Here is a 48611-nt window from a genome sequence, read left to right on the forward strand (position 1 = left end):
ACCGCGATACCCACCCCCCCCCCCCCCCACCCGCGTACACGCTTACCGTCTTTCCGCTGCCAGACGGCGGTGTCCGGATGGTGACCGGATCGAGATCGGGGGTGCACACGTGCGCGTAGGACTGCTTACGGAGGGTGGGTATCCGTATGCGACCGGTGAGGCGAGGGTGTGGTGCGACCGGCTGGTGCGCGGACTCGCGCAGCATGAGTTCGAGGTCTATGCCCTGAGCCGGAGTGAGCGTCAGGAGGCGGCCGGCCGGCTCGAACTGCCGCCGCAGGTGCACCGGGTACGAACAGCTCCGCTGTGGGGTCCGGCGGGGGAGTGGCAGCCGGGCGGCGGCGCGAGGGGGCGCGCGCGGGCGCGCGGTTACGGATCGGCGCGCGGGTACGGGCGGCGCGAGCGACGGCGGTTCGCCGCGTGCTTCGGCGATCTGGCGGCGGCGATCTGCGGAGCGACGGGGGCGGCGGGGCCGGCGGGTGGATCGGTCCGCGCCTCGTCGGCCGTCGGCAGTCAGGCGGACCGTTTCGCCAACGGCCTCTATGGGCTCGCGGAACTCGCGGACGAATACGGCGGCCTGCCCGCCGCCCTCCGCTCCGAGACGGCCGTCCGCACCCTGGAGGCGGCTTGCCGTGCCCCCGGCTCCCTCCGGGGCGCGCACGGCGCGCAGCTCCCGGACCTGCTCGCCGTCCTCGACGGCCTCGAGCAGGCGCTGCGACCGCTGTCCCTCGACTGGTACGGCGAGGGGGACGAAGGGCTCGGTGGCGTCGACCTCTGCCACGCCACGTCGGGCGGTACGGCGGCGCTTCCCGGGCTTGTGGCCAAACGCTTCTTCGGGATTCCGCTGCTGGTCACCGAGTACGGCGTACGACTGCGCGAGCACTACCTCACGTACTCCGGCGCGCCCCTCGCCGCCCCCGTACGTGCCCTGCTCGCCTCCTTCCAGAGGCAGTTGGCGGCGGAGGTGTACGCCCAGGCCTCGCTCATCACCCCCGGCAACACGCATGCGCGCCGCTGGCAGGAGCGATGCGGCGCGGACCGCGCCAAGCTGCGGACCGTCTACCCGGGAATGGACGCGAGTCCCTTCGCGGCGGTGGGCGAGGCGGGGCCGGGTGAAGGGGCGGGCGTGAGGGTCGGTGCCGGTGCCGGTCCCGGTGCCGGTGCCGGTGCTTATGGTGCCGGGCCCGATGCGGAGGCCGCGGAGCGTGCCACGGACGACTGCACGCTGGTCTGGATCGGCCGGATCGAACCGGCCAGGGACCTTGTGGCCCTGCTGCACGCCTTCGCGCGGGTGCGGGAGGCGGTGCCCGAGGCGCGGCTGCGGATCGTCGGCGGGCCGGGGCGCGGACCGGACGCGGCCGCGTACGCCGCCCATTGCCGGGTACTGGCCGCGCAGTTGTTCCCCGACGAGGCCGCGAGCGCGGTGAGCGTCGGGGACAACCCGGTCTCCTTCGAGGAGGTCGGCGGCCCGGAGGTGCCGGAACTCGCCGATGCGTACGCGGCGGGCACGGTGATCGTGCGCTCGAGCGTCACCGAGGGCTTTCCCGTGGGCCTGGTCGAGGCGATGCTCTGCGGGCGGGCGACGGTCTCGACGGATGCCGGGGCGGTGTGCGAAGTCATCGGCGGTACGGGGCTTGTGGTGCCGCCGCGGAATCCGCGTGCGCTGGCGGACGCGTGCGTGGCGCTGCTCCGCGACCCGGACCGCCGCGCCCGGCTGGGCGCCGCGGCCCGGGCCCGGGCGCTCGAGCTCTTCACGGTCGAGCAGAACATCGCGGCATTTCGTGGCATCTACCTGGAGTTGATGTCGCACTGCCCGGTCCAGCGCGAGGCCGTGGACGAGGACGGCGAGCCGCTGCCCTTCGCCCGGCCGGCCGAGGCCCACGTACCGGGCCGCTGGGCCTCCTCCGGCGCTGCCCGCCCGGGCCCTGGGGCGGGCTCCTGGGAGGGCCCGGCCCGGGGGCGGGTCGCGCCTTCCCACATCCCGACCTGGGCGGCGAGCGTCCCTGGCCGGGCACCCGCCGCCGAGCCGATGCCCGTCGATGCGGCTCGCCGCGGCCATCCGGTGGGCGCCGGCGCGCCGTACGCCCCGCCCTCCTCCCACAGGGAGGCAGAGGCATGACCGCATCCCAATCTCCGGGAAGCCCATCCGACCCCGAGCCGGACGGCCCCCTTCCGCCGCCCTTTGCGGCGGAGGTTGCGGATGCCGTCACGGCGGGCCCGCGCGCGGCATCCGGCGAAGCGCGGCCCCTGGGGCCCAGCACCTGCGAGGACCTTGGCGGATGCGCGGACGCCGTCACGGCAGGTCCGCGGCCCAGTTCATCGGGCGTGGCGCCCGCTGCGGAGCCCAGGGCCGCCGGGTCCGCGGAGGCGGACGCGTACGCCGATGGAGTCGGCCATGCCCTGCGCGTCCCGGACGGCTCGGGCGACGGGGATACGCGTTCGGGCCCACTTCCCCCCTCCGCGGCGGAGGTTGCGGACGCGGCTACGGCGGGCCCGCGTTCAGCGTCCAGCGGGGCGCGCGCGGTTGGGGCGGAAGGCGACGCGTTCGGGGAGGTCGCGCCGGGGGCGGCCCCGCAGGGGGGCGAGAGGGACCTCCCGGGTATCCGTGGCGCGCGCGTTGCTTCGGAGGAGGAGGCCGGGTACCTGGGGGAGCTGGGCTCAGGTGCCGTGCCCAGGGGTGAGCACGGCTCCTCGGAAGGCGATGTGCCGCGACGGTCGGCGGGCGGGTACGCGAAGCCGCCCGACGCCACGGGGCGGGACTCGCTCGCCGCCGCACGGCAGCGGATTGCGCAGCGGCGCTCCGAGGGAGCCCCGTCCGGATCCTCGGGGAGAGCACCGCGCGAATGGTTCGAGGCAGCCGTCGACCCCTACCCACAGGAGGGGAGTTCGGTGTCAGCTGACGAGGTACGTGACCCACCTGGCAAGGCGACCGCGGGCGTTGGACGCGACTACGAAGGCGCGCGGGCGCACGCGGCCCATGCGCAGAACGGGCGGTCCGAACGGCACGGGCGGTCCGAGCGGCCCCCGCGGGGCATGGCCAGGCGAGGGCCCGCCGACCCCGTGAAGGCACTGATGCATCGACACCGGGAGCTGTGCGAACGGGCCGTCGATCCGCTCGAGATCGCCGCCGGTCTCGAGGCGCACGGCGTCACCGACCGTACGGCCGCGCGGTTCCGGCACCGCGACGTGTTCTCGCTCGCGGAGGAGCTCTACGCGCGCGTGCCCCGTGCCGAGGGCCACGCGCGCGTGGCGCCGCCGCAAGAAGCCGCCGTCGTGGCCCGGCCCCGCGCCCGGCGCGCGCTGTTGTATCTGCTGCCGGGCACTGCCTGCGCAGGCACCGTGGCCGGGGTCGAGCCGCTGGCGGCCGGGCAGGCAGTACGGCTGGGCGCCGGCGTCGCGGGCGCCGCCCTCGTGGTTGTGACGCTGTGGCTGTGTCTGCGGCGCGGGCCGCTGAGCCTCCGCGGCGCGTCACCGGGCACCGCACCGCTGTGGACCTGCTGGCTGCTCGGCCATCTCCTCCTCGGCGACGCGCTGCTCGCCCGGTGGGCCGGACGACCGCACGAGAGCCCTTGGTCGCTCCCCGCCCGTCCCGACGCACCGCTCGACGCACCCCTCGACGCAGCGCTCCACACGGCCTTCCACACGGCCCTCCACGCAGCCCACGCCGCCCTCTACGCGGCCCCGGCCGCCGTGGCCCTCGCCTTCGCCGTCGCGCCCGCCGCCTGGTGCGCCAGGTGGTTCACGGGATGCGCCCGGCGCAGGCTGACGGCCAGTCGAGGTCTCGAGGACTTCTCGGCGGGTATCCGGCCCCTGGTGCCGACGGTCGTCGCCCTCTTCCTTGCCGCTCTCGTCGGCCTGCTGGTCGCGGCCCGGGCGGGATCAGCCCTGTACCCGGGCGGCAGCTCGGAAGGCGGATCGTACGGGACCGCGGCCGCGGCCTCGGCGGCCGCGCTCGGCACGCTGCTCTTCGTCGCGCGCCTGCTGGCCGTCCACGGGCGTCCGTCCGCCGCCGCGCGCGGTCTCGCCGCGGCCTGTGCGGTGGAGGCGGCGGCGCTCGGCACGGCCCTGGCCGCCCGGCTGCCGGGATGCGGCGCGCTCGGCGGCCCGGTGGAGGCGGTCGTCGAAGCGTACGGCCCAGCCGCCGTACCGCTCGCCGCCTGCACCGCCGCCGCGCTCGCCCTCCTCGCCCACGCCACCGTCACCCTCTCCCGCGCCGAGGCCCACACCACACCCCCGGTGGTGCCCCGGTGACAACTCGCCCTCGGCATGCGCCGCATATGGCCCAGGCGCCCCCGGCCCGCGCCTCCCGCTCCGGCCGCCCCTCCCGCCGTACGGCGGCCACACGGGCGGTCCGGTTCCGGACCCTCCCGAGTCCCCCACGGCTCAAGTACGTCCCCCTAGGAGAACCCGAGATGAGAGCACTGCCCTCCCCACGACCCGCACAGCCACCCGCCCAGCCGCCCGTTCGTCCCACCGCATCCCGCCCGGTCCACCTGTCCGACCGCGACACGAGCCGTACACCCCGCCCCCAAGAGGCCCGCCCCCAAGAGAGCCACCCCCGCGACGCCCGTCCCCAAGAGTCCCGCCCCCATAAGCCCCGCTCCCACGACGCCCGCCCCCACGCGCGCGTGCTCCCGCCCCACCGCAAGGAGGCCGCACGATGAGGGTGTTGCTGTTGGGCGCCAACGGGTTCATCGGGCGGCATGTGGCCGAGCGGCTGCTCGCCGACCCCGCCGTCCAGCTCACGGCGCTCGGGCGCGGCGACGACGCCGACGTCCGGTTCGATCTGGCCGCCGGGAGCCCAGGCGCGCTGACCCGGTTCCTGAACGCCGTGCATCCCGGCGTCGTCATCAACTGCGCCGGCGCGACCCGTGGCGGCGCGCGCGAGCTGACCCGCCACAACACGGTGGCCGCGGCGACCGTCTGCGAGTCGCTGCGTCGCAGCAGCTGCGGTGCGCGTCTGGTGCAGATCGGCTGTGGCTCCGAGTACGGGCCGTCCCAGCCGGGCTCGTCGACCTCGGAGGATGCGGTGCCCCGCCCCGGCGGCCCGTACGGCGTGAGCAAGCTCGCCGCCACCGAGCTGGTCCTCGGCTCCGACCTCGACGCCGTCGTGCTGCGCGTCTTCTCACCCGCGGGCCCCGGCACCCCGGCCGGCTCCCCGCTGGGCCGCCTCGCCGAGGCGATGCGCCGCGCGATGCAGGCCGGGGACGCCGAGCTCAAACTGAGCGGCATCGGCGTGCAGCGCGACTTCGTGGACGTACGGGATGTGGCGCGCGCCGTGCACGCCGCCTCCCTGTCCGCCGCTCAGGGCGTGGTGAACATCGGCACCGGCCGGGCCGTAAGACTTCGTGACGCCGCCGCCGTTCTGGCGAAGGTCGCGGGCTACAGCGGCTCGGTCCACGAGCTCGACGCGAGCGCCGCCAGGGGCGGTCTCGGCGGAGCCGCCGAGCACCTGGGCATCCAGCCCGCGTACCCCTACCCGGACGGCTGCGGCAGCTGGCAGCAGGCGGACGTGCGCACCGCACGGGACCGGCTCGGCTGGCGCCCCCGCATTCAGCTCGAAGAGTCCCTCGCCGACATCTGGATGGAGGCAGCATGTCGTATCTGATCTCGGCCGGCCGACGGCGCGCCCCGACCGCGGGCGCGCGCGGCCTCGGCTTCGGGGTGCCCGGCTACGCCCACCCGCTGGTCGCCCCGGCCGAGTGGGCCGAGCTGACCCGCCCCGGGACGCCGGTGCACTGGGCGGTGCTGAACGTCGCGCGCGGGCCCGGCATCCGCCCGGACCCGCACTGCCTGGAGGCCGTGGGCCGGCTGGCGAACGCGGGTGTGCGGGTGCTCGGCCACCTCGACATGCGCCAGGGCACCCGCCCCTTCGCCGAGCTGGTCGGGGACGCCCACCACTTCCTGGACTGGTACAAGGTCGACGGCTTCTATCTCGACCGCTGCCCGTCCGAGCACTCCGAGCTGCAGAACACCCGGCGTACGACGACTACGCTCCGTGCCCTGCTCGGGGAGGCGTACATCGTCCTCGGGCACGGCGTGCACCCGTATCCCGGATACGCGGAGTGGGGTGACCAGCTGGTGACCTTCTCCGGGCCGTGGGCGGAATACCGCTGGTCACAGGTGGCGGAGTGGACGGCCGAGCACGCGCCGCAGCGCTTTTGCCACCTCGTGCACGGCGTCCCGCGCACGCACCTCGACGAGGCGATGCGTATCGCCCGCTGGCAGGGCGCGGGGACGATCTACTTCACGGACCGTACGGACCGGGGCGGCGGCACGGACCCCTGGGAGGCCCTTCCCGGTTACTGGGACGAAATCGTCTCGCGGATCGGACCGGGTGCCACGGAATGAGATGGGCCGTGGCACTGTTACCAACAGACGAACCGTACTCATAACCGACCAACGGAGTCCCCGTGTCGCTGCCACCCCTGGTCGAGCCGGCTGCCGAGCTCACCGTCGACGAGGTCCGCAGGTACTCCCGCCACCTGATCATCCCGGACGTGGGGATGGACGGGCAGAAGCGGCTCAAGAACGCCAAGGTGCTGTGTGTCGGTGCGGGCGGCCTCGGCTCGCCCGCGCTGATGTACCTCGCCGCGGCCGGCGTCGGGACCCTCGGCATCGTCGAGTTCGACGAGGTCGACGAGTCGAACCTGCAGCGCCAGATCATCCACAGCCAGTCGGACATCGGCCGCTCCAAGGCCGAGTCCGCCCGCGACAGCGTCAAGGGCATCAACCCGTACGTGAACGTGGTCCTTCACGAGGAGCGGCTCGAAGCCGAGAACGTGATGGACATCTTCAGCCAGTACGACCTGATCGTCGACGGCACCGACAACTTCGCCACGCGCTACCTGGTCAACGACGCGTGCGTGCTGCTGAACAAGCCGTACGTCTGGGGCTCGATCTACCGCTTCGACGGCCAGGCCTCCGTCTTCTGGTCCGAGCACGGCCCCTGCTACCGCTGCCTCTACCCGGAGCCCCCGCCGCCCGGCATGGTCCCGTCCTGCGCCGAGGGCGGCGTGCTCGGCGTGCTGTGCGCGTCGATCGGCTCGATCCAGGTCAACGAGGCCATCAAGCTGCTGGCCGGCATCGGAGAGCCGCTGGTCGGCCGCCTGATGATCTACGACGCCCTGGAGATGAACTACCGCCAGGTCAAGGTCCGCAAGGACCCCGAGTGCGCGGTCTGCGGCAAGAACCCGACCGTCACCGAGCTGATCGACTACGAGGCCTTCTGCGGGGTCGTCTCGGACGAGGCGCAGGAGGCGGCAGCCGGCTCGACCATCACGCCGAGCCAGCTCAAGGAGTGGATCGACGGCGGCGAGAACATCGACATCATCGATGTCCGCGAGCCGAACGAGTACGAGATCGTCTCGATCCCCGGCGCCCGGCTGGTCCCGAAGAACGAGTTCCTGATGGGCACCGCCCTCCAGGGCCTGCCCCAGGACAAGAAGATCGTCTTGCATTGCAAGACGGGTGTCCGCTCCGCGGAAGTGCTCGCGGTCCTGAAGAACGCGGGCTTCGCGGATGCGGTGCACGTGGGGGGCGGCGTGATCGGGTGGGTCAACCAGATCGAGCCGTCGAAGCCGGTCTACTGACGTAGGGTCGGCTCCGCCGCGGGAGTTCTGACGAGGCCCCTGCTCACCTCCGGTGAGCAGGGGCCTCGTCCGCGCCCTGGGCGCGGACGCCGCCCGGCTTCGCCGAGCCGGCGCGGCCCAGGCCCGGCGGCCCGAGCGCCTCGCATCGCTCGTGCCTCGCTCGTGCCTTGCGGGGCTGTCGCCCCGGCTCGATGGTGTCAGCAGGCGGCGGGCTGATGGGCTCTACCGTCGGCGGCGCCCGGCGCTGGCTCGCCTGTCGGCGGCGGCTGGCGCAGGCTTGCGCAGGTCATGGCGTCATGCGTACCCGGCGTTAGCTTGCGCGGGTCATGCGTCCCGTGGCGCCCGGCGCTAGTTCGCGCCGGTCATGCGGTCACGCGGCACCTCGTGCGCGGGTCATGGCGTCCCGGGCCGCCTGGCGCCTTGCGCGGGTCATGCGTCCCGTGGCGCCGGCGCTAGTCTGCGCAGGTCATCCGTCCGCGGCGCCTGGCGTTAGCGTGCGCGGGTTATGGCGTCCCGCGGCGCCCGGCGTTAGCTTGCGCAGGTCATGCCGTCGCGCGGGACCTTGCCTTCCAGCAGATACGCGTCCACGGCGTTCGTCACGCACGTCCCGGTCCCGTACGCGCCGTGGCCCTCGCCCTTGTTGGTGACCTCGATGCCCACGCCCTCGCCGAGCCCGTCGGCCATCCGCCGCGCGCCCTCGTACGGCGTCGCCGGGTCGCCCGTGTTGCCGACGACGACGATCGGGGCCGAGCCCTTCGCGGCGACGTCCAGGCTCTCCGAGCCGCCCTCGACCGGCCAGTCCGTGCACTGCATCAGGCCCCAGGCCAGGAACTCGCCGAAGACGGGCGAGGCCTTCCGGAACTCCGGGAGCTTCGCCTTGACGTCCGCGGGCGTGTAGCGCTGCTTCGCGTCGGCGCAGACGATCGCGGTGTTCGCGGACTGGATGTTGCTGTAGTGGCCCTGCTCGTCCCGGCCCGTCATCGCGTCGGAAAGGGCGAGGAGGAGATTCCCGGTCCCGAGGTCCTGGGCCTCCGAGAGGCCCTGCTTCAGATAGGTCCAGAAGTCTTCGGAGTAGAGCGCCTGCGCGATGCCGTTGAGGGCGTGGGACTGGGTGAGCCGGCGGCCGTCCTTGGTCGGCAGGGGCTTCCCGTCGAGCTGCCGCAGCAGGTCGGTGATCCGCTGGCGGCCCTGCTCCGGGTCGGTGCCGGTCGGGCAGGACGCGCCGTCCGCGGCGCACTCCTCCAGGAAGTTGTCCAGGGCGAGCTGGAAGCCCTTGGCCTGGCCCAGGGCGCTCTTCTCGGGGTCGTGGGTCGGGTCGACCACGGCGTCGAAGACGGCGCGGCCCACGTTCCGCGGGAACAGGTGGGCGTAGACGGCGCCGAGCTCGGTTCCGTACGAGATCCCGAAGTAGTTGAGCTTCCGGTCGCCGAGGACCTGGCGCAGCAGGTCCATGTCGCGGGCCGCGCTCTCGGTGTCCACATGCGGCAGCACCTCGCCCGAGTTCTGCTCGCAGCCTGCCGCGGACTTACGGGTGACCGCCAGGGACTCCTTCTCCTCCGCCGCGTCGTCCGGGGTGCCGTCGACCGCGTAGGCCGCGTCCATGGCCTTGTCGTCCAGGCAGCGCACACCCTCGCTGGCGCCGACGCCGCGCGGGTCGAAGCTGACCAGGTCGTAGCGGCTGTGCAGCTTCTCGTAGTCCTCCTGAGCGGCGAGGGGCAGGGTGGCCACGCCGGAGCCGCCGGGGCCGCCGAAGTTGAAGACGAGGGAGCCGATACGCCCGTCCTGGGCCTTGGCCCTGGCGCGGATCAGGGCGAGGTCGATCCGCTCGCCGTCCGGCTTCTCCCAGTCCAGCGGCACCTTCAGGGTGCTGCACTCCCACTCGGTGCCGTCGGGGAGCGGGCCGGGCTTGCCGGAGCCCGCGCCCTGGAGGACGGATGGGGCGGGACAGCTCTTCCAGCTCAGCTTCTGCTCGGCGAGCGGGCCGCCGGACTCGTCGCCGTCGCCTCCTCCGCCGCAGGCAGTGGCGGCCGCGGCGACGAGCATGGCCGTGGCGGCCGCGGCTCCGGCCCGCCCTATGGATCGCTTGCGTGTCGGCACCCTGCTCCCCGTTCGCCGGATCACTCTTTCAGGAACAGTAGAACAGCCAGTCGGTTTCTCAGCTCGGCCGAGGGCCCTCCCGGAGGACGGGAAGGCCTCGACTCCAGGAGGAACTCCGGCCGGAACTCCGGCAGGAATTCCGGCCGGAACAGGGCCGCGACCTGGACGGCTGAGCGCACGTACGGCCTCTCGCCCGGCCGCCTCTGCGTGCGTACGGCCTCAGGCCCCGGGCCGCCGGGCCTCAGCGCGCTCCCGCCGGCTCCGGCGGGGGCGCCTCCGCCCCCGTCTCGGCTTCAGGCCGGTCACCCAGCGTGACGTTGTGCAGCAGGACGATCGAGAGGACGGCTGCCGCGGCCATGACCGCGGCGCAGCCGATCACCGTGGCGTGCAGGCCACGTGTGAAGGCCTCACGCGCCGCGGCGAGCACGGTGTCCCCCGTCTGCCCCGGCAGCCGGCCCGCGACCGCCACAGCCCCGCCGAGGGACTCGCGGGCGGCGTCCGCCGCGCCGTCCGGCAGCGCGCCGGGCGCCGGGCGGACCGAGTCGGCGGCCTCCGCGTGGTAGACGGCGTTGCCGATGCTGCCCAGGATCGCCATGCCCAGCGCGCCGCCGAGCTCGGAGCCCGACTCCAGCAGAGCGGACGCGGCGCCCGCCCGCTCGGGCGGTGCGGTGCCGAGGACGAGTTCCGTGCCCAGCGCCATCACCGACCGCATAGATGCTCGCGCCGGTCAGGACGACGAAGAGCGGTGAGTCGTTCCGTACGAGGGTGAGCTCCAGGTAGCCCCCCGCGGCGACCAGGCAGACGCCACAGATGACGTATGTCCCGCGACAGCTGACCCAGGGCCCTGGGCGCCAAGGCCGACTGGATCGACCTGGACGGACCTGGGCCGACCTGAGCCGACCTGCCTAGATCGCTTCCCTGCGCGTCAGGTGCGTGAAGGAGAGCCAGCCGGGCAGCACCGGCAGCCAGAACGTCATCAGCCGGAACAGCAGCACCGCCGGCGTCGCGATCTCCTTCGGCAGCCCGGCCGCGATGAGGCCGAAGGTCAGCGTGGCCTCGACCGCGCCCACGCCGCCCGGCGTCGGGGCGGCGGACCCCAGCGCGTTGCCCGCGAGGAACACGACCGCGATGCTCGCGTAGCTCAGCTCGCCGCCGAACGCCCGGATCGACGCGTCCAGGCACATCACGAAGGCACCCGTCAGCAGCAGCGTCCCGCCGAGCCCCGTGAGCAGCTTCTGCGGCCGCTGCATGATGTCCAGCATCCGCGGCACCACACCCGCGAACAGCGACCGCACCCGCGTCGACAGGAACTTCCGCAGCGCCGGCACGGCGGTGACGATCAGCGCCAGTACGGCGGCCGTCAGCAGCCCGGCGATCACCGTACGGGACGGGGTCAGCGACGGCGTCCGCTCCGTCCCCGTGATGTAGCCGAAGACCATCAGCAGGACGATGTGCACGCCCAGGCCGACCAGTTGGGACGCGCCGACGCTCGCCACCGCGAGTCCCGGCCGTACACCCGAGCGCTGCAGGAAGCGGGCGTTGAGCGCGACGCCGCCGACCGCCGCGGGCGCGACCAGCTTGACGAAGGACCCTGCGACCTGCGCCAGCATCGTGCGGACGAAGGACACCTTCTCGGGCACGAAGCCGAGGAGGGTGAACGTGGCGGCCACGTACGTCAGCGCCGAGAAGGCCAGCGCGGCCGCGACCCAGTACCAGTTCGCCTCGGCGATCACGTCCTTGAAGCTGACGTGGGTGAGCGTCGAGAGCAGGAAGTACGCGGCGATGGCGCCCGCGATGATGCTGACCAGCGTGCGCGGCCTGATCCGCTCCAGCCGTGCGGGCTCGACCGGCGCCTGCGGCCGGATCAGCAGGATCTGCTGCCGGATCTGCGCGAGCAGGTCCTCCTCGCGGGCCTCCTCGATCGCCTCTTCGATGGCCCGCTTCTCGGCGATCCGCTCGGCCCGTACGGACTTCCGCTCCGCGCGCGTGGGCTTGCGGTCCTTGCGGTCCGCCCTGCCGCCCTCTGTCTTGCCGCCTTCTGTGGTGTCCGCGTCGCCGTGCTCGTCCTGCTCCGCCTGCAGGGCCTCGCGCGCCGCATGGGAGGCCGCCAGGACCGCCTCGCGCTCGCGCTGCGCCCGCTCCTTGGCCAGGTGCCGCAGCGTGGACCTGGTGGAGCGGCTGAGCGCGATGGGCTGCAGCAGGGGCAGGCTGTCGGCGACCGCGTCCGGGCCGAGGACTTCGACGGCGGCGGCCACCGAGCGCTCCGCGCCGACGCGCAGCCCGAGCGTGGTGAGGAGCTGGGCGATGTCCATGCGCAGCACCAGGTCGCCGGCCGCGATCTCACCGCCGCGCAGATCGGTCAGCGCGACATTGCCGGAACGATCCACCAGAATCGCGTCGCCGACCAGCCTCCGGTGGGCGATCCGCCGGGACTGCAGCGCCTGGACCTGCCGCCAGGTGTTGCGCAGCAGCTCGTCGGTGATCGCCTCGTCGGGCAGCGAGTCCAGGGTGCGGCCGCCCGTGTGCTCGTACACCAGCATCACGGCGTCCGGGCCGAGCTCGGAGGTGGCGATCAGCTTCGGTGCGTTGGCGCCCGCTGCGATGGCCGCATAGGCGAGCAGAGCCTCCTGCTCGAGGGCCTGGCGCAGCGACTGGAGGCTGCGGCGCTGGGTGATGCCGCGGAGCGCGAACCGGCGCCACACGCGGTAGAAGAAGCCCTGTGCCTGCTGCTCGCGGTCGACGACGGTGACGTCGAGCGGGGGGCCGTCCTCCAGAGTGACGATGTAGCGGCGGCCGCGCTCCTGGTTGTCGGCGTCCGGGGGCTCCTCGGCGCGCAGGGCGCTGATCGGCTTGAAGCCGACGCGGCGGAGTCCGGTGAGGAGGTTCCGGCCGGTGGGCCGTACGTTCGGGGAGCCGACCGTGTAGAGCGTGCCGTACGCGACCGTCCAGCCGATCAGGACGGTGACGAGGATCGAGAACGGTGTGGCGAAGCCGCCGACGAGCACGGCGAACACCTGCAGTGCCAGGACGACCCACAGCAGCACGCGCCAGCGCGGGCGGCGGGCCATGCCGACCGCCGTCATATAGGCGATGACGGGGGCCAGATAGCCGTGCACGGGGTCGGTGATGTCGCCGCTCGGGGCCTGCTTGGTGAGTGCCTCCTGGATCGAGTCGGGCGCGGACCGCGCGACCCACAGGTCGGTGGCGAGCGACACGCCGTGCGCGAGGACGGCGGCGAGTACGCCGTCCGCGATGCGCAGCCCGTCGCGCTTGATCAGCCGCTCGATGGCGAAGGCGACGGGGACGATGAGGATGGCGACGCTCGAGGCGAACCCGGCGACGCTCGTCAGCAGGTCGGGGGCCTGTCCTGTGCCCTTGCCGATGTCCTGCTCCAGGCCTTCTGTGGTGCCGTGCGCGAAGGCGGCGATGCCCAGGACGACGATGATGCCGAGGATGCCGAGCAGCACGCGTACGAGGTCGGCTGGCCGGTGCACGCGCGCGGGGAGCAGCGGCTCGTCCCCGGAGACCTGGTCGACGTGGACCTCGCCCTCGTCGTCGCCGTCACCGCCGGCAGCGCCGCCCGCGGGGCGCGGGGATGTCCTCTCGGGCCTCTCGGATCCTGCCTTGTCGGCTCCTGTCCTGTCGGCTCGTGCCCTGTCGGCACGTTTCCCGTCGGCACGTTTCCTGTCGGGCCGCGCTGTGTCCTGGCGGGTCTCCTCGTGGGCGTCCTGGTCGGCGTCCTGGTGGGCGCGGTGGTCCTGGCTTTCCTGGGGGCCCTGGTGGTCCTGGTCGGCGGAGTCCGGCCGGGCCTTTTTGTCGTGGCGCGGCGCCGTCCTGCCGGTCCGTCCGGCGTCCGGGCGCGACGACTCGTCAGAGGTGCCGGCTCCCTCAGGAGGCCCCGCACTCTGCTGCCCTGCCGTCTCTTTTTGATCTCGTATCACCAGTCACCGCCCGGAAGATGGTGGCACGGCCGGACCCCGGAGGTGGGCATCAGGGTGCATTTCGAGGGCGGGGGAAGCGGAAGGAACGCCACCGGTTGGCGCCGTACGGGCTCCGGGGCGGCGAGGGGCCGCTCCCGGCCGCGCTGTCGGTGCCGTACGGCACCATGGTCCGGGTGAGTCCGGAGAGCACGGCGGCGGAGCGGCTGCCGGAGTACGCGGAGCGGGTCCTGGAGGTCGCCGAGCTGATCCCGCCGGGCCGGGTGATGACGTACGGGGACGTGGCCGAGTGGCTCGGTGAGGGCGGCCCCCGGCAGGTGGGACGGGTGATGGCGCTCTATGGCGGCGGTGTGCCGTGGTGGCGGGTCGTCCGCGCGGACGGTGCCCTGCTGCCGGGCCACGAACAGCGGGCGCTCGCCCACTACCGCGCCGAGGGCACCCCGCTGCGCACGGCCGCGCGCGCCGCCGCGGGCCATCAGCCGAAGATCGACATGGCCAGGGCCCGCTGGGCCGGCAGCGGGGGCGGCGGCGCCGCGAGCGGCGCGGACGAAGGAGCTCATATCTGACAGCTTCCGCCATTCGGCGGCAGAAGAGGTGATCCAAAGTCCTTTGGGAGTATTCGCAGCGGACATCGGGGTGTCGGATCGACACGCGAGACGCGCTGCGCCTCGCGGCCCCGGAGGCGTAGCGTCGAGAGCTCGCACCATGAAGCACGTGGGGAACGTGAGACCCGCAAGGCACGCGAGCCACGTGAGGAGCGCAAAGCGCCCGAAGACCGCGAGAACCACTGAGTCCACGGACACCACATACAGCAGAGAACCCACGAAGACCAGGCATTCACGCAATCCACGGATTCACCACCAGCAACACGCACGCACGCAGCACAGCACACCCACCAGGACCGGCGACCCACGTGAGCTCCTCCATCCCGCCCCTCTCGGCGCACCGGCAGGTACGAACACCGGCCACCGGCGCGTACCGACTGGTGCGCACCCCGCCGGAGCCGGTGGATCCTCCTGTGCTGGACGCACGGCAGCGCGCGGTGGTTGACCACCCCGGCGGTCCGCTACTCGTCCTCGCCGGACCCGGCACGGGCAAGACGACCACACTCGTCGAGGCGGTCGCGAAGCGGGTGGCCAAGGGCACGGACCCGGAGCGGATCCTCGTCCTCACCTTCAGCCGCAAGGCGGCGGTCGAGCTGCGCGACCGGATGGCGGCCCGCCTCGGCGGCGCCCACAGCCCGCAGGCGACCACCTTCCACTCGTACTGCTACGCGCTCGTCCGCGCCCACCAGGACGCCGAGCTCTTCGTCGACCCGCTGCGGCTCCTCTCGGGCCCGGAGCAGGACGTGGTGGTGCGCGAACTGCTCGCCGGGCAGGCGGAGCTGGAGCACGAGGGCCGCGGCGCGGTCCGCTGGCCGGTCGAGCTGCGCGCCTGCCTGACGACGCGCGGCTTCGCCGACGAGGTGCGTGCGGTGCTGGCCCGCAGCCGCGAACTGGGCCTCGGGCCCGACGCGCTCGGCGCCTTCGCGCGCAGAACCGGGCGGCCGGACTGGGGCGCGGCGGCCTCCTTCCTCGCCGAGTACCTGGACGTGCTGGACGCGCAGGGGGTGCTGGACTACGCGGAGTTGGTGCACCGGGCGGTGCTGCTGGCCGGGCGGCCGGAGGTCGCGGCGGAGCTCGCGGCGCGGTACGACGCGGTGTACGTCGACGAGTTCCAGGACACCGACGCCGCGCAGGTGCGGCTGCTGCGCTCGCTGGCGGGAAGCGGGAGGACGCTGGTCGCCTTCGGCGACCCGGACCAGTCGATCTACGCCTTCCGGGGCGCCGACGTGGGCGGCATCCTCGAGTTCCCGCACGCCTTCCGGAAGGCCGACGGCACCCCGGCGGACGTCGAGGTGCTCGGCACCTGCCGCCGCTCGGGCGCCGACTTGCTGGCCGCCACCCGCCTCATCACCCGCCGTATGCCGCTCACCCGGCTCCCGGCGGACGCCGTACGCGCCCACCGCGACCTTGCGGCCGTACGGAACGGCGGCCGCGTCGAGGTGTTCACGTATCCGACGGCGGGGGCCGAGCTGGGCAACATCGCCGACATTCTGCGCCGGGCGCACCTGGAGGACGGCGTGCCCTGGCGCGAGATGGCGGTCCTGGTGCGGGCGGGCGGCCGTACCATCCCCGCGGTCCGCCGCGCCCTCACCGCCGCGGGCGTCCCCCTGGACATCGACGGCGACGATCTCCCGCTCCGCCACGAACCGGCGGTCGCGCCTCTGCTGACAGCCCTGAGGGTGGCGGCGGAGGCGGCGGTGAGGGCAGTGGCGGGGGGCGCGGGCGCGGCCGCTCCGCCTCAGGCCGAAGACCGGGCGGCGCCGGGGCCCGCCGGGCCGGAGGGGCCTGCGCCTGCGGCCTTGGCCCCTGCGGGAGCCGAGGCGTTGGGGCCTGCGGGGGCCCGGGGCGCGGGAGTTGTGGAGTCGACTGCCGGGGTTGGTGAGTCCGCCGAAGGCGGTGAGGGTGTGGCTGCGGGCCCGGGACCCCTCGGGGCGCAAGGCGCGGCCGCGGCCCCTGGCGCGGCTGGATCGGGGGTGGATGGGCCCGCCATCGATGTCGAGACCGCCATCGGGCTGCTCACCTCGCCGCTCGGCGGGATGGACAGCGCCGATCTGCGGCGGCTCGGGCGGGCGTTGAGGGACGAGGAGCGGGCCGCCGGGCGGGCCGTACCGCGCGCGTCCGACGTGCTCATCGCCGAGGCGCTCGCCGAGCCCGAGCGGCTCACCGCGCACGACCCGGCGTACGCGCGCGTGGCCCAGCGGCTCGGGCGGCTGCTGCGCGACGCGCGCGAGCTGCTGGCCCGCGGCGGCACCGCGGAGCAGGCGCTGTGGGCACTCTGGGACGGCACGCCCTGGCCGCAGCGGCTCGAGCGCGCCGCCCGGCGCGGCGGTGCCGCCGGGCGGAACGCGGACCGCGACCTGGACGCCGTCTGCGCCCTGTTCGAGACCGCGGCACGCGCCGAGGAGCGCACCGGCGGCCGCGGCACCCTCAACTTCCTCGAGGAGCTCGACGCCCAGGACATCGCCGCCGACACTCTGTCCCGCAGGACCGTACGCCCCGACGCCGTACGCCTGATGACCGCGCACCGCTCCAAGGGCCTGGAGTGGCGGCTCGTCGTCGTCGCGGGCGTCCAGGAGGGCCTGTGGCCCGATCTGCGGCGGCGCGGTTCGCTGCTCGAGGCGGACCGGATCGGCCGCGACGGCCTCGCCGAGCCACTCACCCCCGGCGCCCTGCTCGCGGAGGAGCGGCGGCTGTTCTACGTCGCCGCCACGCGCGCGAAGGAGCGGCTCGTCGTCACCGCCGTCAAGGCCCCGGCCGACGACGGCGACCAGCCCTCCCGCTTCCTCACCGAACTCGGCGTCGAGCCGGCCGACGTCACCCACCGCCCCCGCCGCCCGCTCTCCGTCGCCGCGCTCGTCGCCGAGCTGCGCGTCACCACCGTCGACCCCGCGGCGTCCCCGGCGCTCCGGGACGCCGCCGCCCGGCGTCTGGCCCGGCTGGCGGCCCTGCGGGACGACAACGACCAGCCACTGGCCCCCGCGGCCCACCCGTACCGCTGGTGGGGCCTGTACGAGCCGACGCACAGCGAGGTCCCGCTCCGGGACCCGGCACGCCCCGTCACGCTCTCCGGCAGCGCCCTGGACCAGCTCGCCAACACGTGCTCGCTCCAGTGGTTCCTGGGGCGCGAGGTGAAAGCGGACGCGCCCTCGACCGCCGCCCAGGGCTTCGGCAACGTCGTGCACGTCCTGGCCGACGAGGTCGCCTCCGGCCGTACGCCCGCGGATCTGGCCGTCCTCATGGAGCGGCTCGACTCCGTCTGGGACGCCCTGGCCTTCGACGCGCCCTGGAAGTCGCAGCAGGAGAAGGACAACGCGCGCATGGCCCTGGAACGCTTCCTGCGCTGGCACGTCATGGACCGTGCGGCGCGGACCCCCGTGGCCACGGAGCAAGACTTCGACGTGACCCTGGAAGCGGGCCCGTACTCCGTACGGATCCGGGGCAGCATGGACCGCGTCGAGGAGGACGCGCAGGGCCGTGCCTACGTCGTCGACTTCAAGACCGGCAAGACCAGGCCGACCGGGCCGGAGGTCGCCCGGCACCCGCAACTCGCCGTGTACCAGCTGGCCGTACGGGCGGGGGCGGTGGACGGCGCGTTCGGGGGGCGTACGCCCGAGGCCGGGGGCGCGGAGCTGGTCCATCTGCGCCTGGGCGCACCGGAGAAGGACGGCGGCGAGGAGTCGCCGGCGGTCCAGGCGCAGGAACCCCTGGAAGGGGAGTGGGTCGGGGAGTTGCTCGCGGCGGCCGCGGGCCGGGTCCTCGACGAGCGGTTCGCGCCGAGTACCGGTCAGCACTGCCAGCACTGCTCCTTCCGGAACTCCTGCACCGCCAGGCCCGAGGGCCGCCAGGTCGTGGAGTGAGGGCGGTGGTGGAGCGAGGCGGGTCATGGAGTGAGTCGGGTCATGGAGTGAGCCAGGTCGTGAAGTGGGCCGGGTCGTGAAGTGAGTCGGGTCGTGGACCGAGCCCACCCCGCCACGGCTGTCAGTTGCGGCTACTAGCCTCACTCGGGTGGCCCCACGCATCACCGACCCCGAGCAGCTCAAAGAGCTCCTCGGCATCCCCTTCACCCCGGAGCAGACGGCGTGCATCACCGCGCCGCCCGCCCCGCAGGTGATCGTGGCCGGAGCCGGCTCGGGGAAGACGACGGTGATGGCGGCCCGCGTGGTCTGGCTCGTGGGAACGGGACAGGTCGCGCCGGACCGGGTGCTGGGCCTGACCTTCACCAACAAGGCCGCGGGCGAGCTGTCCGAGCGCGTGCGCAAGGCCCTGATCAAAGCGGGCGTCATGGACCCGGACGCGCCCGCCGACCCCGCCGGCCCCGCCGCGCCCCCGGGTGCCGGAGCCCCCGCTGGCTCGCTCGCCGGTGCCTCCGGCGAGCCGGAGGACGCGCTCGGCGAGCCCCGGATCTCCACCTACCACGCCTTCGCGGGCCAGCTCCTCAAGGACCACGGCCTGCGCATAGGGCTGGAGCCCACGGCCCGGCTGCTCGCCGACGCCACCCGCTTCCAGCTCGCCGCGCGCGTGCTGCGCACCGCCCCCGGCCCGTACCCGGCGCTCACCAAGTCCCTGCCCGCCCTCGTCGACGACCTGCTCGCCCTCGACGCCGAGCTCTCCGAGCACCTCGTCCCCGCCGAGCGCCTGCGGGCGTACGACACGGCGCTGCTGCGCAGGCTCGAGGGCGCGCGGCTGAGCAACGCCGAGCTGCGCAAGGTGCCCGAGGCCGCCCGCGCCCGCCTGGAGCTGCTGGAGCTGGCCGGTGCGTACCGGAGCGAGAAGCATCGCCGCGACCTGCTCGACTTCGGCGACCAGATCGCGCTGTCCGCGACCCTCGCGCGCACCCACCCCGAGGTCGGTCGCATGCTGCGCGAGCAGTTCGCGGTCGTCCTCCTCGACGAGTACCAGGACACGTCGGTCGCCCAACGGCTGCTGCTCGCCGCCCTGTTCGGCGAGGGCACGGGCCACGCCGTCACCGCCGTCGGCGACCCCTGCCAGGCCATCTACGGCTGGCGCGGAGCCTCCGTCGCCAACCTCGACGACTTCCCCGCCCACTTCCCGTATGCCGACGGCCGCCCGGCGCAGCGTTTCGCGCTCAGCGAGAACCGGCGCAGCGGCGGCCGCCTCCTGGACCTCGCCAACCGGCTCGCGGCGCCGCTGCGTTCGCTCCACGCGGGCGTGGAGGCACTTCGCCCGGCCGACGGCGCCGAGCGCGACGGCACGATCCGCTGCGCCCTGCTGCCCACCCACGCCGACGAGCTGGTGTGGCTCGCCGACTCGATCGCCCACCTGGTCCGTACGGGCACAGCGCCCGGGGAGATCGCCGTGCTGTGCCGTACGGCGGGCGACTTCGCGGAGATCCAGCGCGCGCTGGTGGAGCGGGACGTGCCGGTCGAGGTGGTGGGCCTGTCCGGGCTGCTGCACCTGCCGGAGGTCGCGGACCTCGTGGCCGTGTGCGAGGTGCTGCAGGACCCGACGGCCAACGCCGCGCTGGTCCGGCTGCTGATCGGACCACGCTGGCGGATCGGTCCGCGCGACCTGGCGCTCCTGGGCCGCCGCGCCCGTACGCTCGTACGCCATGCCGACCACGCGGACCCCGCAGCCGCGGACGGCGACCCCGACCGGCGCCTCGCGGAGGCCGTCGAGGGCACCGACCCGGCCGAGGTCGTCTCGCTCGCCGACGCACTCGACACCTTCCTGGTGACCGAAGGTCCTGACGACGGCCTGCCCTTCTCAGCGGAGGCGCGGGTCCGCTTCGCGCGGCTGGCGGCCGAGCTGCGCGATCTGCGGCGATCCCTCGCTGACCCGCTCATGGACGTGCTCCACCGGGTGCTGGCCACGACCGGCCTGGAGGTCGAACTATCCGCCTCCCCGCACGCACTGGCGGCCCGCCGCCGTGAGACGCTCGGCAACTTCCTTGATGTGGCGGCGAGTTTCGCCGCGCTGGACGGCGAGGCCACGCTGCTGGCCTTCCTCGGCTTCCTGCGCACGGCCGTCCAGCACGAGAAGGGCCTGGACAACGCCCTGCCCGGCGGCGAGAACACGGTGAAGGTGCTGACCGCCCACAAGTCCAAGGGCCTGGAGTGGGACGTGGTCGCCGTCCCGGGGCTGGTCGCCAAGCAGTTCCCCAGCGAGCAGTCGCGCGAGTCCTGGACCTCGAACGCGAAGGTGCTGCCGCACGCGCTGCGCGGCGACGCGGCGACCCTGCCGGACGTGGGGGAGTGGGACAGCAGGGGCCTGGCAGCCTTCAAGGCCGCCATGAAGGACCACCAGGCGACCGAGGAACTCCGGCTCGGCTACGTGACGTTCACCCGCCCGCGCTCCCTGCTGCTCGGCTCCGGCCACTGGTGGGGGCCGACGCAGAAGAGGCCGCGCGGGCCCTCCGCCTTCCTGGAGGCGCTGCGCGAGCACTGCGAGCGGGGCCACGGGGAGATCGAGGCCTGGGCCGACGCGCCGGGAGAGGGCGAGGAGAACCCGTCCCTGAAGGCGTCCGCAGCCGCGGAACAGGCCTGGCCTCTGCCTCTGGACCCGACGGCCCTGGCCATGCGCCGACGCGCGGCCGAGACGGTCCTGGCACACCTGGACGGGCTTACGTCGGCCGCGGGTGCTGGGGGTGCTGGGGGCGAGGTCGGAGCGGGGCGCGGGGGCGGTGCCGGGCGTGAGGGTGGAGCGGGGCATGAGGGTGCTGCGGGGCATGAGGGTGCTGCGGGGCATGAGAGCGGTGCCGGATCGGTTGTCGCCTCCGCCGCCATGAGCACCGGACCCGCACTCGTACAACCCCCCGAGGCCGTGCGGGCCGGACACCCCGCCGACGATGTCCGCGCCGCGGAGTTCCCCGGACGGGACCGAGCAACGCGCGCGTGCGCCTCCGTACTCCCGGCTGCCGATGCCGCGGGAGAGCCCCATCCAGAGCCCCGGGAGGCCGACTACGCCTACGACCCGGAGTGGCCCCCGCCGCCCGACGATGACGCGGACCCGGGTCCGCCGCCACTGCCTGAGGACGAGGACGAGGACGGGAACGCGGACGCATTCGACCCGTCCGGCGACGCCGACCCAGGCGACTGGGACACCTGGTCGCCGGTCCGCCCGCCCACCCCGGGCCATGGCGAACACCCGCCCCACGCCGCCGAATTCGCCGCCCGCCCCGTCGGCGAAGAAGTGCCCGGCGGCGAGGGTGAGCTGAGCAGCGAGGGTGTGCCGGGCGGCGCTCAGGGTCTGCCCGGCGTCGCAGGTGTACCGGGCGCCGTGCCGCGCCAGACCCCGGCGCCCGGGGCGGAGACCGCCACGGCGGCCGGGCATCCGCCCGTACCGGCTGGGGCGGAGCCCCCCGCCGGCCCGCTCACGCCCGAGGAGGCGCGGGCCGTCGCCTCATGGGACCGGGATCTCGAAGCGCTCGCCGGTGAGTTGCGCCAGGCCCGGGCGACCGTACGGGACGTGCCCCTGCCGCCCTCGCTCAGCACCTCGCAGGTGCTCCGCCTCGCCGCCGACCCCGACGGTTTCGCGCAGGAGCTGGCCCGGCCCATGCCGCGCCCCCCGCAGCCCGCCGCGCGCCGCGGCACGCGCTTCCACGCGTGGGTCGAATCGCGCTTCGAGGAACTGCCGCTGCCCCTGCTGGGCCCTGACGAGCTTCCCGGCGGCCTCGATGACGCCCTTGCGGACTCGACCGCGGAGATCGCGGACGAGCGCGATCTGACGGCACTCAAGGAGGCCTTCGAGCACACCCCGTACGCCCGCCGCACCCCGTACCGCGTCGAGGCGCCGTTCCAACTGGCGCTCGCGGGCCGGATGATCCGCGGCCGCATGGACGCGGTGTACCGCGACAGGGGCGCGGACGGCGGTGACACGTACGAGATCGTCGACTGGAAGACGGGCCGAGGCCGGTCCGCTGACCCGCTCCAGCTCGCGGTCTACCGCCTCGCCTGGGCGGAACAGCACGACCTCCCACTGTCGGCCGTGACGGCGGCGTTCCTGTACGTCCGCACAGGCGAAATCGTGCGCCTCCCGGACCTCCCGGACCGCCCGTCCCTGGAGCGGATCCTGCTCGGCGAGGACTGACCACCCGCGTCCGCCCGGCATCACGCATCGGCGACCGTCCGCCCCAAAGCGTCCCGCCGACGCCCGAACCGCCCTGGCGGGCGGCGAGACACCGCCCCGGGATGAGCCGGGCTCGACTGGCTGACCGACGGTCTGCCGCCCTGGGCTCCAGCCGTGCCCCCGTGCCCTGCGGGAGCTGAGGCCTGCGGCGAGCAGGGCCCGGAGCGACGAGCGGTGGGGCGCCTGCCATGGCAGCGAGCCCGGTCGTCCGGGCGAGGCCGGGGCCCGGCGTCGGCGGCGACCCGGCCCCCACGTGCGCCGCGTCCCCCTGCCCGACGCGCGCCCTGGGGGTCCTGGGCGAGGCCACTGCCGTACGCCCGGGGCGCCCTCGGGCGTGCGGCAGCCGCCCCGCACCCGGCCGGTAGGCTCCCCCGCATGAGCACCACCCCGGACAGCGCCGTCCGCGCCGATATCCAGGACCACCGCGCCGCCTTCCTCGACGACCTCGCGGAATGGCTGCGCATCCCCTCCGTATCGGCCGATCCGGCGCACGCGGGCGATGTGCGGCGCAGCGCCGAGTGGCTGGCGGCCAAGCTGGCCGAGACCGGCTTCCCGGTCACCGAGGTCTGGGAGGCCGGCACCGGGACCACCGCCCCCTCCTCGGCCCCGCCGGAGGAGACCCCGGCCACCCCGGCCACCCCACCGGCCCCTTCCGCCCCCGCGGTCTTCGCCGAGTGGCCGTCCGGCGACCCGGACGCCCCCACCGTGCTCGTCTACGGACACCACGACGTGCAGCCCGCCGCCCGCGAGGACGGCTGGGCCACCGACCCGTTCGAGCCGGTCGTCCGGGACAGCTGGCTCCACGCGCGCGGGGCGGCCGACGACAAGAGCCAGGTGTTCTTCCACACCCTCGGCGTGCGCGCCCACCTCGCCGCCACCGGCCGCACCGCCCCCGCCGTCAACCTCAAGCTGCTCATCGAGGGCGAGGTGGGGTCGCCCATGCCGAAGGCCAGGGGAGAGTCCGGCAGCCCGAACTTCCCCGCGCTGCTCCGCGAGCGAGCCGACCGCCTCGGCTGCGACGCCGTGATCGTGTTGGCCACGGGCATGTGGTCCGAGGACACCCCGACCGTGTGCACCGGCATGCGCGGCCTGACCGACTGCCAGATCGACCTCTACGGTCCCGACCAGGACAGCCACTCCGGCTCCTTCGGCGGCGCGGTGCCGAACCCGGCGACCGAGGCCGCCCGCCTGGCCGGCGCCCTGCACGACGCGGACCACCGCGTCGCGATCCCGGGCTTCTACGACGGCGTGATCGAACTCACGGACCGCGAGCGGGAACTCTTCGCGCAGCTGCCCTTCGACGAGGCGGCGTGGCTGCGCACCGCGCACTCGTACGCCACGCTCGGCGAGGCGGGCCACTCCACCCTGGAGCGGATCTGGGCCCGCCCGACCGCCGAGGCCAACGGCATAGGGCGCGGCTACCAGGGCCCCGGCGGCAAGACGATCGTGCCGTCCACCGCCCAGCTGAAGCTGTCCTTCCGCCTGGTCGCGGGCATGGAGACGGAGAAGGTCCAGCAGGCCGTACGCGACTGGGTCGCGGCCCGGCTGCCCGCCGGTATCCGGCACGAGATCACGTTCGGGGGAGCGACCCGCCCCTGCCTGACCCCCCTGGACCACCCAGCGCTCCAGTCCGTCGTACGGGCGATCGGCCGCGCCTTCGGGCAGCCAGTCCGGTTCACCCGTGAAGGCGGTTCGGGACCGGCGGCGGATCTTCAGGACGTACTCGGCGCACGCGTGCTCGTCCTCGGAATCTCCGTGCCGTCGGACGGCTGGCACGCGCCGAACGAGAAGGTCGAACTCGATCTTCTGATGAAGGGTGTGGAGACCGCCGCCTACCTGTGGGGCGATCTGGCGGAGAATGGCCGGACCGCCGCCTGAGACGCCTGAAACGCCTGAAACCGCCCATTGGCCCGCGCCGCGAGGAATCCGCGTCCCGCAGGGGGAGTTGGAAGCAGCTGTGACCACCTGGACCGACCGCAACGCAGTCCCGCAGATCGCCCTGACCGCGGCGAGCGGCATCGACCGCGCCGCGCACCACCGGCTCGACGAGGCCTGGCTCGCGGCCGCGTGGAGCCACCCCACGACGCGGGTCTTCGTGGTCTCCGGCGGTCAGGCGCTGATCGACGACACCCCCGACGGCCGTACCGAGCTCGTCATGACGCCCTCCTTCGAGGCGCCGCCGACCGAGACCCACCGCTATTTCCTGGGCACGGACGAGGACGGGGTGAGCTACTTCGCGCTCCAGAAGGACGCCCTGCCCGGGCGGATGGACCAGTCGGCCAGGCCGGCCGGGCTGCGCGAGGCCGGGGCGCTGCTGTCCGAGCGCGACGCCGCCCTGCTGGTGCACGCCGTCGCCCTGGAGAACTGGCAGCGGCTGCACCGCTTCTGCTCGCGCTGCGGCGAGCGCACCGTCGTCGCGGCCGCGGGGCACATCCGCCGCTGCCCGGCGTGCGGCGCCGAGCACTACCCGCGCACCGACCCCGCCGTGATCATGCTCGTGACGGACCAGGAGGACCGGGCGCTGCTCGGCCGCCAGCTCCACTGGCCGGAGGGTCGCTTCTCGACGCTCGCGGGCTTCGTCGAGCCGGGCGAGTCGATCGAGCAGGCGGTCGTACGGGAGGTGCGCGAGGAGGCGGGCGTACCGGTCGGTGAGGTCGAGTACGTGGCCAGCCAGCCGTGGCCCTTCCCGTCGAGCCTGATGCTCGGCTTCATGGCGCGCGCCACCTCCTCGGAGATCCGGGTGGACGGCGAGGAGATCCACGAGGCGCGGTGGTTCTCGCGGGACGAGCTGCGGGCGGCGTTCGAGTCGGGCGAGGTGCTGCCGCCGTCCGGCATCTCGATCGCGGCCCGGCTCATCGAGCTCTGGTACGGAAAGCCGCTGCCCGCGGGCGTCCCGCGCTGAGGCGGGCCGCACTCGCGGGCAGCGGCGTGGCGCGTTCGCGCTCGCGCCCCGTACGCGGCGGGGCGCCGGGGCTCAGACGCCGATCCTCTCCTTGACCTGGGCCAGGGAGGGGTTGGGGAGCGCGGAGCCGTCCGGGAAGAGGACGGTCGGGACCAGCTGGTTGCCGTTGTTGACCTTCTCGACGAAGGCGGCCGACGCCGGGTCCTGCTCGATGTTGATCTCCGTGTACGCGATGCCCTCGCGGTCCAGCTGGCTCTTCAGCCGGCGGCAGTAACCGCACCACGTGGTGCTGTACATCGTCACCGTGCCCTGCATCGGCTCCTGCATCGTTGTGTGCTCCTCGCAGCTTTGGTCTGAAGTCTGGCGGCGGCTTGATGCCGGTAGTGGAACGCGCAACCTTTCACGGTCATTCCCCCCTGATCATGGCCGTCTGCGTGCGGTTGCAGCCGATAAGTATGACCGCCGTTGGACAGCTGTGGACAACCGTCCCGGCTGCAACGCCCGACCTGGCAGCATGGCGGGGTGACAGCAGCAACGGAGACCACCCTCTTCCCGGCCGTACCGGACTCGGCGGACGCGGTGCTCGACGGGCTCGACCCGGAGCAGCGCGAGGTCGCCACGGCCCTGCACGGTCCGGTCTGCGTGCTGGCCGGGGCCGGCACCGGCAAGACGCGGGCGATCACCCACCGGATCGCCTACGGGGTACGGGCGGGGATACTCCAGCCCGCCAGCGTGCTCGCCGTCACTTTCACCAACCGCGCTGCGGGGGAGATGCGCGGCCGGCTGCGCCAGCTCGGCGCGGGCGGCGTCCAGGCTCGTACGTTCCACTCGGCGGCCCTGCGCCAGCTCCAGTACTTCTGGCCGCGCGCGGTCGGCGGCGAGCTGCCGCGGCTCGCCGAGCGCAAGATCCAGCTGGTCGCCGAGGCCGCCGCCCGCTGCCGTATCCGCCTGGACCGCAACGAACTGCGGGATGTCACGGGCGAGATCGAGTGGGCGAAGGTCACCCAGACCGTGCCCGAGGACTATCCGGCGGCGGCCGCCAAATCCGGCAGGGAAGTGCCGCGCGACCCGGCCGAGATCGCCGGGATCTACGGCGCGTATGAACGCCTGAAGCGCGACCGGGGCGTCATCGACTTCGAGGACGTGCTGCTGCTGACGGTCGGGGTGCTGGAGGACCGGCCGGACATCGCCGACCAGGTGCGCGGCCAGTACCAGCACTTCGTCGTGGACGAGTACCAGGACGTCAGCCCGCTGCAGCAGCGGCTGCTGGAGCTGTGGCTGGGCGGCCGGGACAGCCTGTGCGTGGTCGGCGACGCCAGCCAGACGATCTACTCCTTCACCGGCGCGACCCCCGACCATCTGCTCAACTTCCGCGCCCGGCACCCGCAGGCCACGGTCGTGAAGCTGATCCGCGACTACCGCTCCACGCCGCAGGTCGTGCACCTCGCCAACGGCCTGCTGGGTCAGGCCCGCGGCCGGGCCGCCGAGCACCGCTTGGAGCTGGTCTCGCAGCGCGACCCCGGCCCCGAGCCGGTCTACAGCGAGTTCGCCGACGAACCGGCCGAGGCCGAGGGCACGGCCCGCCGTATCCGCGAGCTGCTCGACGCCGGCGTCCCGGCCAGCCAGATCGCCGTTCTCTACCGCGTCAACGCCCAGTCCGAGGTCTACGAGCAGGCGCTGGCCGACCACGGCGTTCCGTATCAGATGCGCGGTGCGGAGCGGTTCTTCGAGCGCCCCGAGGTGCGCGAAGCGGGCGTCGCCCTGCGCGGCGCCGCCCGCGCCGGTGGCAACGATGTGCTCCTCGACGACGCAGTCGACCTGCCCTCCCAGGTGCGGGCCGTGCTGGCCGCGTCGGGCTGGACGCCCGAGCCTCCGGTCGGCTCCGGCGCCGTACGGGACCGCTGGGAGTCCCTGGCGGCCCTCGTCCGGCTCGCCGAGCAGTTCGCCACCGGCCGCACCGCGGCGGGCGCACCCGCCCCGAATCTCGGCGACTTCGTCGCGGAGCTCGACGAGCGGGCGAACGCCCAGCATGCGCCGACCGTCGAGGGCGTCACGCTCGCCTCGCTGCACGCGGCGAAGGGCCTGGAGTGGGACGCGGTGTTCCTGGTCGGTCTGACCGAGGGGACCGTGCCGATCACGTACGCCAGGACCGACGACCAGGTCGAGGAGGAGCGGCGGCTGCTCTACGTCGGCGTCACCCGCGCGCGGGTCCACCTCTCCCTCTCGTGGGCGCTGTCGCGGGCGCCCGGCGGCCGCGCGTCCCGACGGCCGAGCCGGTTCCTCAACGGGCTCAGGCCGGGCTCCGCGGCGACCCGCAGCCGCACCGTGGGTGAGGGCGGTGGCGGTGGCGTCGAGCACGGCAGCGGCAGCAGAAGGAGGCGCCGCGGCCCCGTCCAGTGCCGGGTGTGCGGGCGCACGCTGACCGACGCGGGCGAGATGAAGCTGATGCATTGCGAGGACTGCCCGTCCGACCTCGACGAAGCCCTCTACGAGCGGCTGCGTGACTGGCGCATGGAGCAGGCCAAGGCGCTGGGCCAGCCGGCCTACTGCGTTTTCACCGACAAGACGCTGATGGCCATCGCCGAGGCCGTACCGGACAGCGAGTCGGAACTGGCCTCGATCTCCGGGGTGGGCAGGCGCAAGCTCGACCGGTTCGGGGCCGAGGTGCTGGCGCTGTGCGCGGGCGAGGAGCCGGCCCGGGAGGCGGCGGAGAACGAGGCGGCGGGCGCGGCCGAAGGCCCTGCGGAGAAAGCCCCTCAGGACGTCTCCGAGGACAGCGCGGATGACTGATACGAACTCGTCGAGAAAATAGTTTGCGCATGCCGCGGGAATCCCCATAGGTTTCTGTTCCACGGGCAGGGCTTGTCCGTCGCAGGGCTGTTGGGGCCTAGGCGAGAAGCCCCTTCGGGGGAGCCATAGCCTTCCGAGCACGGATGGCAGGAGGTCTTTTGGACCTCCGGGTTTCATGCTGTACTGAACGACCCGGGACTGGTTCCGACCAGTCCCCCGAGACGCCGAGAGGAGGCGAGCCCACATGATCAGCATCACCAAACTGGCCGGTCACCAGGCCGCCTTCTGCCTGTCCGGCGTCTCCGTGCTGCGCGGTACCGGTCTGTCCGGCGCCGCCGAAGCACGTCTCGTCGAGCGCGGCATTGTCGCGGTCGATGAGCGACCGACCAAGGCACCGGCGGCGGCAGTAGCGGCGGCACAGGTCTCGGCCTATGTCCTCGCGGCCAATGGTGCCGACCTCCAGCAGAAGTGGACCGATGGCTTCGCCACCGGTGCGACCTCTGCAGCCGAGCACAAGACGATGCGGGCCTTCCGCGGGCTCCAACCCTGGAGAGATCCATCCTGATCGCGAGATCAGGTCGGCACCTTCCAGGGCCGCGGAACCCGAACCGGGATCCGCGGCCCTTTCCGTTGCCGGAGACACCACGTCCTCCCCGGCAGCGGAATCGGAAAGCCACCCGGTACCGACCGAAACCCCGGCCGAAAGGCCGGGCCGAACAGACGAGGAAGACACCAACCGTGCCCAGTTCCGCGCACGCCCCGTCCGTACCGCACGACCCTGCGATCCCCCCGCCCGGCTCTTCGGAGGTCCCCTTGACTCAGCTGACCCAGCTCACCGTGCTCGACGACGAGATCGAGCGCCTCGGCGAGCTCGTCCCCTGCCGCTCGTACGACCCGGAGGTCTTCTTCGCCGAGTCGCCGGCCGATGTCGAGTACGCCAAGTCGCTCTGCCAGACCTGCCCCCTGCGTGAGGCCTGCCTCGCAGGCGCCAAGGACCGCCGCGAGCCGTGGGGCGTCTGGGGTGGCGAGCTGTTCGTCCAGGGTGTCGTCGTGCCCCGGAAGCGGCCGCGTGGCCGCCCGCGCAAGAACCCGGTCGCGGCATGACCACCGCAGGAACGATCGACCGCCCTCACACGCACGACCCCAAGAAGCAGGTCCCGACGATGAAGCCGTCCGCCCACGAGCCGTCCGTCACCGGCACCCCAGAACTCAACAACTCCGGCGCGAACGCCTCGCGCCAGAACAGGACCCGAGAGATGCAACTCATCCCAGAAGCCCTGGCCCGTGCTCGAATGGAAGAGCGACTGTACGAGGCCGAGTCCGAACGCAGGGCCATGCGCCTGGCCGCTGCCCGGCGTCTGCAGCGCCGCGCCGAGCGCGCCTCGCTGCGCGCCCGCCGCGCCCTGGCCATGGCCGTCATGCAGTGACCGTCTGAGCCACCCGAGCTCAGCAGTCTTCTGAAACCGCGGGACCGGTTCGCCGAACCGGTCCCGCGGTGCGTTGTGCCCCGTCGAACGCGGTTCACGGGGGTATCGTCGACAGGTGGAACAACAGACTCATCACCCCGCGCAGCAGGGTGCCGAGAACGAGACCGTGGTGTGCGCCCGCTGCGGTGCCGCCGCGGACGGCCCGACCCCGCCCGTGACCTGGACCTGCTCCGTGGAGAACGGCAGCCGGATCTACTTCTGCGAGAACTGCGCCCGCGACAACATCCGCGCCATCGAAGGACGGCTCGACTCGTCCTGGTGGTAGCGCGTCGCCGGCCGCCCCGGTGGTGAGAGCCGCCCGAGAGCGTCGGCGAGGCCGCAGCCCACCAGGCGTCCACGGCAGGTCAGGCGCCCGCCGCCGTCCCGTCCTCCTCCAGCGCCTCCACGCCCGCCTCCTCGGGCACGAAACCGGGGACCCAGGCAGTGAGTTCGTCGCGCAGCCGGACCGTGGCACCCAACTGGCAGAGCACTCCAATGGTGCTCAGCGTGACCCGGTGGATCAGAAGGTAGGCGGGCGGCAGGTTGAGCTGCCGGCCCAGCTGGTGCGCGGGCGAGCGGGGGTCGGCGATACGGGCCGCCTGCGTGCGCATCCAGTTCCGCGTGAACGTGAACTCCTCCGCCCGGGCGGGCTCGATGATGGGCAGCAGATAGTCGAGCACCGCCTCCGGGTCCAGCTCGACCGTCGGCTTGACGAAACCCTCCTCGCACAGCATCCGGTACACCGGCTCTGCGTCGCCGTCGAGCGTCATCCGCAGCGAGGTGCCGATGGTAGGCGGCAGGCCGTCCGGCAGCCGGTCGACCGTGCCGAAGTCCAGAACCCCCAGCCGCCACTTCTCGGGCGGCCCGCCGTCCGCATCGCCGACGAGCAGCCGGAAGTTCCCGGGGTGCGGGTCCGCGTGCAGCAGCCCGGTGCGGGCTGTGCCGGAGAAGAGGAAACGGGCCAGCAACTGTCCGGCGCGGTCCCGCTCCTCGCGTCCGCCGTGCGCTATGACCTCGGAGAGCGGCACCCCCTCCATCCACTCGGTGATCAGCACCTGGTCGCTCTGGTGCACCACATCGGGGACGACCACATCCGGGTCGTCGGCGAACTCCGCCGCGTGTATCCGCTGGGCCTGCGCCTCCAGGCCGTAGTCCAGCTCTTCCGAGACGCGGTCGCGCAGCTCGGAGATGAGCGGTTTGATGTCCATCCCCGGAATCAGCGGCCCCAGCAGCCGGGCGAACCGGCCGAGCTGGGTGAGGTCGGACAGCAGCGCCTCACCCGCGCCCGGATACTGGACCTTGACGGCCACTTCGCGCCCGTCGTGCCACACCGCGCGGTGCACCTGCCCGATGGACGCCGCCGCCGACGGCTTGTCCTCGAACTCCTCGAACAGCTCCCGCCAGTGCTCGCCGAGCCGCTCCTCCAGCACCGAGTGCACCGTCCGCACTGGCATCGGCGGGGCGGCGTCCTGGAGTTTCGTCAGCGTCGCACGGTAAGGCCCCGCCACCTCCTCGGGCAGCGCGGACTCGAACACCGACAGCGCCTGCCCGAACTTCATCGCTCCGCCCTTGAGCTCGCCGAGCACCTTGAACAGCTGCTCGGCGGTGCGCTGTTGGAGCTCCCGGCCGACGATCTCCGCCGACCGGCCGCCGATCCGCTTGCCGAGACCCCAGGTTGCCCGGCCGGCGATTCCCAGTGGCAGCGCGGCCAGCTTGGCAGTACGCGTGACCGCCTTCCGCGGAAGATCCGACATTCGCCCCTCCAACTCCACTGCATCCTCCGGGAGGGCTACCCCCCGAGCCACGCCGCAGACGGCGGTCGCCCGGCCATTGTCCCGTGCGGCTCGTCCCTGGCGGAGGGGGATTCCCCTGCGCGCGGAGATTCCCCTGCGGAGGCGGATTCCCCTGCGGAAGGAGACTCCCCGGCCGAGGTGTCCGCGTCTGCCGCCCGAGCCGCGCCGCAGCGGCAGGCCGCGTGCGGGGCCACCGGTCGCGCCTCCCATGGCAGGTCCGGCAGCGCGAACTCCAGCCGTGCCCCGGCGCTGAGCGGAAGCCGCCCGTCGAGAAAGCTCAGCGCGTGCGAGGCGGCGAGTCCTGCCACCACCGTCGCCAGTGCGGTGTCGCACGCCATCACCCCCGAGCCGCTGCGCCCCGACCGCCACTGGGCCAGCATCCGGGGCCATGCGGGCTCCCGTTCGGCCCGTTCCAGAGCCAGGCAGCCCGCACAGGCCGAGCCGCCCGGCAGCACCAGCGGCCCCACCACGCCCGTGCCCTCGATCACGCCCGCATACAGATGAGGCACCCCCGAGGCGATCAGCTCGTCGGCGATGACCGGGTCGGGTGCGTAGGCAGCGAGCCCGTCGCGCGGGGCGAGCACCACCAGCGCCGTCGCCGTACCCGACGCCGCGAAGGGTCCGGCGGCCCCGGCCGTCCCAGCAGCCCTTGCCGCCGCGGCCGCGGCATCCGGCCCCGGGCGCCGTGGACGCCGGCCGGGCGCCGCCGCCCGTACGACTCTCCGTGCGGCCACGCTCCGCCGCTCGCCTACGGATTCGGGCGGCAGACCGGACGGCGCGACGTCCCACGGCTCGACACATCCGCCGTCCATCACGTCGACCTGGCCGACCCCCGAGGCCGACAGTGCCGCCGCGACGGCCGCACCGACCCGTCCCGCGCCACGCACCTGCACGCGTATGGCCGCCCGCGCGGACATCCGCCGCATCGCGCCGCCCGGCTCCGGATGCACCACGGACAACGATGCGAGGTCCGGCCTCAGCCGGTCCCAGGCCGCGGCCCGGTCCTGCGCGACCGAACGGTCGCCCCGGTCCTGCGCGACCGAGCGGCCACCCCGGTCCTGTGCGACCCAGCGGTCGCCCTGGTCTGGGTCGACCATTCCCGGCGGCCCGCCCGCCGCCGTAGCGTCGTCGAGCAGCCCGGCCGCACCGAGCCGTTCCACCAACTCGTCGACCCGGCTGGCCCCGAGGCCCATCGCCTCGGCTTCCCGCCGCAGCAGCGGCAGGCCTCGGGTGCCGTCGAGCAGTCCGAGGAAACTGCCCGTCGCCGTGTCCACCGGCCCCACGACCACCGCGTGCGCCGCTGAAACGCCGAATTGCATGTTCTGCCGGTCACGCCAGCCGCGCCGCAGCGCGGGCTTGAGCATCGGATGCATGATTCCGTCCCCCGTTGATCCCTGTTGCTCCCCGTTCGCCCCGGTCGATCGATCCGACCGGCCTCCAGCATGCCCGTACCGCGGTTCAGCTGCGGAAAGTTGTCCACAGGCGGTGTGGATTAGTCATTCAAATTGCGCACACCCATCGAGGGGCGGGACTTCCCCGGCCCCCAGCAGGTAACGTCGGGGCGTGTCCGCCGACCCACTGCACCGCGCCGGGAGCGCGCAGCGCAGCGCAGCCAGCCAGCCCGCCCGCGGCTCGGGGACGAGCGCGGTCGAGGTCAGGAGGAGTGCCCGGCGGCGCAGAACCGTCTCCGCCTACCGCGAGGGCGACCGCACCGTCGTCCTCATCCCGGCCCGCATGTCCGAGGCCGAGGAGAAGCGCTGGGTGACCGTCATGCTCGACAAGCTCGCGGCCCAGGAGAGCAAGCGGATGCTGGGCGACGGGGAACTCGCCAAGCGAGCTGAGCAGCTGTCCGACCAGTACCTCAACGGACGGGCCCGCCCGACCACCGTCCGCTGGGTCACCAACCAGAACACCCGCTGGGGCTCCTGCACCCCTGCCGAGGGCAGCATCCGCCTGTCGCACCGCCTCCAGGGCATGCCCGAGTACGTCATCGACTACGTGCTGGTTCACGAGTTGGCGCACCTGCTCGTGCCGGGCCACGGACCGCGCTTCTGGGAGCTGCTGAAGGCGTATCCGCGGACGGAGCGCGCCCGCGGATACCTCGAGGGCGTGGTCGCGGCGGACCGGCTGCCGCATCTGCCCGCGGCCCGGAGCGAGTAGCCCGTATCGGCCACGCGGGCCGACCGCGCGCGGCTTGCGCACCGGCCCCGCAGCACCGGCCCCGCACCAGCCCCGTATCGGCCCGGTACCAACCCGGCACCGGCATCGCCCGCTGTCTGCCCCAGCGGTTAGCCTGACGCAACGCTTTCACCGCTGCAATCACCGCTGTAATCACCGCAGTGATCATCGCTGTGATCACCGCTGTATTCACCGCTCGGATGGGGGACGGTCGTTACGTATGGCCAGGGAATTCCAACGCGGCCACAAGGCCAAGATCAGTGACCTGACAGCGGGGACGGATCTGTACGTAGGAGTGCAGATCTCCGGGCCCGGACTGTCCTTCGACATCAGTTGTTTCGGCCTCGACCGCGACGAACGGCTGTCGGACGACCGGTACTTCATCTTCTTCAACCAGCCGAAGTCGCCCGAGGAGTCGATCCAGCAACTGGGCGCGCAGGCGGGCGACACGGAGTCGTTCCGCGTCACGCTCGACCGCATCCCGGCGAGCATCCAGAAGCTCTCCTTCACCGCGACCATCGACGGTGCGGGCCAGATGTCGCAGGTCGGGCCGGGCTACATCCGGATCGTGGCGGGCGGCGAGGAAGTCGCCCGCTATTCCTTCACGGGCGCGGAGTTCACCACCGAACGAGCGGTGATGCTCGGCGACTTCTATCTCAAGGACGTGTGGCGGTTCGCCGCCGTCGGGCAGGGGTTCGACGGCGGGCTCGATGCCCTGCTGAAGAACTTCGGCGGTGAGGTGCTCGAGGAGGATGGGGGTGGGGCGGCTCCGCAGCAGCCGCAACAGGCCGCGCCCGGTTTCGCACCGCCCCAGGCGGCCGCTCCCGCGCCGGGCTTCGCTGCCCCGGCCGCCCCGCAGCCCGCCCCGGCTACTCCGGCACCACCACCGCAGCCCGCTCCACCCGCTCCCTCCGACCCGCAGGTGCACACCGCGCCCACGATCGCCGCGCCCATCACGTCTCCGGTCCCCGACCAGCACACCCCACCCGGCGGTCAGGTTCCACCGCCGCCCGGTCAGCCGGGACAGCCCGGTCAGCCGGGCCAATTCCCGGGTCAGCAGCCCCAGTACGGCCAGCCGCCGGGTCAACCCGCCCCCTACGGAGCCCCTCTGCCCGGCCAGGCCCCGCCCGCCGCGCCGGGGCAGCCGTCCTATGGAGGCCAGCCCCAGCCGGGTCAGTTCCCCGGCCAGCAGGGCCCGTACGGTCAGCCCGGCCAGGCGGCACCGGCCCCCGCCCCGTACGGCCAGCAGCCCGCCTCCTACGGTCAGCCCGCCGCGACCGGTGCGCCCGCCGCGACCGGTGCGCCCACCGCGACCGGTTCGCCCGCCGCAGCCGGTTCGCCCGCCGCACTCGGTGTGCCCACCGCGCCCGGGCTCGGTGCGGCCCTGGACAAGTACCGCGAGGCGCCCACCGGTCAGCGCTGGACCCTGCAGAACCAACAACTCATCCGGATCGACCTCGGCGCCGACGGCCAGCCCGTCCTCGCCCGCCAGGGCAGCATGGTGCTCTATCAGGGCAAGGTCGACTTCAGCTACAAGGGAGCCGGTTTCGGCGGCCGGATCGTCGGCAACGCCACCGGCCAGGAGATGCAGCTCATGCGCTGCGCCGGCCGCGGCCAGGTCTTCCTGGCCGAGAACGCCTCGCATGTCCACCCGATCGAGCTCCAGGGCGACGCGATCTGCGTCTCCGCCGAGAGCGTCCTGGCCTTCGACGAGTCGCTGCAGCATGAGGTGCGCCGGATCGAGGGCCACGGCATCCCCGGCGGAGCGCTGTTCACGATGCAGTTCCAGGGCACCGGCACCGTGGTCGTGAAGACCCAGGGCGTCCCGGTCGTCCTCCCCGTCACCCCGACCACGTTCGCGGACAGCAACGCCATCGTCGCCTGGTCCGCCGCCTCGCAGGTGATCATCTCCAGTCAGGTGCGGCTGCGCCGCAACGCCTACCCGGGCCACAGCGGGGAGACCGTGAACCTCCAGTTCCGCGGCGCGCCCGGCAACTTCATCGTCGTCCAGCCCTACGAGGTCTGAAGGAGCCCGTCATGGACCAGACACTGATCGCGGGCTACGCCCCGACCCCGATGGCCGCCCGCATGGAGAACCACGGGCGCAGCATGCTCAAGGTCGCCATGCAGAGCGGCCAGGACCTCTTCGCGCGCACCGGCTCCATGGTCGCGTACGAGGGCTTCGTGCAGTACGAGCCGAACCCGCCCGCCGTACGCCAGATGGCCTCCCAGTGGTTCACCGGCGAGGGCGCCCCGCTGATGAAGTGCAGCGGCGACGGCCTGCTCTACCTCGCCGACTACGGCGCGGACGTCGTCTGCATCAACCTCAACAACGACTCCGTCTCGGTCAACGGCACCAACCTGCTTGCCTTCGACGCCCACCTCCAGTGGGGCGTCCAGCGCGTCAAGGGCATGGCCAAGTTCGCCGGGCAGGGACTCTTCAACGTCGGGCTCTCCGGCACCGGTTGGGTCGCCCTGACCTCGCGCGGCACCCCGATCGTCGTCGACTGCGGCCGCGGCGAGGATGAGACCTACGTGGACCCGGACGCGCTCGTCGCCTGGTCAACCGGCTTGAAGATGAAGGGGAAGCGGAGCTTCAAGGCCTCCTCCATGATCGGGCGGGGCAGCGGCGAGGCGTACCAGATCGGCTTCTCCGGCCAGGGATTCGTCGTCGTACAGCCGAGTGAGGACAGCACTGACCGGCTCCGGGCCCGGGGCTGAGGGGGAGCGAACACACCATGCAGAGCCCGCTTTTCGGCTACACCGAGCACCAGACCCAGGACCGCTACGCGCTGCAGAACCCGCAGATGCTGCGCGTCGCGCTCACCGGACACGACGACGTCCTCGCCCGTAAGGGCGCAATGGTCGCCTACCAGGGGCTGCTCGAGTTCGACGGCGAGTACCAGACCCAGGGCCAGCGTCGCGCCCGCGCCCACACCGGCGAGGGCCTCGACCTGATGCGCTGCTCGGGCCAGGGCACCGTCTACCTCGCCAACCTCGCCCAGTACGTCCACGTAGTGGACGTGGACCGGGACGGGCTGACCGTCGACAGCGCCTACGTCCTTGCGCTCGACTCCGCGCTGCACTGGGAGGCGATCGCGGTGGACAGCCAGTTCGGCGTCTCCGGGTCCGGCGCGTACAACCTGCAGATCTCCGGCCAGGGCAAGGTCGCGCTGATGACCTCGGGCCAGCCGCTGATGCTCCAGGTCACCCCGGACAAGTACGTCAACGCCGACTCCGACGCCCTCATCGCCTGGTCCACCTCGCTGCGGGTCCAGATGCAGGCGCAGACGTCGTCCTCGAGCGTCTACCGGCGGCGCGGCAACACCGGCGAGGGCTGGGAGCTCAGCTTCCTCGGCCAGGGTTACGCACTGGTCCAGCCCAGCGAGCTGCTCCCGCCGCAGAACGCGGTGATCGGCCAGGGGATGGCCGCCCAGTACGGCATGGGCCAGCAGGGCGCCCACGGCCAGAACCAGGGCAACATCTGGTCCAACCGCTAGAGGACGGCAGCGGACGGACCGCCCCCGCGCGGGGTGCGGACGGACCGCACCCGCGCGCGTCAGCCTCGCAGCAGCGCGCGGGTGCGGTCCACCAGCCGTACGACGGACTCGTCCGCCACCGCGGCCACCTCGTCGTACGCGAACCAGCGCAGGTCCAGCGACTCGTCGCTGATCGCCGTCACCGCGCCGCCGGGCGCGAGAGCGGCGTATTGCACGTCCAGGTGCCAGGCGCACGGCGTGTGGTGGCGGTCCAGGCGCGCCGGGCCGGCGGGCAGCAGCGTCAGGCCCTCGATCCCGGACTCCTCGGTGGCCTCACGCAGGGCGGCCCCGGCCAGGGTGGTGTCCTGCGGCTCGCAGTGCCCGCCCATCTGCAGCCACATCCGCAGCTTCTTGTGCAGGGTCAGCAGTACGCGGCCACCTGCCGGGTCGACCACCAGGGCGCTCGCCGTGATGTGCCCGTCCCGGCAGGACTTCCACATTCCGTTCGGGTGCGCAGCGAGGTGATCGCCGTACGCGAGGCGCAGCCGCTCCTGATCCGCATCCGGCGCGGGCCACTCCTTCAGGGCCCGCGCCGCGTCCTCGTACAGGCTCACTTCTCGCTGTCGCCCTCGCCGCCGCTGTCCTTGGGCTCGCCGTCCCCTTCGGCCTTGTCGCCCTTGTCGAGCCGCGGCTTTCCGTCCCCGCCCGCCGCCTCGCCGAGCATCTTGTCCAGCTCGGCGAAGTCCAGCTGCTCGCGGTGTACGAAGCCGTCCGGGTCGTCCAGGTCCCCGGCCGTCGGCAGCATGTCCGGATGGGCCCACAGGGCGTCCCGGCCGTCAAGACCGCGCGCGTCGGTGAGCGAGGCCCACAGCCGCGAGGCGTCCCGCAGCCGCCGCGGCCGCAGTTCGAGGCCGATCAGCGTGGCGAAGGTCTGCTCCGCCGGGCCGCCGCTCGCGCGCCGCCGGCGCAGCGTCTCGCGCAGCCGGCCGGCGGACGGCAGGTGCGGCGCGGCCGCGGCGTGCACCACCGCGTCGACCCAGCCCTCCACGAGCGCCAGCGCCGTCTCGAGCCGGGCCAGCGCCGCCTTCTGCTCCGGGGTGTCCTCCGGCTGGAACATGCCCTGCTGCAGCGCCTCCTGCAGCTGCTCGGGGTGCGTCGGATCGAGCTGGCCGACCACGTCCTCGAGCTTCGCGGTGTCGACCTTGATCCCGCGCGCGTAGCCCTCGACCGCGCCGAAGAGGTGCGAGCGCAGCCACGGCACGTGGGCGAACAGGCGCTGGTGGGCCGCCTCGCGGAGCGCGAGATAGAGCCGTACCTCCTCCGGTGGGACGCCGAGATCCTTGCCGAACGTCTCGATGTTCACCGGCAGCAGCGCTGCCTTGCCCGCGGGCCCGAGCGGCAGCCCGATGTCGGTCGAGCCGACCACTTCGCCCGCCAGCATGCCCACGGCCTGCCCGATCTGGGTGCCGAACATGGCGCCGCCCATCGAGCGCATCATCCCGAGCAGCGGGCCCGCCATGGCCTGCATCTCCTCGGGCAGTACGTCGCCCATGGCCGCGCCCACGCGCTCGGCGACCGGGTCCACCAGGTCCTTCCACACCGGGAGGGTCGCCTCGACCCACTCGGCGCGGCTCCACGCGACCGCCGCACCCGAACCGGACGGCAGCGAGGTGACGCCGTCCAGCCACAGGTCCGCCAGCCGCACCGCCTCCTCGACGGCCGCGCGCTCGCCCGGCGAGACGCTCGCGTCCTTGGTGCCGTCGGAGGTGCCCTGCGCGACGGTCTGCCGCGCGATGTCCTTGGCCATGTCCCAGTTCACCGGGCCGCCCTCGTAGGAGAGCATCTGCCCGAGGCGCTGGAAGGCCGCTCCCAGGTCGTTCGGATTCAGCGAACCGAACATCGCGGCGAACGGGTTCTCCCCACCGCTCCCCCCGCCGAACCCGAACGGATTCGCGGGGCCCTGATTGCCGCCCTGGCCGCCCTTCTTCTTGCCGTCGTCGCCGTCGTCCGGCTCCTCCGGCGGAAGGCCGAATCCGAATGGGGTGTCACTCACGGGTTTCCTCGGCTCTTAGGGCCGCCGGCCCGGGGCCGGCGGCGACTGCCCGACATCACAACCCAGCGTAGACACCCTGCCCACCTCTAGGCTCGGTGCTTGGCTGCCCGGAAGCCTGCGGCAGGATGGACGCCACCTGGTACGTACGCGTCACTGCCCGTACGTACTGAAGACAACCGCTGGAGCCGCCCGGTGAGTTCCCCAGACCGAGAAGTTCGCGCAGCGCGAAACGAGGCCTCGGCGCCCGCGCGCCGGCCCGTCGTCGCGGTCACCGGCGCCGCCTCAGGCGTCGGCGCCGTGCTGACCCGGCGGCTGGCCGACTCCGAGGAGATCAAGCAGGTCGTGGCCATCGACGAGCGCCGCGGCGAGGTCCCCGAGGCCCAGTGGCACCTGCTCGACGTACGGGATCCGGCCATCGCGGAGAAGCTGCGGGGCACCGACGTCGTCGTGCACCTCGCGCTCGACCTCAACCTGGGCACCGACCCGGCCGCCCGCACCGCCTACAACGTGCGCGGCGCCCAGACGGTGCTGACCGCGGCCGCGGCCGCGGGAGTGCACCGGGTCGTCCTGTGCACCTCGGCCATGGTCTACGGCGCGCTGCCCGACAATGATGTGCCGCTCGCCGAGGACGCGGAGCTGCGCGCGACCGCCGAGGCCACCGGCGTGGGCGACCTGCTGGAGATCGAGCATCTCGGCCGCCGTGCGCCCCGCGCGCACCCCGGCCTCAATGTCACGGTGGTAAGGCCCGCCATCCTGGTGGGCGGTACTGACACCGCCCTGACCCGCTACTTCGAGTCCCCTCGTCTCCTCGTCGTCGCCGGGTCCCGCCCGACCTGGCAGTTCTGCCACGTGGAGGACCTGGCGAGCGCCCTGGAGTACGCGGCGCTCGGGAAGGTCGACGGCGAACTGGCGGTCGGCTGCGACGGCTGGCTGGAGCAGGAAGAGATCGAGGAGCTGACCGGCATCCGGCGCATGGAGCTCCCGTCCGCCGTCGCGCTCGGCGCCGCGTCCAGGCTGCACCGGCTCGGCCTTACTCCGTCCCCCGCGGGCGACCTCGCGTACACCATGCACCCGTGGGTGGTCAGCGGCAGCCGGCTGCACGACGCCGGCTGGCGTCCTGGGTGGACGAACGAGGAAGTCCTCGCGGAGCTTCTGGAGGAGGTCGCGGGCCGCCATACGGTCGCGGGCCGCCGCCTCGGCCGCAAGGACGCGACGACGCTCGGAGCGGCGGGGGCGACCGTCGCCCTGGTCGGCACGGCGGCCCTGGTCAGGCGGGCTCGCAAGGCCCGCCGCAGGGGCTGACGCACCTGGCTCACGGAGCGAGTGCGAACGCATGACGGAAGAATCCTTCCGCCATGCGGGATATCTGGGATTCCTTAATCGAGACGGGTACGGCACGATGGACGCCATGGCACGGACGTACGACCACCCCGGCGAGGCGCCGGCCCCCAACCCGATCCGCCTCCTCGCGATCCGCGACACCGCGCTGTCCGTCGACGAGGTCTTCGCGGCGGTCGGGGACGACTCCGCGGGCGGCACCGCCCTCTTCGTGGGAACCGTGCGCGACCACGACGGCGGGGCCGATGTCGCGGCTCTCGGCTACTCCGCCCATCCGACCGCCGAAGCGGAGCTTCGCCGGGTCGCGGAGAAGGTGGCGGCCGACTTTCCCGTCCGGGCCATGGCCGCCGTTCACCGGGTCGGCGACCTCGCCGTGGGCGACCTGGCCGTCGTCGTGGCCGTCTCGTGCCCGCACCGCGCCGAGGCTTTCGCCGCCTGCCGCCGCCTGATCGACGACCTCAAGGGGGAGGTCCCGATCTGGAAGCACCAGCAGTTCGCGGATGGAGACGAGGAGTGGGTCGGCGCGTAGCGCCCGCCGGGGCCCTGCGATCACTGATGGCCCACCAACAGCCCCTCCCTGGTTGCGTAACCGGCACCCTGCGGTGAGCGTTGATCGGGCGGATGGTTAATCTGCTGATCAGTCAGTTGCGGTTGTCAGTTCTAGATGCGCATGGGGTCGGGAGGCCGGTATGGCGGCGCTCGCTTGGTTGCTGATTCCGGTTGTCGCGGCTGTCGTCGCGGCCGCGTGGGCCCGCTGGGCCGCGCGTAACCGAAAGGTCGGCGACGTCGCCGAACTGGCCGGGTACGAGCGGTTCCGAGAGGCCATGGAACGTTCCCGCACCGGCGACTCCGACGCGGCGGCCTGAGCGCCTCCGCACCGGGCCCCGAGGGCCCGGGCGACCCCGTACGGACCGGCCCCGGGAGTGCACTGTCGGACCAGTCCCGTACTGTCGTTCTCATGCCACGCCGCACCGCGACGCTGCTCGCCTCCACCCTGATTCTCATTGCGCTGCTGTGTGCAGGGGTGCTGATTCCCGTGCCGTATTCGGAGATGTCTCCCGGTCCGACGGTGAACACCCTCGGCGATCATGGTGGCGAGCCGGTGCTGCACATCTCCGGGCGCAAGACCTATCCGGCGAAGGGCCATCTCAACATGACGACGGTCCGGGTGACCGGCGCCGACTACCGGATGAATCTCGTCGAGGCGGTCGCCGGCTGGCTCTCCCACGATGACGCGGTCGTCCCGCACAGCACGCTCTACCCGGACGGCCAGACCGCGGAGCAGGCCAATCAGGAGAACGCCGAGGAGTTCAGCCAGTCCCAGGAGAGCGCCAAGGTCGCGGCCATGAAGGTGCTGGACATACCGGTCTCCGCGCGCGTGGTCGTGGCATCCGTCGTCAAGGACAGCCCCGCCCAGGGCACGCTGCACGCCGGGGATGTGATCAAGGCCGTGGACGGCAAGCCGGTCGCGAAGCCGGGCGATGTCGCCAAGCTGGTCACGCAGCACAAGCCGGGGCAGCAGGTCAGCTTCACCATCGTCCCGGCCAAGGCGGCCGCCGCCGCGGAGAAGGCCGGCAAGCCGGAGCCGGGGACCCGGGAGACGGTCTCCATCACCACGCGGAAGGCGCCGGACGACGACCGGGCGATCGTCGGCATCCAGGCGGGCACCGACCACACGTTCCCGTTCGAGATCGACATCAAGCTGGCCGACGTGGGCGGCCCGAGCGCCGGGATGATGTTCACCCTCGGCATCGTCGACAAGCTGACCCCCGGCGACCTGACCGGCGACAACTTCGTCGCGGGCACCGGGACGATCGACGACGAGGGCAAGGTCGGGCCGATCGGCGGCATTCAGATGAAGACGGTCGGGGCCCGTGACAAGGGCGCCCGGTACTTCCTGACGCCCGAGGACAACTGCGCCACCGCGGCCAAGGACAAGCCCTCCGGCCTCACTCTGGTGAAGGTCGGAACGATCGACGACGCTGTGAAGGCCTTGGAGCAGATCCGCGCGGGGGACACGGCCGACGTGAAGCGCTGCACGAAGGACTGAGCCGGTCCGGAGCCGACCGTCACGTACCGGCCGCACCCGGCCCGGCCCTGGGCCGAACACCCCGGCCCGGCCGCACGCGCCCTGGCCCGATAACCCCGGGCCCGACCGCACCGCCTGCTCCGCGAAAGGTCGCGGACCGCCTACTCCGCGAAGGTCGCGGCGAGGGCCTCGGCGAGCCCCGGCACGAGGTCGGAGCCGGTGAGCACCTCGGTCGGCGAGTCCTTCTCGCGCAGCCGCAGCGCCGTCTCGCGCGCACCGTCCCGCAGCACCGCCACGGTCATCCTGACCTCCTGGCGGTCCGGGTGCTCCGCAACCCACTTCGCGAGCTGCCCCTCGTCCATGCCCTCGGGCACGGACGCCTCGGCGGCCGGCGGCAGCATCAGCCGCTCCACGGTCAGGGCGCAGCCGACCACCGCGTCAGGCCAGGCGATGGTGGCGAGGAACTCGTCGAGCGGCGCGCCCCGCGGCAGCTCGTCCTGCTCCACCGGGGTCAGGGTGGCCTCGGCGTCGTTGTCGATGCCGAGCTGGGCGGCGAGCCCCGGTTCCTGGGCGCGCAGTTGATCGGTGTCGACGAGGGCGAAGAGACGGGCCGGCTGGTCCCAGCCGAGCCCGGCCGCGTACTCGTCGATCTCGAGTACGGCGCGGGTGAGCGGGCTTGCGGCCATCGGAGCACCCGAGGCGGAGGAGAGGTTGGACATGGTCAGTATCTTGCCCTGTTCGTAACCGGAATCGGGAACCGAGTAAAGCTTGAGTAAGTTGCATGGGTGGGCCCTACTATCGCGGGGCCTGCTCATACGACAGCGAACTTCGAGGTGCGCACCTTGGCTTTCCAGATGCCGGACCGCGGCGGAGGCCCGACAGGCCCGCGGATCAGAGTCGGCCGACCGTCCCGGCGCGTCCGGACCCTGCTCATGACCTTGGGCGTGCTCGCCGTGCTGGCGATGCTCTTCGTCATGTTCGCCGGGTTCTGGACGGACTGGCTCTGGTATCGCTCGGTCGGCTTCTCGTCGGTCTTCACCACCACCCTGTGGACCAAGATCGGCCTTTTCTTCGTCTTCGGCCTCCTCATGGCCGCGGCCGTCGGCATCAACATCTGGTTGGCGCACAAGCTCCGCCCGCCGCTGAGCGCGATGTCCGTCGAGCAGCAGAGCCTGGACCGCTACCGGATGGGTATCGCGCCCTACAAGAAGTGGGTGCTGCTCGGGGTCACCGCCCTCGTAGGGCTGATCGCGGGCGCCTCCGCCTCCGGCCAGTGGCGCACGTGGCTGCTGTGGGTCAACGGCGTGTCGTTCGGCAGGGAGGACGCGGAGTTCGGAAAGGACGTGTCCTTCTACGCCTTCGACCTGCCCTGGTACCGCTTCCTGCTGGGCTTCGGCTTCGCGGCCGCGGTGCTGGGCCTGATCGCGGCCGCGCTGGTGCACTACCTGTACGGGGGGCTGCGGATCACCAGCCCCGGCGCGCGGGCCACGGCCGCGGCCACCGGCCATCTGTCGGTGCTGCTCGGCATCTTCGTCTCGCTCAAGGCGGTCGCCTACTGGCTCGACCGCTACGGCCTCGCGGTGAAGTCCAGTGACTTCAAGGCGACGGGCAACTGGACGGGTCTGCGTTACGTCGACGCCAACGCGTATCTCCCGGCCAAGACGATCCTCTTCTGTATTGCGGCGATCTGCGCGGTGCTGTTCTTCGCGACACTCTGGCGCCGCACCTGGCAACTGCCAGTGATCGGCTTCGGTTTGATGGTGCTCTCGGCGATTCTGATCGGCGGGCTCTACCCGGCGATCGTGCAGAAGTTCCAGGTCCAGCCGAACGAGCAGGCCAAGGAGTCCGCGTACATCGAGAAGAACATCGATGCCACGCGCGAGGCGTACGGCATCAATGACGCGAGCGTGACGAACTACTCGGGCCGGGCAGGCACGGACGATCAGGCGAAGCTCCGCAAGGACGCGGACACGACGGCCAGTTACCGCCTGATCGACCCGAACGTCGTCCCGCCGACCTTCCAGCAGCTCCAGCAGGAGCGCAAGTACTACCAGTTCCCGCTGACGCTGGACGTCGATCGCTACAAGGGCCCCGACGGCAAGGCGCAGGACACCGTCATCGGCCTGCGCGAACTGAACATCGCAGGCATTCCCAAGCACAACTGGATCAACGACCACTTCACCTATACGCACGGCTACGGCATGGTCGCGGCCAGGGGCACGACCACGGACCCGGATGCGGACCCCGCGGGCTCCCCGGACTTCACCGAGTCCGGCCTCCCCACCAGGGGGCAGCTCGGCAGGTACGAGCAGCGGATCTACTACGGCGAGAAGACCGAGCAGTACTCGATCGTCGGCGGGCCCCAGAAGGAGCTCGACTACGAGCAGAACGGCGAGAGGAGCACCAGCTACCGCGGCAACAGCGGGGTCGACCTCTCCAACCCCGTCAACCGCGCCGCCTACGCCGTGGCTTTCAGCGACCCGCAGATCTTCTACTCGGGGGCCATCGGCGAGGGTTCGCGGATCCTCTACAACCGGACGCCCAAGGAGCGGATCGAGTCCGTCGCGCCCTGGCTGACCATCGACGGTGACGCGTATCCGGCGGTCGTGGACGGCCGCATCAAGTGGATCGTCGACGCCTACACCACCACCAACGGCTACCCGTACTCCTCCCGTACGACGCTGGGGGACACGACGGCCGACTCGCTGACCACCGGCCAGCGGACCGTGGTCGCCCAGCAGAACCAGGTCAACTACATTCGCAACTCGGTCAAGGCGACGGTGGATGCCTACGACGGCTCCGTGAAGCTGTACGAGTGGGACACCGATGACCCGGTTCTCAAGACCTGGATGAGGGCGTTCCCGGGCACGGTGGAGTCCAAGAGCTCGATCGATCAAGATCTGATGCAGCACCTGCGCTACCCGCAGGACCTGTTCAAGGTGCAGCGTGAACTGCTCACCCGCTACCACGTCACCGACGCCGCCCAGTTCTACAGCGGCAGTGACGCGTGGCAGGTGCCGGACGACCCCACCAACAAGGACTCCGGCGCCGTCCCGCCGTACTACCTCAGCATGACCATGCCGGGGCAGACGGCACAGACCTTCTCGCTGACGACGACCTTCACCCCCAGCGGACGCCCCAACCTCGGAGCGTTCATGGCCGTCGACGCCGATGCCACGAGCCCGGACTACGGCACGATGAGGCTGCTCAAGGTGACCTCCAACGTGCCGGGCCCGCAACAGGTGCAGAGCGAACTCAACGGCAACGCCGACGTCGCCGAGTTCGTCAGAAACCTCAGAGGCACCGACTCGGACATCGAGTACGGCAACCTGCTGACGGTGCCGCTCGACGAAGGGTTCCTCTACATCGAGCCGGTGTACGTGCGAGGCGGCAACGCGAACTACCCGCTGCTCAAGAAGGTGGGGGTCTCGTACGGCAAGGAGACCGTCTTCAAGGACACACTGGGCGAGGCGCTGAACGAGGTCTTCGGGACGGAGGGGGCCGAGACCGGCCAGCCGCCGGGCGAGGGCACCACGCAGCCGCCGTCGGCGGAGAACCCGACCGTGCAGCAGGCGCTCGACGACGCGCAGAAGGCGTTCGAGGCGGGCCAGAAGGCGCTCCAGGAGCAGGACTGGACCGCGTACGGCAAGGCCCAGGACGACCTGGAGGCGGCGATCAAGAGGGCCGCCGATGCGCAGGCGCAGGCCGACCAGGAGGGTGACGGGAAGTCAGGCGACGGGCAGGCCGGCGAGAAGGGCGGCGGGCAAGGCAACTGAGCAGGCGCCATCCCGCGTCGTGGTACGGTGAGCGCACAACGACGCGGGGTGGAGCAGCTCGGTAGCTCGCTGGGCTCATAACCCAGAGGTCGCAGGTTCAAATCCTGTCCCCGCTACTACAGAAGGACCCGGAGTCAACAGACTCCGGGTCCTTCGCTTGTGTGGGGGACACCGCGGATATGGCGTTTGGCAAGTAGCTCTGTCGGGAAGTCGACAAAACGCCGAAGTGACTTCACTGGCTGCGGTATACCAGGTGTACGCAGGTTGCAGGTGGTGCGACGATGGCCCTTATGGGGGACAAGGCAATTCTGTTGGAAACAGGTCGGTTTGCGGACCCGCCCGGTGACGAGCGGGCCCCCGCCGTGCCCGGATCCGCTGCGAGCTGTGACGACACCACCACCGCCGATCCCGCCGCCGAGGCCGGTACGTTCACCGGGCAGGCGGAGGAGGAGGCCCGCCACCGCCAGGCCGCCGAGGCCGGGGACACCGAGTCGATGAGCGTCCTCGGCGCCCTGCTGCTGCGCCGCGGCGACCTCGACGGCGCCGAGCCCTACCTGCGCGCCGCCACCAGCGCGGGTGAGCGCGCCGCCGCCAACAACCTGGGCGTCCTGCTGCACCAGAAGGGCTACCCGGACGAGGCGGCCGGCTGGTGGCGGATCGCCGCCGTGGCCGGATCCGCCGCTGCCGCGCACGCCCTCGGCCGCCACTACCGGGAGCGGGGCGACGAGCCGGCGGCGGAGTACTGGCTGCGTCAGTCGGCCGAATCGGGCCATGCGCTGGGCGCGTACGCGCTCGCCGACCTGCTGGATCACCGCAGCGACGTCGGCTCGGAGCGCTGGTTCCGTGCCGCCGCCGAGCAGGGGCACCGCGAGGCCGCGTACCGCCTCGCCCGCATCCTGGACCTGCGCGGCCACGACGCCGGGGGGCGCGACGCCGCGGGCCGCGACCTCGGGGGACCGGACCTCGGTGGCCGCGACATCGGGAACCGGGACGCCGTACGCCGGGACCGACGTCTGGACGCCGTACGCCGGGACGACGGAGGTCTGGACGCCGGACGTCCGGACGCCGTACGCCGGGGCATCGCGGCCCTGGACGGGCCGTCGCCCGACGACCCGGAGCAGCGCGCGGCCACGGCCGAGGCCGAGCAGTGGTACCGGCAGGCCGCCGCGCGCGGTCACCGGCGCGCTGCCCTGCACCTCGGCATGCTCCTAGAAGAGCGGGACGAGGTGCAGGAGGCGGGCCGCTGGTACCTCACGGCCGCCAAGGACGGTGAGCCGCGCGCTGCTTGCGCGCTCGGCTTCCTGCTGCGCGACGCGGGCGACACCGACAGCGCCGCCATCTGGTGGCGCCGGGCCGCCCAGAAGGGCGATGGCAACGCTGCCAACGCCCTCGGCGCGCTGCACGCCGACCGCGGTGAGCCGCAGACCGCCGAGCGCTGGTACCGCGCCGCGCTCGACGCCGGAGACGTCAACGGCGCGTACAACCTCGGCCTGCTGTGCTCCGAGCAGGGGCGTACGCCGCAGGCCGAGCAGTGGTACCGCCGCGCCGCCTACGCCGGGCACCGCGAGGCCGCCAACGCCCTTGCCGTACTGCTGCTGCAGCGCGGTGACGCGGCGGGCGCGGAGCCGTGGTTCTCCAAGGCCGCGGAGGCGGGCAGCGTCGACGCAGCGTTCAACCTCGGCATTCTGCACGCCAGTCGGGACGACGACCGTACGGCTCGGCAGTGGTACGAGCGCGCCGCCTCGGCCGGGCACACGGATGCGGCGCTGCAGGTCGCCATCGCGCTCCTCAGGGACGGCGACGAGCGGGCCGCCGAACGTCACTTGCGGTGCGCGGCGGGCGGCGGCAGCGCGGAGGCCGCCTTCCGGCTCGGCGCGCTGCTCGAGCGGCGGCAGCGTCCCGAGGAGGGGGACGGCGGGACCACCGAGTGCGAGGAGTGGTACGAGCGGGCGGCCGAGCAGGGCCACCGGCGGGCGCAGGTGCGCTGCGGAATGATCGCGGCGTTCCGCGGCGACGCGGTCGGGGCCGCAGGCTGGTACCGCACGGCCGCGGAGGCGGGCAGCCGCAACGGGGCCTTCAACCTCGGGCTGCTCCTCGCGCGGGAGGGCAGCGAGCCGGAGGCCGCGCTGTGGTGGACCCGCGCGGCCTCGGCGGGGCACGGGAGGGCGGCGCTGCGCCTCGCGCTGCTCGCCGCGCGGCGGGGCGAGCTCGCGGACGCCCAGCACTGGTGCTCCCGTGCGGTGGAGCATGGCCCGCCGGAGGTCGCAGAACGCGCGGCCCGCCTGCGCGACGCCCTGCAGCAGGAGCTCACGGCATAGCGCCTCCGGCGTTATGCCGTGAGGCCGTCCCCCTGGCCCATTCGCCGCCGCTCCTCGCGCCCTCGGCGCGGTCAGCCGCCGACGGCCAGGCCCTTCAGGCGGGCGGCTGTGCGGAACTGTGGTGCCTTTCGCGGCTCCCGCGGCGCATCGCCGTCGGTTTCCCGCCCGCCTGAAG

At 72.9% G+C, this 48611-nt stretch carries 34 protein-coding genes and 1 tRNA gene; 26 read left to right on the forward strand and 9 right to left on the reverse strand.

Features of this window, described 5'->3' with window-relative positions; all coding sequences use genetic code 11:
- The first annotated feature begins 109 nt into the window (after window positions 1-109).
- The 5 genes from ACTWQC_RS33235 (at window position 110) to moeZ (ending at window position 7589) form a co-directional block, all read left to right on the forward strand.
- Window positions 110-2116: a DUF3492 domain-containing protein gene (locus ACTWQC_RS33235; protein ID WP_443319579.1), complete on the forward strand. Its 2007-nt coding sequence runs from the start codon at window positions 110-112 to the stop codon at window positions 2114-2116.
- A gap of 953 nt (window positions 2117-3069) precedes the next feature.
- A complete protein-coding gene (locus tag ACTWQC_RS33240) occupies window positions 3070-4248 on the forward strand; it encodes a hypothetical protein (RefSeq protein ID WP_443319580.1) in 1179 nt (392 codons plus the stop codon).
- A 409-nt stretch (window positions 4249-4657) separates the two neighbouring features.
- Complete coding sequence (locus ACTWQC_RS33245; protein ID WP_443319581.1) at window positions 4658-5605, forward strand: NAD-dependent epimerase/dehydratase family protein; 948 nt, start codon at window positions 4658-4660, stop codon at window positions 5603-5605.
- Complete coding sequence (locus tag ACTWQC_RS33250) at window positions 5593-6348, forward strand: spherulation-specific family 4 protein (protein WP_443319582.1); 756 nt, start codon at window positions 5593-5595, stop codon at window positions 6346-6348. Before ACTWQC_RS33245 ends, ACTWQC_RS33250 begins: the two co-directional genes overlap by 13 nt.
- Before the next feature lie 62 nt (window positions 6349-6410).
- Window positions 6411-7589 carry an adenylyltransferase/sulfurtransferase MoeZ gene (moeZ, locus tag ACTWQC_RS33255; protein WP_443319583.1) on the forward strand — a complete coding sequence of 393 codons (1179 nt, stop codon included), beginning with the start codon at window positions 6411-6413 and terminating at the stop codon, window positions 7587-7589.
- Between the two features lie 528 nt (window positions 7590-8117).
- On the opposite strand, the gene ACTWQC_RS33260 is transcribed toward moeZ, so the two are convergent.
- The 3 genes from ACTWQC_RS33260 to ACTWQC_RS33270 all read right to left on the reverse strand — a co-directional run bounded on the left by ACTWQC_RS33260 (window position 8118) and on the right by ACTWQC_RS33270 (window position 13627).
- The gene (locus ACTWQC_RS33260; RefSeq protein ID WP_443319584.1) at window positions 8118-9686 is read right to left on the reverse strand and encodes an alpha/beta hydrolase; all 1569 of its coding nucleotides are present in this window, start codon (window positions 9684-9686) and stop codon (window positions 8118-8120) included.
- Between the two features lie 241 nt (window positions 9687-9927).
- Window positions 9928-10386 carry a hypothetical protein gene (locus ACTWQC_RS33265; protein WP_443319585.1) on the reverse strand — a complete coding sequence of 153 codons (459 nt, stop codon included), beginning with the start codon at window positions 10384-10386 and terminating at the stop codon, window positions 9928-9930.
- A gap of 205 nt (window positions 10387-10591) precedes the next feature.
- Window positions 10592-13627 (reverse strand): lysylphosphatidylglycerol synthase transmembrane domain-containing protein, encoded by a 3036-nt coding sequence (locus tag ACTWQC_RS33270; RefSeq protein ID WP_443319586.1) that lies wholly within the window; start codon window positions 13625-13627, stop codon window positions 10592-10594.
- A gap of 164 nt (window positions 13628-13791) precedes the next feature.
- Here ACTWQC_RS33270 and ACTWQC_RS33275 point away from each other — a divergent pair, with 164 nt between their 5' ends.
- From ACTWQC_RS33275 to nudC, 5 genes are all read left to right on the forward strand, one after another.
- Window positions 13792-14190: an MGMT family protein gene (locus tag ACTWQC_RS33275; RefSeq protein ID WP_443319609.1), complete on the forward strand. Its 399-nt coding sequence runs from the start codon at window positions 13792-13794 to the stop codon at window positions 14188-14190.
- 347 nt (window positions 14191-14537) lie between these two features.
- Window positions 14538-18086 (forward strand): ATP-dependent helicase, encoded by a 3549-nt coding sequence (locus tag ACTWQC_RS33280; protein ID WP_443319587.1) that lies wholly within the window; start codon window positions 14538-14540, stop codon window positions 18084-18086.
- Window positions 18087-18234: 148 nt separating this feature from the next.
- Entirely contained in the window at window positions 18235-22275 is a 4041-nt protein-coding gene (locus ACTWQC_RS33285; RefSeq protein ID WP_443319588.1) for a UvrD-helicase domain-containing protein, read from the forward strand.
- Window positions 22276-22689: 414 nt separating this feature from the next.
- On the forward strand, window positions 22690-24192 hold the full coding sequence (locus tag ACTWQC_RS33290; protein ID WP_443319589.1) for a M20/M25/M40 family metallo-hydrolase: 1503 nt from the start codon (window positions 22690-22692) through the stop codon (window positions 24190-24192).
- Between the two features lie 79 nt (window positions 24193-24271).
- On the forward strand, window positions 24272-25216 hold the full coding sequence (gene nudC, locus ACTWQC_RS33295; protein ID WP_443319590.1) for an NAD(+) diphosphatase: 945 nt from the start codon (window positions 24272-24274) through the stop codon (window positions 25214-25216).
- A 72-nt stretch (window positions 25217-25288) separates the two neighbouring features.
- Here nudC and ACTWQC_RS33300 read toward each other — a convergent pair whose 3' ends face one another.
- Window positions 25289-25531 (reverse strand): mycoredoxin, encoded by a 243-nt coding sequence (locus tag ACTWQC_RS33300; RefSeq protein ID WP_443319610.1) that lies wholly within the window; start codon window positions 25529-25531, stop codon window positions 25289-25291.
- 207 nt (window positions 25532-25738) lie between these two features.
- Here ACTWQC_RS33300 and ACTWQC_RS33305 point away from each other — a divergent pair, with 207 nt between their 5' ends.
- From ACTWQC_RS33305 to ACTWQC_RS33325, 5 genes are all read left to right on the forward strand, one after another.
- A complete protein-coding gene (locus tag ACTWQC_RS33305; protein ID WP_443319591.1) occupies window positions 25739-28006 on the forward strand; it encodes an ATP-dependent DNA helicase UvrD2 in 2268 nt (755 codons plus the stop codon).
- 244 nt (window positions 28007-28250) lie between these two features.
- Window positions 28251-28571, forward strand: coding sequence for a hypothetical protein (locus ACTWQC_RS33310; protein ID WP_443319592.1), 321 nt, complete (start codon window positions 28251-28253; stop codon window positions 28569-28571).
- Between the two features lie 173 nt (window positions 28572-28744).
- Window positions 28745-29110 carry a WhiB family transcriptional regulator gene (locus ACTWQC_RS33315; protein ID WP_443319593.1) on the forward strand — a complete coding sequence of 122 codons (366 nt, stop codon included), beginning with the start codon at window positions 28745-28747 and terminating at the stop codon, window positions 29108-29110.
- Entirely contained in the window at window positions 29107-29433 is a 327-nt protein-coding gene (locus ACTWQC_RS33320) for a hypothetical protein (RefSeq protein WP_443319594.1), read from the forward strand. The genes ACTWQC_RS33315 and ACTWQC_RS33320 overlap by 4 nt, the downstream gene beginning before the upstream one ends.
- A gap of 115 nt (window positions 29434-29548) precedes the next feature.
- Window positions 29549-29758: a hypothetical protein gene (locus ACTWQC_RS33325; protein WP_443319595.1), complete on the forward strand. Its 210-nt coding sequence runs from the start codon at window positions 29549-29551 to the stop codon at window positions 29756-29758.
- Window positions 29759-29837: 79 nt separating this feature from the next.
- Here ACTWQC_RS33325 and ACTWQC_RS33330 read toward each other — a convergent pair whose 3' ends face one another.
- Entirely contained in the window at window positions 29838-31226 is a 1389-nt protein-coding gene (locus ACTWQC_RS33330; RefSeq protein WP_443319596.1) for an ABC1 kinase family protein, read from the reverse strand.
- Between the two features lie 35 nt (window positions 31227-31261).
- Window positions 31262-32638: a ThiF family adenylyltransferase gene (locus tag ACTWQC_RS33335; protein ID WP_443319597.1), complete on the reverse strand. Its 1377-nt coding sequence runs from the start codon at window positions 32636-32638 to the stop codon at window positions 31262-31264.
- A gap of 190 nt (window positions 32639-32828) precedes the next feature.
- Here ACTWQC_RS33335 and ACTWQC_RS33340 point away from each other — a divergent pair, with 190 nt between their 5' ends.
- The 4 genes from ACTWQC_RS33340 (at window position 32829) to ACTWQC_RS33355 (ending at window position 36943) form a co-directional block, all read left to right on the forward strand.
- On the forward strand, window positions 32829-33425 hold the full coding sequence (locus tag ACTWQC_RS33340) for a M48 metallopeptidase family protein (RefSeq protein WP_443319598.1): 597 nt from the start codon (window positions 32829-32831) through the stop codon (window positions 33423-33425).
- Between the two features lie 238 nt (window positions 33426-33663).
- Window positions 33664-35469 carry a TerD family protein gene (locus ACTWQC_RS33345; RefSeq protein WP_443319599.1) on the forward strand — a complete coding sequence of 602 codons (1806 nt, stop codon included), beginning with the start codon at window positions 33664-33666 and terminating at the stop codon, window positions 35467-35469.
- Between the two features lie 11 nt (window positions 35470-35480).
- A complete protein-coding gene (locus ACTWQC_RS33350) occupies window positions 35481-36164 on the forward strand; it encodes an AIM24 family protein (RefSeq protein ID WP_443319600.1) in 684 nt (227 codons plus the stop codon).
- Window positions 36165-36181: 17 nt separating this feature from the next.
- The gene (locus ACTWQC_RS33355) at window positions 36182-36943 is read left to right on the forward strand and encodes an AIM24 family protein (protein WP_443319601.1); all 762 of its coding nucleotides are present in this window, start codon (window positions 36182-36184) and stop codon (window positions 36941-36943) included.
- 59 nt (window positions 36944-37002) lie between these two features.
- Here ACTWQC_RS33355 and ACTWQC_RS33360 read toward each other — a convergent pair whose 3' ends face one another.
- Both ACTWQC_RS33360 and ACTWQC_RS33365 read right to left on the reverse strand, forming a co-directional pair.
- Window positions 37003-37536, reverse strand: coding sequence for an NUDIX hydrolase (locus tag ACTWQC_RS33360; RefSeq protein WP_443319602.1), 534 nt, complete (start codon window positions 37534-37536; stop codon window positions 37003-37005).
- Complete coding sequence (locus ACTWQC_RS33365; protein ID WP_443319603.1) at window positions 37533-38975, reverse strand: zinc-dependent metalloprotease; 1443 nt, start codon at window positions 38973-38975, stop codon at window positions 37533-37535. Before ACTWQC_RS33365 ends, ACTWQC_RS33360 begins: the two co-directional genes overlap by 4 nt.
- Before the next feature lie 192 nt (window positions 38976-39167).
- Between ACTWQC_RS33365 and ACTWQC_RS33370 the strand changes: the two genes are divergently transcribed.
- The 4 genes from ACTWQC_RS33370 to ACTWQC_RS33385 all read left to right on the forward strand — a co-directional run bounded on the left by ACTWQC_RS33370 (window position 39168) and on the right by ACTWQC_RS33385 (window position 42363).
- Complete coding sequence (locus ACTWQC_RS33370) at window positions 39168-40277, forward strand: SDR family oxidoreductase (protein ID WP_443319604.1); 1110 nt, start codon at window positions 39168-39170, stop codon at window positions 40275-40277.
- Between the two features lie 97 nt (window positions 40278-40374).
- Window positions 40375-40842, forward strand: coding sequence for a molybdenum cofactor biosynthesis protein MoaE (locus ACTWQC_RS33375; protein ID WP_443319611.1), 468 nt, complete (start codon window positions 40375-40377; stop codon window positions 40840-40842).
- Between the two features lie 160 nt (window positions 40843-41002).
- A complete protein-coding gene (locus tag ACTWQC_RS33380; protein WP_443319605.1) occupies window positions 41003-41179 on the forward strand; it encodes a hypothetical protein in 177 nt (58 codons plus the stop codon).
- 92 nt (window positions 41180-41271) lie between these two features.
- Window positions 41272-42363: a YlbL family protein gene (locus tag ACTWQC_RS33385; protein WP_443319606.1), complete on the forward strand. Its 1092-nt coding sequence runs from the start codon at window positions 41272-41274 to the stop codon at window positions 42361-42363.
- Window positions 42364-42503: 140 nt separating this feature from the next.
- Here the strand turns inward: ACTWQC_RS33385 and ACTWQC_RS33390 are convergent, their stop codons facing one another.
- Window positions 42504-43061 carry a PPA1309 family protein gene (locus ACTWQC_RS33390; RefSeq protein WP_443319607.1) on the reverse strand — a complete coding sequence of 186 codons (558 nt, stop codon included), beginning with the start codon at window positions 43059-43061 and terminating at the stop codon, window positions 42504-42506.
- A 135-nt stretch (window positions 43062-43196) separates the two neighbouring features.
- Here ACTWQC_RS33390 and ACTWQC_RS33395 point away from each other — a divergent pair, with 135 nt between their 5' ends.
- The 3 genes from ACTWQC_RS33395 (at window position 43197) to ACTWQC_RS33405 (ending at window position 48436) form a co-directional block, all read left to right on the forward strand.
- Window positions 43197-46118 (forward strand): UPF0182 family membrane protein, encoded by a 2922-nt coding sequence (locus ACTWQC_RS33395; RefSeq protein WP_443319612.1) that lies wholly within the window; start codon window positions 43197-43199, stop codon window positions 46116-46118.
- Between the two features lie 42 nt (window positions 46119-46160).
- Window positions 46161-46234, forward strand: a tRNA-Met gene (locus tag ACTWQC_RS33400).
- 165 nt (window positions 46235-46399) lie between these two features.
- Window positions 46400-48436: a tetratricopeptide repeat protein gene (locus ACTWQC_RS33405; RefSeq protein WP_443319608.1), complete on the forward strand. Its 2037-nt coding sequence runs from the start codon at window positions 46400-46402 to the stop codon at window positions 48434-48436.
- The last annotated feature ends 175 nt before the right edge of the window (window positions 48437-48611 follow it).

The sequence above is a fragment of the Streptomyces sp. 8N616 genome (assembly GCF_052246385.1).
Taxonomy (GTDB): domain Bacteria; phylum Actinomycetota; class Actinomycetes; order Streptomycetales; family Streptomycetaceae; genus Streptomyces.

Excerpts from the sequence above, each read along its gene's own strand:
- ACTWQC_RS33405 (WP_443319608.1), top strand. The coding sequence starts at position 46,400 with ATGGCCCTTATGGGGGACAAGGCAATTCTGTTGGAAACAGGTCGGTTT.
- ACTWQC_RS33355 (WP_443319601.1), top strand. The coding sequence starts at position 36,182 with ATGCAGAGCCCGCTTTTCGGCTACACCGAGCACCAGACCCAGGACCGC.
- ACTWQC_RS33240 (WP_443319580.1), top strand. The coding sequence starts at position 3,070 with ATGCATCGACACCGGGAGCTGTGCGAACGGGCCGTCGATCCGCTCGAG.
- ACTWQC_RS33320 (WP_443319594.1), top strand. The coding sequence starts at position 29,107 with ATGACCACCGCAGGAACGATCGACCGCCCTCACACGCACGACCCCAAG.
- ACTWQC_RS33350 (WP_443319600.1), top strand. The coding sequence starts at position 35,481 with ATGGACCAGACACTGATCGCGGGCTACGCCCCGACCCCGATGGCCGCC.
- ACTWQC_RS33380 (WP_443319605.1), top strand. The coding sequence starts at position 41,003 with ATGGCGGCGCTCGCTTGGTTGCTGATTCCGGTTGTCGCGGCTGTCGTC.
- ACTWQC_RS33265 (WP_443319585.1), bottom strand. The coding sequence starts at position 10,386 with ATGGCGCTGGGCACGGAACTCGTCCTCGGCACCGCACCGCCCGAGCGG.
- ACTWQC_RS33310 (WP_443319592.1), top strand. The coding sequence starts at position 28,251 with ATGATCAGCATCACCAAACTGGCCGGTCACCAGGCCGCCTTCTGCCTG.
- ACTWQC_RS33275 (WP_443319609.1), top strand. The coding sequence starts at position 13,792 with ATGGTCCGGGTGAGTCCGGAGAGCACGGCGGCGGAGCGGCTGCCGGAG.
- ACTWQC_RS33345 (WP_443319599.1), top strand. The coding sequence starts at position 33,664 with ATGGCCAGGGAATTCCAACGCGGCCACAAGGCCAAGATCAGTGACCTG.
- ACTWQC_RS33250 (WP_443319582.1), top strand. The coding sequence starts at position 5,593 with ATGTCGTATCTGATCTCGGCCGGCCGACGGCGCGCCCCGACCGCGGGC.
- ACTWQC_RS33290 (WP_443319589.1), top strand. The coding sequence starts at position 22,690 with ATGAGCACCACCCCGGACAGCGCCGTCCGCGCCGATATCCAGGACCAC.
- ACTWQC_RS33390 (WP_443319607.1), bottom strand. The coding sequence starts at position 43,061 with ATGTCCAACCTCTCCTCCGCCTCGGGTGCTCCGATGGCCGCAAGCCCG.
- ACTWQC_RS33395 (WP_443319612.1), top strand. The coding sequence starts at position 43,197 with ATGCCGGACCGCGGCGGAGGCCCGACAGGCCCGCGGATCAGAGTCGGC.
- ACTWQC_RS33375 (WP_443319611.1), top strand. The coding sequence starts at position 40,375 with ATGGACGCCATGGCACGGACGTACGACCACCCCGGCGAGGCGCCGGCC.
- ACTWQC_RS33245 (WP_443319581.1), top strand. The coding sequence starts at position 4,658 with ATGAGGGTGTTGCTGTTGGGCGCCAACGGGTTCATCGGGCGGCATGTG.
- ACTWQC_RS33330 (WP_443319596.1), bottom strand. The coding sequence starts at position 31,226 with ATGTCGGATCTTCCGCGGAAGGCGGTCACGCGTACTGCCAAGCTGGCC.
- ACTWQC_RS33385 (WP_443319606.1), top strand. The coding sequence starts at position 41,272 with ATGCCACGCCGCACCGCGACGCTGCTCGCCTCCACCCTGATTCTCATT.
- ACTWQC_RS33300 (WP_443319610.1), bottom strand. The coding sequence starts at position 25,531 with ATGCAGGGCACGGTGACGATGTACAGCACCACGTGGTGCGGTTACTGC.
- ACTWQC_RS33335 (WP_443319597.1), bottom strand. The coding sequence starts at position 32,638 with ATGCATCCGATGCTCAAGCCCGCGCTGCGGCGCGGCTGGCGTGACCGG.